Genomic DNA, 56,313 nt, shown 5'->3' on the forward strand with positions numbered 1-56,313 from the left:
CCAATCCTCCGCCCGTCCGCCGTTGCACAGTGGATGCGGGCAAGCTCATCCCAAGGAACGCCGATGAACACCGCAACCCAAGACAACCGCGATGTGGTGACCGTATGCCTGCAACACCAGGTGATCGACACCGCTTCGAGCACCCCGGTTGCACAACCCCCGCGCTGGAAGCAGGCGCTGCTGACCTACCTGGTGATCTGCCCGATGACCATGGTCATTCCGCAACTGCTGGCGCCGCTGTTCGCACGCTTCCCGCAGCTGGGCGGCCCGATCACCGGCAACCTCATCGTCAACCTGTTCGTCATCCTGCCCGTGGTGTTCTACATCATGCCTTGGGTAACCCGCCGCTGCGCCAACTGGCTGCGCGGCTGAGCCACGCCTTCACCTCGACACTTTCAAGGAGATACCGTTATGAGCACCTTCGTTACCCGCGATGGCACTTCGATCTATTTCAAGGACTGGGGCAGCGGCAAGCCCGTGCTGTTCAGCCACGGCTGGCCGCTGGATGCCGACATGTGGGATTCGCAGATGGAGTTCCTGGCCAGCCGCGGCTACCGCACCATCGCCTTCGACCGCCGGGGCTTCGGCCGTTCGAGCCAGCCGTGGAACGGTTACGACTACGACACCTTTGCCGATGACATTGCCCAGCTGATCGAACACCTCGACCTGCGCGACGTCACCCTGGTGGGCTTCTCGATGGGTGGCGGTGATGTCAGCCGCTACATCGCCCGCCACGGCAGCGAGCGTGTGGCCGGGCTGGTGTTGCTGGGGGCTGTGACGCCAGTATTCGGCAAGCGTGACGACAACCCTGAGGGTGTCGACCTGTCAGTGTTCGAGGGTATCCGTGCCGGCCTGCGTGCCGACCGGGCCCAGTTCATCGCCGACTTTGCCACGCCGTTCTATGGCCTGAACCATGGGCAGCAGGTGTCCCAGGGCATGCAGACGCAAACCCTGAACATCGCGCTGATGGCCTCGATCAAGGGCACTCTGGATTGCGTGACGGCGTTCTCCGAAACCGACTTCCGCCCGGACATGGCCAAGGTCGATGTGCCGACGCTGGTGATTCATGGCGACGACGACCAGATCGTGCCGTTCGAAACCACTGGCAAGCGGGCGGCAGAGCTGATTCGCGGGGCTGAGCTGAAGGTGTATGCCGGTGCGCCGCACGGGTTTGCGGTGACCCATGCGCAGCAGTTGAATGAGGATTTGCTGGCGTTCCTCCAGCAGTAACCGTGGGAGGCATTCGCGGGCTTGCCCGCGAAGTGGCCAGCCAAGGCAGCACAAATGTTGATCAGGGCTAACCTTCTTCAACCCACCGCACATCCATCCAAGCCCTGACCTTGCATCAACCGGCATGCTTCGCAGTCGCCCCTGCCGGCCCCAGTCGGAGAAGCTCATGTCCCAGGACCGCAACGACAAGACCCGTCGCCAGTTCCTCGCCACCAGCACCGTGCTCGGTGCAGCAGGCGCGCTCTGGTCCGCATTGCCCTTCACCGGCCAAGCCGGTTCCGCTCACGCATCCACCCAAGGAGGTTCCATGACCGCCGACCTGATTCTGTTCAACGGCAAACTGCACACCGTTGACCGCGAAAAGCCTACTGCGACCGCCGTCGCCATCAAGGATGGCCGCTTCATCGCCGTGGGCAACGACGCCGAGGCCATGGCCCACAAGGGCGCCACCACGCAAATCGTCGACCTCAAGCAGCGCACGGTCATCCCCGGCCTGAACGACTCGCACCTGCACCTGATCCGCGGTGGCCTGAACTACAACCTGGAACTGCGCTGGGAAGGCGTGCCATCGGTGGCTGATGCCCTGCGCATGCTCAAGGACCAGGCCGCGCGCACGCCGACCCCGCAGTGGGTGCGTGTGGTGGGTGGCTGGAACGAATTCCAGTTCGCCGAAAAGCGCATGCCCACCCTGGAAGAAATCAACCAGGCCGCGCCCGATACCCCGGTGTTTCTGCTGCACCTGTATGACCGCGCGCTGCTCAACCGCGCCGCGCTCAAGGCCGTCGGCTACACCAAGGAAACGCCCAACCCGCCGGGTGGCGAGATCCAGCGTGACAAGTTCGGCAACCCGACCGGCATGCTCATCGCCCGCCCCAACGCGATGATCCTCTACGCCACCCTGGCCAAAGGGCCGAAGCTGCCGCTGGAATACCAGGTCAACTCCACCCGCCAGTTCATGCGTGAGCTCAACCGCCTGGGCCTGACCAGCGCCATCGACGCTGGCGGCGGCTACCAGAATTTCCCCGACGACTACTCGGTGATCCAGGAGCTGGCCGACAATAACCAGCTGACCGTGCGCATCGCCTACAACCTGTTCACCCAGAAGCCCAAAGAAGAGCTGGACGACTTCAAGAAGTGGACCTCCAGCGTCAAGCTGCACAGCGGCACCGACTTCCTGCGCCACAACGGCGCGGGTGAAATGCTGGTGTTCTCCGCTGCCGACTTCGAGGACTTCCTCGAACCGCGCCCGGACCTGCCGCAAACCATGGAAGAAGAACTGGAACCGGTGGTGCGCCACTTGGTCGAGCAGCGCTGGCCGTTCCGCCTGCACGCCACCTACAACGAATCGATCACGCGCATGCTCGACGTGTTCGAGAAGGTCAACCGCGACATCCCGTTCAACGGCCTGCCGTGGTTCTTCGACCACGCCGAAACCATCACCCCACAGAACATCGAGCGCGTGCGTGCCCTGGGCGGTGGTATCGCCATTCAGGACCGCATGGCCTTCCAGGGTGAATACTTCGTCGACCGTTACGGCGCCAAGGCGGCAGAACAGACGCCGCCGATCAAGCGCATGCTCGACATGGGCGTGCCGGTAGGTGCCGGTACCGACGCCACCCGCGTGTCCAGCTACAACCCATGGACCTCGCTGTACTGGCTGGTCAGCGGCAAGACCGTTGGCGGCATGGAGCTGTACCCCGAAGGCCTCAGCCGCGACACCGCGCTGCAACTGTTCACCCAAGGCAGCGCCTGGTTCTCCAGCGAGCAGGGCAAGAAAGGCCAGATCAAGGTGGGCCAGCTGGCCGACCTGGCTGCACTGTCGCTGGACTTCTTCAGTGTTGATGAAGAGGCGATCAAGGGTATCGAGTCGGTGCTGACGATTGTCGATGGCAAAATTGTGTACGCTGCCGGCGAATTTGATCGCCTTGGTCCACCACAGGTGCCGGTACTGCCGGAATGGTCGCCGGTGGCCAAGGTGCCGGGGCACTGGCGCGTGGGTACGCCGTCGCTGGCGGCAGCCGTGCATCAGTGCTCGGGGCCGTGCGGGGTACATGCGCACAGTCATGACAAAGCGCGTAAATCGAGTGTGCCGGTCAATGACTTCCAGGGCTTCTGGGGGGCGCTGGGCTGTTCCTGCTTTGCTTTCTAAGCTGAGCTGACATGAAGAAGGGGCCCGTTTGTGGCCCCTTTTTTGTTCTTTCAGTGCCGGCCTCTTCGCGGGCAAGCCCGCTCCCACAGGTACTGCACAGCCCTCAGGACCTGCGCGGTCCCTGTGGGAGCGGGCTTGCCCGCGAAGAGGCCGGAAAAGCCAACATCAGTGGTGAGCCTTGTGCTCCCCGCCTGCCAGCAGATGCCGAATCTTCACTTCAACCCCCTCCGTCTGCAGCATCCGCACCCGCGCCTCGATCTTCAGCTCCCCTCGGGTCACCCGATGGTGATGCCGCAAATGCTCCAGCCACGACTCTTCGAAGAAAAACTCCAGCCACAACGCCCGGTCTGCACTGTCGCGCATCAATCCCCAGGACAGTGCCCCATTGCGCTTGCGCATGGCTTCCAGCTCCCGCGTCGCCAGCTGAAACGCCTCGGCCTTGGTCGGGTCGATGTGATACTCCACTGTCACCATTACCGGCCCGCTTTCCTTGTCCATGTCATCGCCCAGCACCGGAACAGGCCAGTGCAACGACGGTGTCAGTTCTTCGGCTTCGGTTTCCGGCAGGGTTACCTTGCAGGTCAGCAACGTGCCCAGGGCCAGACCACCCGACGCCAGCAGCAGGCTCAAGGTGATCGACGCATGGCTGGCCAGCGTGCCCCACAGCAGCCCGCCACACGCCATGGCACCAAAGAAGATCAGGATGTACACCGACAACGCCCGCGCCCGCACCCAGGCCGGCACCGAGGTTTGCGCCGCCACCTGCAGGTTGGACAGCACCGCGATCCACGCCGCCCCGCTGAGCAGCATCGCCGGCAGCAGCACATAGAAGTTGCGCACGAGCGCCAGCGCCAGCAGGAACAGCGCATACAGCAGGCTGGCGAACAGCACCAGGCGGTCGCGGCTGATGCGTTCGCGCAGGCGCGGCAGCAGGGTGGCGCCGGCCACCGCGCCAATGCCGATGGCCGCCAGCAGCAAGCCGAAGTCGGCAGCAGTGCCGTGCATTTCGCCGCGCACGATCAGCGGCAGCAGCGAGGTGCCGGCGCTGGCACAGAAGAAGAACGCCACGGCCCGCAGCAGCACGGCCTGCAAGGGTTTGGCACTGCGCGCGAAGCGCAGGCCGGTGCGCATGGCGCCCACGAAGCGCTCGGCTGGCAGCAGTGGCTCCTTCACCTCGCGTTTCCACAGGAACAACACCAGGATCACCCCGGCAAACGAAATCGCGTTCAAGGCAAAGGTCAGCCATGGGCCGACCATGCTCACCACCACGCCGGCCAAGGCCGGGCCAATGGCGCGAGACACGTTGATGCCCACACTGGAAATGGCCACCGCGTTGGCCAGGTCTTCCTTGCCCACCAACTCCGGTGTCAGTGCGCTCCAGGCCGGCATCATCAACGCCGTCCCGATACCCAGTGCCAGGGTCAGCACCAGCAGCAAGGTCACGTTCATCAGCCCAAGCAGGGTCAGGGCTGCCAGCACCACGGCCACGGCAGACATCCACAGCTGCACCAGCAACAGGTAGCGGCGCTTGTCGACGATATCCGCCGCTGCGCCCGCTGGCAGGGCCAGGAAGAACATCGGCAGCGAGCCGGCCACCTGGATCAGCGCCACGTGCAGCGGGCTGGCCGACAGTGTGGTCATCAACCAGCCGGCGCCCACCTCGTGCATCCAGGTGCCGATATTGGAGGCGATGGTGGCGATCCATAGCATGCGGAAGGTGGTGTTGCGCAACGGGCTCCAGGCGCCTGAAGGGGATGTGCTCATGTCAGAAGCTGCCTTTGAGTGGGTATTCGATGATCAGGTAGATACGGTCGATGTCATCGCCGGCCTGGGCCTGGTTGGCGCGATGGCTTACGTGGGAGAACGACAGGCTCAGGTCCTTGGCGGCGCCTGACTGCACCACGTATTTCAGGTCGATGTCGCGCTCCCAGTGCTTGCCGCCGTCGCCGTACTGGCCAACGTAGGCGCCGCTGGCTGGTGCATGGCTGCCGTCGATGCCCCGGCCGCTGACGTAGCGGCCCATCACGCTCAGGCCGGGGAGGCCGAGGGTGGCGAAGTTGAGGTCGTAGCGCAGTTGCCACGAACGCTCGCCCGGGCCGTTGAAGTCGGCGTACTTGATCGAGTTGGCCAGGTAGATGGAATCGCCGCCGACGAAGTCGAACGGGGTGTCGCCCTCGACCTTCTGATAGGCCAGGCTCAGCGCCTGGGCGCCGAAGCTGTACTTGGCCAGCAGGCTGTAGGCGAGGGTATCGATTGCCCCGCCACTGGCGTTGCCGGTGTCGCGGGTTTTGTAGAGATTGCCGTCCACGCGCCAGTTACCTTCGGCCAGGTTCAGGTTGAGGTAGGCCTGGCGCCAGGTGTCTTGCAGTTGCCCGGCATACAGCGCGCCACCAAACGGGCCAGTGGGCGCGAAGGTGGCGCCGGCCAGGCTGATGGCGCGGTTGTGGGTGGTGACGCCGTAGCCGCTGAAATCATCGCGGGTGGCGCTGTTGTCCTGGTTGTTGAAGGCGGTGAAACGCCCGGCCTGCAGGCGCCAGTCGGGCAGGTCGGTGTTTTCCACGAACCAGCCGGTGGCGTATTCCGGGTGCAGGCGTTTGTCGCCAGTGTCGAACACCGGGGTTTCCACGTTCATTTCGCCGTAGCGCAACTGGGTGTTGCCCAGGCGCAGCTTGAGCGCGGCGCCGGCGCTGGAGTAGTCGGATTCGGCGCGGCCATTGCTGTCGCGTGGCAGCAAACCGGTGCCGGCATGGCCACGGCCGCCGTCGAGCTTCAGGCCAAGAAAACCGTGGGCATCGATGCCCACGCCAACCGTGCCTTGCGTGAAGCCCGAGCGGACCTCGCCGATGAAACCCTGTGCCCATTCCTGGCGGTAGTTCTGGCCGCTGGCAGAGGGCGAGCGAAAGTCGCTGTGCAGGAAGTAGTTGCGGCTGAGCAACGACCAGCCGGACTCATCCGCCTGGCTGAGCGCCGGGCAGAGGGCGAGCGTGGCGAGCAGGGCGCGGCCTGGTCCGTGTGTGGCGCGGATCATGGAGAGCTCCGGGGGATGATCCGGGACTGTGGAGCAAGGATAGGCCAGGGGTCTTGTAAGGGTGTGCTGGGATCTGGTTTACCTGTTCAGCACTCAAGCCATGTCGCTAATGGCGAATTCCTCAGCCAGATGATCGATCAGCGCCCGCACGGAAGGCAGCAACCCCCTTCGCGACGGGAAAATCGCATGCACGATGCCACAGCGCGGGTGCCAGTCTGGAATCAGCTCCACCAGCCGCCCCGCCGCCAGGTCCTCGCGTACTGCCACTCGCGGCAAATGCGCAATCCCCACCCCAGCCACCACGAAATGGCGCAGGGCAAACAAATCGTCAGTCACCATGCGCGGCGTATGCGGGATGACAATGCTGCGGCTGCTGTCTTCACCCTGGAACAGCTCCCACTGGTACTCACGCTGTGCGCTGCCCCAATGCAGGCTCGGCAGCGTGCCGAGCAGCAGCGGATCGAAGCCCTTGGGCAGTTGCTCCAGGTACTGCGGCTGGCCCACCAGGCACTGGGTGCTGTTGCTCAGCACCTTCATCACCATGTCGGTGTTCTCCAATGGTGGAAAGCGCACCCGCAGCGCAATGTCGAAGCCTTCGTGCAGCAGGTCGACGCGGCGGTTGGTACTTTCAATGAACAACTCCACCTGCGGGTACTTGAGCATGTAGCGAGTCAGCATCGGCCCGACCCACGAGTTGAGCAGGGTGGTAGGGCAACTGATACGCACCAGCCCGCGCGGCTCGCTACGGTTGCGCTCGATGATCTCCGCCGCACCCTCCGCCTCCACGCGCATGGCCAGGCAGCGGTTGTAATAGGCCTGGCCGATTTCGGTGAGCGAGCAGTGCCGGCTGGTGCGGTGCAGCAGGCGCACGCCCAGGCGGTCCTCAAGGTCGGCGATGCGCCGGCTGAGCTTCGACTTGGGCATGTCCAGCGCTCGGCCTGCCGGGGCGAAACCCCCGTGCTCTACAACTTGGGTGAAGTAATAGAGGGAATTGAGGTCTTCCAATGATCGTTCTCCAAACGGAACGCTAAGGGCGATTTTCGCAGTCTAGTGCAGCAAAGGTGATGATTTTAATCTGTGCCCATCAACGCGAAACACCCCGAATAGCTGAAGAATTCATAAACCTTAGGAGCACAGACCATGAGCAAATTCACCTACAACCGCCTGAACAAAGACGACGCCGCCGTCCTGCTGGTCGACCACCAGGCTGGTCTGCTGTCGCTGGTGCGTGACATCGAACCGGACAAGTTCAAGAACAACGTGCTGGCCCTGGCTGACCTGGCCAAGTTCTTCAACCTGCCGACCATCCTCACCACCAGCTTCGAGCAAGGCCCCAACGGCCCGCTGGTGCCAGAGCTGAAAGCCCTGTTCCCGGATGCGCCGTACATCGCTCGCCCTGGCCAGATCAATGCCTGGGATAACGAGGACTTTGTGAAGGCGGTGAAGGCCACTGGCAAGAAGCAACTGATCATTGCCGGTGTGGTGACTGAGGTTTGTGTGGCCTTCCCGGCGCTGGCGGCCTTGGAAGAAGAGTTCGATGTGTTCGTGGTGACCGATGCTTCCGGCACTTTCAACGAAATGACCCGTGATGCTGCCCATGACCGCATGAGCCGGGCAGGTGCCCAGCTGATGACCTGGTTCGGCGTGGCGTGCGAGCTGCACCGCGACTGGCGCAACGATATCGAAGGGCTGGCGGCGCTGTGCTCCAACCACATTCCGGATTATCGGAACCTGATGACCAGCTACAACGCATTGACTGCGGGTAAGTGATCAATCAGTAGCAGTACGCATAAGGCCGGCTTCCTCTGTAGGGAGCCGGCCTTTTTTGTTTGCTGTACCGGCCCTTCGCGGGTAAACCCGCGAAGGGCCGGCACAGGCAACATCAATTCATGGGCTGTGACTCAATCCCATCCAGCAATGCCTCAACCAACCCTTCTGCCATTTCGAGTGCATTCAGGTTGCTCCAGAACAGGCTTTTGCCTGTGCCATCCAGATGCTCCAGGGCTTTATAGCCACAGTCAGGGAGGTGACCGTCGGGAGGTTGCAGAATGGCCTCCAGGTGCCTGGCGATAGATTTCTGACGCCTATGAGACCGAGCGCCGCGAGGGCGGCGCTCGATCTCAAGGGCGCTGCATCTCTACAGTCATGCGCTCGCAACCCTCAATCCGCATCCGAATCAAACAACCGCTCCAACTCCACCCGCGCCTCCTTCGCCGTCTGCATCACCTTGGCCCGGTCATCACGCACCTGCCCCTGGGCCACCAGCACCTCTTCGTCATGCTGGGTAAACCGCGCAATCCGGTCCGCCGCCTGTTCATCACTCAAGCCCAACCCCACCAATGCCCGGCGGGTCATCTCCAGGCTGGAGTAGAACGTCTCGCGAATCGGCTCGGCGCCCACATCCACCAACTTGTGTACATGCTGGCGGTTACGTGCGCGGGCCAGCACCTTCAAGTGCGGGTACAGGCGTTTCACCCGTTCAGCGGTATGAATGGCGGCTTCCGGGTCATCGATGGTGATGATGAAGTACTCCGCCTCACCCACCTTGGCCGCATGCAGCACCTCAGGGCGCAGCGGGTCGCCGTAGAACACCGGCACCTGTTCGAACATGCGGGTCATCTCGATGGTGTCCACCGAGGTTTCCAGTGCGATGAACGGGATTTTCTGTGCCCGCAGGATACGCGCGACGATCTGGCCCATGCGGCCCATGCCGACGATCACCACCCGCGGCGTATCAGTCTGAATCTGCTTGTACTGCTCAGGCACTTCCCGCACAGGCTGCGGGCGCTTGAGGGCGCGGGCGCAGCCCAGCATCATCAGTGGGGTGATGGCCATGGACAGGGTGATGGTCATCAACAGCAAATCGTAAGTCTGGGTGTCGAATAAGCCCTGGTCCTTGCCCAGCTTGAACACCACGAAGGCGAACTCGCCCCCAGCGGCCAGCACCATGCCCAGGCGCAGGGCGCTGGCACTGTTCAGACCACCGACCAGGCGGCCGACGCCAATCAGCAACACCAGCTTCAATGCCACCAGCAGCAGGGTCAGGCCCAGCAGCACCAGCGGCATTTCCAGCAACAGGCGCAGGTTGGCGCCCATGCCGACGCTGATGAAGAACAGCCCCAGCAGCAGGCCCTTGAACGGTTCGATCTGCGATTCCAACTCGTGGCGGTATTCCGAGTCGGCCAGCAGCAGGCCGGCGAGGAAGGCGCCCAAGGCCATGGACACACCGGCTTCTTCCATCAGCCAGGCGGTGCCGATCACCACCAGCAACGCGGTGGCGGTGGACACTTCGGGCAGGCCGGTGCGGGCTACGGTGCGGAAGACCGGGCGCAGGAGGTAGCGGCCGCCGATGATGACCACGGCGATACTGGCGAATACCTTCAGGCCATGTTGCAGGCTATCGCCGTGGCTGGTGTCTGGGCCACTGGCGGCCAGCAACGGAACCAGGGCAATCAGCGGGATGGCGGCGATGTCCTGGAACAGCAGGATGGCGAAGGCCAGGCGGCCGTGCGGGGCGTTCAATTGCTTGCTCTCGGCCAGGCTTTGCAGGCCGAGGGCGGTGGACGACAACGCCAGGCCCAGGCCGAGCACGATGGCCGCCGGCAGCGTCTGGCTGAAGCCGAACAGGGCGATGGCACCGATCAGCGCACCGGTCAGCAGTACCTGGGCGCTGCCGACGCCGAACACCGATTTGCGCATCAGCCACAGGCGCTTGGGCGACAGTTCAAGGCCGATGATGAACAGCAGCAGCACCACACCCAGTTCGGAAATGTGCGCCACGCTTTCGGTGTCGCGGATCAGGCCCAGTGCCTGCGGGCCAATGACAACGCCGGCGAGTAGGTAGCCAAGTACGGCGCCTAGCTGCAGGCGTTTGGCCAGGGGGACGGCGAGGACTGCGGCGAGCAGGAAGATGACGGCGGTTTGCAGCAGGCTGCCTTCGTGTGGCATTTGGCTCGTACTCCATGAGCTGCCGGGGCAGCATTTGAACAGTTTGGCCGACAATTCTGGGGAATGAGAGGGGGGTAGACAATCTGCTTTCAGGGAGAAAGATTGTCCTGAAAACTGAGACAACCTGTGCTGGCCTCTTGGCGGGAGTCGGCTGACTCAAGCCCCACCAAACTGCGCCCGATACTGTGCCGGCGTCATGCCAATCCGCTCGCAGAACACCTTGCGCATATGCCGGTCACTGCCAAACCCGCACTGCGCCGCCACCACCTTCAACGGCAGGTCGCTGCCCTCCAGCAGCTTGCGCGCTCGGTCGATCCGCGCATTTTGCAGGTACTGCAACGGCGTTATCCCCACCTCGCGCTGGAACGTGCGGGCGAAATTACGGCTGCTCATGGCCACCAGGTCGGCCATCTTCTGCACGGTAAACGTCTGTTCGATATGGTCGACGATGTGCGCCTGTACCCGGGCAATCGGCGAATCATCACGCGGCACCGCCGCCAGCAACGGCCCGTACGGGGTCTGCCCGCCTTGGCGATGACGGGCGACCAGCAGCACCTTGGCCACTTCCAGGGCCAGCGCCTTGCCGTGGTCTTCGGCCACCACCGCCAGCGCCAGGTCGATACCCGCAGTGATCCCGCCCGAAGTAATCAGGCAGCGGTCGATCACATAGATCTGCTCGGTCTCAACCTTGGCCTGAGGAAACGCCCGCGCCAGGCGCTCCACGTAATTCCAGTGGGTGGTGCAGCGGTAGCCATCCAGCAACCCCGCCCGGCCCAGCAGGAACACCCCGGTACAAATGGCACCAAAGCGCTTGGCGCTGCGCACCGCCTGCGGCAACCAGCGCTCCAGCGCTGGCACGGCAATGTCATACGCGCCCGGGCCGCCGGGCACCAGCAACAGGTCGACGGCGTCCGGCAAGTCTTCCAGGCGCAGGTCGGCCACCACTTTCAGCCCACAGGAGCCGCGCACCGCTGCTTGCCCTTCGGCCAGGGTGAGCAGCCGGTATTGCCGCTCTGCCGGCAAAAAACGGTTGGCGATGGCGAACGCATCCATGGGTCCGGTCACATCCAGCAAGAGCACATCGTTGAAAAGCACCATGGCCACGGTGCGGTGAGCGTTTACTTGCATGCTTCTTCGCTCGTTAGCTGAATACAACGTGCATCTTACGGTATACCCCCGCGCACAATTAAGAACAATTCAGGTTTGGCTCAGGACTTTGTCATGTGCCGGGGGCGAGACTTTCTGCATTCAACAGGAGAGTCGCCATGCACCCCGGCACCCCCCAAGAGCCGCTGCACCCCCCGGGCGCACTGACGCCCGCGCGGTTACGCCAGGCCAAGGAACTAATGCTGCGCAGTTCGCTGTCGATCATCGAGATCGCCAGCGTGTGCAACCTCACCCGCAGCCATTTCTCCCGTGCCTTCAAGGTCAATACCGGCCTTTCACCCCAGGCCTGGCGCCTGCTGGCACGCATGGAAAAGGCCAAGCGCCTGCTCGCCACCGAAGCACCGATTACCCATGTGAGCCTGGAATGCGGCTTTTGCGACCAGGCCCATTTCACCCGCGCCTTCAGCCGCCTGGTCGGCCAGCCGCCCAAGGCCTGGCGACAGGCGCAGGCCATTTCTTAAGCCGTATCTATCCACCGGTATAGCCCCTTGCGGACAGTGCCGGACCGTCATCCCAACCCAAGGAGTCACCCCATGAGCCAACCTGATTACAAGCGCTTGAACAAAGACGACGCCGTGGTCCTGCTGGTAGACCACCAGACCGGCCTGATCTCGCTGGTGCAGGACTTCTCGCCCAATGAGTTCAAGAACAACGTGCTGGCTCTGGGTGATCTGGCCAAGTTCTTCGGCTTGCCGACCATCCTCACCACCAGCTTCGAACAAGGCCCGAACGGCCCGCTGGTGCCCGAGCTGAAAGCAATGTTCCCGGACGCGCCGTACATTGCCCGCCCCGGCCAGATCAACGCTTGGGACAACGAAGACTTCGTCAAGGCGATCAAGGCCACTGGCCGCAAGCAGCTGATCATCGCCGGCGTGGTGACCGATGTATGCGTGGCGTTCCCGACCCTGTCGGCGCTGGCTGAAGGCTTTGAGGTGTTTGTGGTGACCGATGCTTCGGGCACTTTCAACGAAACCGTGCAGCAAGCGGCGTGGGTACGCATGACCCAGGCAGGCGCGCAGATGATGAACTGGTTCTCGGTGGCGTGTGAGCTGCACCGTGACTGGCGCAACGATATCGAAGGGCTGGGTAACCTGCTGTCGCAGCGTATTCCCAACTACCGCAATTTGATGAACAGCTATGCGGCGTTGACTTCGCGTTAATGTAACCCTGTACCGGCCTCTTCGCGGTTTTACCCGCGAAAGGGCCGGTACAGGCTATTAAGGATTCACCGGCAGAGTGAAGCGAATCCGGCAACCACCCAGCTCGGATGCCAGTGCCTGCAACTGCCCACCATGGGCCTGCACCACCGAACTGCAGATCGCCAGCCCCATCCCCATACCATCGCTCTTGGTGGTGTAGAATGCCCCGAACACCTGCTCCCGCTCCTCGGGCGCAATCCCCGGCCCGTTGTCGTCCACGCAAATCTCCACCGCATCCCCGACGACAGCCGAAGCAATCCGCAGCACCCCGTCACCGCGATACCCCGCCAGCGCCTCCAGCCCGTTGTTGATCAGGTTGTACACCAATTGCTGCAACTGCACCGGGTCGGCCATCACACTCACCCCTGCCTGCAACCGTGTCTGCACGTCCACCGTGCCCTTGGCGGCATCGGCCGAGGTCAGGCGCACGACCTCACGGATCAGCTCATCCAGCTTCACGGCCTTGAGCTGCACCGGCGATTGCTTGGCCAGCGAACGCAGCGCGCGCACGATGTTGGCCGCACGCTCGCTGTCGTTGCGGATGTCTTCCAGGCCGGCAATCGCCTCTTCCAGATCGGGCTTGGCGCGTTTGAGCCAGCGCAGGCTGGCGGCGGCGTTGGAGGCAATCCCCAGTAACGGCTGGCTGATCTCGTGGGCGATCGACGCCGACAGCTCGTTCATCACCTGCAGGTGGGCACTGCGGGCCAACTCCGCACGAGAGCGGCGCAGCTCGGCCTCCATCTGCGCGCGGCTCTGGTTGTCTTCGGCCAGGCGCGTATAGAACTTGGCGGTTTGCAGCGACACCGCCGCCTGCGAGGCGAGGATCTCCAGCATGGCCAGGCGCTGGTTGCCGAACAGGTTGGGCACCAGGCGGTTTTCCAGGTACACCAGGCCGATCAGCACGCCCTGGATCACCAGCGGCAGGCACAGCACCGAGCGGGCATTGCGCGCCTGCAGCTCATGGCGAAAGGCTTCGGGACAGTCGCTTTGGGCATCGTTGAGCACCAGTGGCTTGCGGGTGCGCATGGTGGCGTTGATGACCGACAGTGGTGCCTGGGTCATGAACTTCTGGCAGTTGTCCATGCTCACGTGCAGCCCGGCATCGTCGATGTAGGCGAGGGCAGCCATCTGGAATTCGGCACCGCTGACGATCAGCAGCGCGCCATGGTCGGCACCTGAATGCTGGGTCAGGTGGCCCATCAGGGTTTCGATCAGGCCTTCGAGCAGTACTTCTTCGGACAACGCGCGCGCCGCTTCTATGCCCGCTTCCAGGTCCAGCTTGGCCTGGTGGTCGGTGTGGCAGGCTTCCTGGATCGGCTGGGTGCGCAAGAAGGGGTGCAACGCCTCCAGCTGATGCACCTTGCCGGTCGCCCCCCAGATATGGAAACAGTCGCGGGCAATGCGCAGGTGCAGGTTGGCACCGGAAATCAGGCCGCTGGGGATACACACCTCGGCCAGCTGTTCATGGGCCAGGGCCTGTTCGTGGATGAAGCCGGCAGCGGCGGCAGCGATCTGCGCCTGGTCAAAGCAGCGGATGGCGGTCAGGCCGTCGCCTTCGAGCTTGGCGATCACGCCTTCGATCAGCAACAGCTTGTTGCGGAAGGTGGCCGGGTTGAAACCGGCCCAGCGGCCGAAGCGCTCGCGCAGCGCCTGCAGCTCGCGCAGCTTTTCGGCAACGCTGCCAGCGGCCTCGGGGCTGCCCAGGGCCAGGCCGCGGAACAGGTGAAAGTCGGCCAGGTTGATGTGCGCCGGCACTGCCCAGGTGTTGTCTGCGGCCAGTGCCAGGTTGCCCATCGCCTGTGGGATGTTGCCCAGGTAGAAGTCGCACATGCCGGCGAACAGGTACTGGAAGAACCGCGTCGTGGGCGACTTCGAGGCTGTGGCCGAGGCTGGGCAGGGCGTGCCGCTCAAGCGGGTGACGAACGCTTGCTGGGCTAGCAGGATCAGCTCGACGTCGCGGTAACCGTAGCGACGTACGGTGGCCAGGCCTTGCGCCAATTCCTCGACTACGTCTGGCAGGTAACGGCCCATGAACAGCGAGTCGGAAACCAGGTGGTTGCAGGCGTAGCAGCTCATCGCCAGGTCGCCGCTCAGGCGCCCTGAATCGACCGCATCCAGCGCGGTACGGCGGGCGAACTCCATGGGCGAGGTCCAGGCGCTGACCTGGTCCAGGGCCAGCAGCGCGCTGGTCAGGTCAGCGTCGAAGCCGTGCCGTTCGATCAGCTTGAGTGCGGCCAGGCAGCAGGCGTGGCCATCATGGTAAGCGCCGAAACGCTCGGCAATCATCACCCCGTACCAGGCCATGCCATAGGTGCTGCCCGGGGCAGCACCGTGCAGCAGCGACAGCTCCATGAGCTTGGCCAGGTGCAGGAAGCAGATGTCGTCCTTGACAAAAAACGACGACGACAGGGTGGCCAGCAAGCTGACGGCAACCGTCACCTCTTCAGAATCGGTGCGCTGCAGCGACTCCAGGCAGTGCCGCCCTTTCTGTTCGATCAAGGCCTGCACATGGGCATGACTTGCCTCGACCTGTTGCCAGTCGATGCCCCGTACCGGGCTTATACCCAGCAAGTCCAGGCCGGATATGGCGCTGTCGATGGCCGCCTGATAGTCGCCGCGCAAGGTATGCAGCAGTGCCTGCAGGCGGCACACCCGCGCCTGGTCCAGCGTCGAACGTGCGCGCTGGTGGCATTCGGTGATCCGGGCTTCGGCTGCGATCATTCGCGACAGTTGCATGTCGCACTCCGCCGCCATGCAGGCGATGGCAAAGCCATGTGTGGCGCGGCTTTCCAGCGTGGCGCCGTGCTGCAGAAGCTGCTCGGCGGTGTGCAGGTAGCCTGCGGTCTGCTCGAAGGCGCCACCGTCGCGTGCGCGTGCTGCTGCTTCGCGCAAAAGCTGCAGGAACGCTTCGCAGTCATCCGCTGCAAACCCGCAGGGGCTGGCGCGTTGCAGCTGGTTGGCGAGCTCGAACAGTGCTTCGTGCAGGTGGCTTGGCCAGGCCTGTCGCATGGCCAGGGCAATACGTGCATGCAGTTGGGTACGCGCGCGTATGGGCGTTAGCGCGTACGCGGCTTCCATCACCCGCTCATGGGCAAAGCCCAGGCCGTTCTGGCCCTGTTGCAGGAAACCCGCGCCAATCAAGGCTTTCAACGGTTCGCCAGGGGCCTGGGCAAGGACCTGCTGAAGCAAGCGTTCATCGCAGCGGCTGCCCGCCGCGCTGGCCACCCGTAGCAGGTCGCGCTGGGGCATCGGCAGGCGAGCCAGGCGGTGGATCATCAGGTCGGCGACGTTGTCGGAATAGCGGTGGCGGGCCACGGCCTGCAGGCACCATGACCAGCGCATGGCCTGGGTGTCGAAGGTGAACAGCTGGTCCTCGACCATGGCCCGGAGGATCTGATGGATGAAGAACGGGTTGCCCGCCGTCTTGTCGTGCACCAGCACGGCCACCGGCAATGCCTCCTCGGGGCCGATGTGGTAGCGCTCGCCGATCAGCTCGGACACGGCGCCCACGGCCAGAGGCCGCAGGTTCAGCGTGGTGCTGCGCACCGTTGTGGGTAGGGTAAGGGGGGCACTGCTGGCTGGCGCATCATTGCGCCGGGCGAAGATCAACAGCAGGTTGCCAGGTGCGTGAGTCAGCAGTTGCGTCAACAGTTGCTGGCTGGCTTGGTCGACCCACTGCAGGTCATCGAAGAACAGCACCAGCGGCTGGCCGGGGCGGCTGAACACCTGCAAGAACTCGATGATCGCCCGTAGCTCCTTCTGCAGTGCCAGGCGCGTGGGCTTGGCCGGCAACTCGGGCAAGGGGCCAAGGATCAGTTGCAGGTCTGGTGCCAGCTTGCCGAGCAGCCGGCCATGGCCTTTGATGCGGCGCAGGATCTCGCGGCGCAGGCTGTCGAGGGCCTGGCTGTTCTTGGCCAGCAACTGGGTGGTCAGCGCACCGAGAATGTCGATCCAGGGTGCGTAGGGGACGGTTTGGGCAACGCCGTTGCACTTGCCGATGGCCCAGTAACCTTGGGCGTTGGCTTTGAGTGCTGCCTCGACCAGGGTCGACTTGCCCATGCCGGTAGCGCCGTTGATGAACAGGGCTTGCGGCTTGCTGTCGCGGCGCGGGGCCTTGAGCAGCAGGGCGATGGCCTTCTGTTCGGCGCAGCGGCCATACAGGCGTTCGCGGCCAGGCGTGACGGGGTCGGCGCAGCCTGGCTCGAAGTCCTGAATGGTCTTGCTGGCGACCCATTGCCGCTGGCAGTGGGCCAGGTCTACCGCCAGGGCGCGAGCACTCTGATAGCGGGCGTCGGGCTCCTTGGCCAGCGCCTTGGCCAGCACCCGGCTGAGCGGCTGTGGCACGTTGCTGTCCACTTCGCAGGCCGCCCTTGGCTGCACGCCGGCATGCAGCTGGCGCCAGTGCTGAGTGTCGCGCCCCGCCAGCGGCAGTTCACCCAGCAGCAACTGGTACAGGATCGCACCCAGGGCATAGATGTCACTGCGCTGGTCGCTGCTGCTACCGTGCGGGCAAACCTGTTCCGGTGCCAGGTACGCCCAGTTGCCGAGCGGAGCGCCGTGTTCGCCAATCAGTTGCGCGAGGTCGGCGCGAAAACAACCTAGCCGCACCCGCTGGTTGGCGTACAGGCACACGTACTCGGGCTGTAGCGCGCCATGCAGCACATTGCGTGCGTGAGCCTGTGCCAAGGCATTGGCCGCATTTACCGCGATGTCGAGAAATGGCGTCAGGGCTGCAGGGCCTTCGGCGATCAGGTCGGCGATTGAGTGGCCAGCCGGGTACACCAGCAGCGGGCCTTCGGCCGAACGCACGAACGCAGACGGGATCACCGCCCACTGCGGGTCCAGTTGCAGGCGGTAGTCTCTTTCCAGGCGCTGACAGGCGGCGGGGGCCTCGAGCGGGGCGCGAACGGCGATCCAGGCCTGATGGGTGGTCGGGTCGCGCAGGCGAAAGTAGCTGAGCTCGCCTTCCTGGCCCAGCGCGCTGATGTCGCACCGGTTCAGCCAGCCCTCGTCGACCGACTGGTCGTATTCGATGGGCCTGTGGGCAAGGCGTTCATCGAGCATAAAACACCCCCTGCTAGCGACATCCTGAGGCGCGAGTATACGCAGCGGGCCCAGTAAGGATGCGGCTTGTAGCCTGCCTGGCAGGAACGGGCACGCTGTTGTCCGTTATCGCACCCTGCGGGCAGACGGGCTTTTGTATAGTCCCGAGGGCAACCTATCCCTCGGGATAATTGTGTGAACGCGTACGCTGGCCTAGCCTGCCCGGGGCTGCGTAAACGCCCGTGCCCGCGTGAGGAAGCCATGATCCGAATAGGCAATGCCCAAGTGTCGCTGGAGCGGCGAGAAGTGTTTCTAGACGGCAAGCCGATCCTGTTGGGTGGCCGCGCATTCGAGGTGTTGGCCACGTTGATCAAGGCCAAGGGCCGGGTGGTCGGCAAGGACGAACTGCTCAGCCAGGTGTGGGCCGGCACGGTGGTCGAGGACAACAACCTGCAGGTGCAGGTGTCTTTGCTGCGCAAGGCCTTTGGCGACCGTGGGCTGATTCAGACCGTACCCCGCCGGGGCTACCGCCTGGCTGCCGAGATAAGCCTTGATGTGCCTTGCCTGGCGCCGGGCCACCCGACGCTGGGTGCCGGTGCTGACATGTTTGAACCCTTGAAAGACAGTGCGAACGTACCGGTGCTGGTGGTGGACGATGACCCCTCGGTGCGTACGGCGCTGGGCCGCCTGCTGCGCTCGCAGGATATCCCGCATCAGTTGTTCGCCAGTGCCGAGGCGTTGTTCGAAGCCCACTTGGAAACCCCCTGCGCCTGCCTGCTGCTCGACATGCACCTGCCCGAAACCACTGGCCTTGAGGTGCAGCACGCCCTCCGCCAGCTGGGGCTGCCTTGGCCGATCGTGTTCATGACCGGTTTCGGCACCATCCCGATGACGGTGCAGGCCATGCGTGCGGGGGCAGTGGAGTTCCTGACCAAGCCATTTGATGAAGACCAGTTGCTGACGCTGCTGCAGGCCGTGCGTACCCGGGCTGTGGTCGATGGGCGCAAATGGCACCATGCGCGGCAGGTCGAGGCAAAGTACCAACGCCTGACCCAGCGTGAGCGCCAGGTGTTCTCGCTGGTGGTCGATGGCCTGTCGCACAAGCAGATCGCCAGGCAGATCGGCACCAGCGAAGTGACGACCAAGGTGCACAAGAAAAACATCATGAACAAGATGCAGTCCCGCTCGCTGGTGGAACTGGTGGCCATGCACAACGTCATCGAGGCGCGGGTAGAGGGCCTGGCCAGCGCATGAGCAGATGGGTGTGCATCGTCGACGACGATGCTTCGGTGCGCAAAAGCCTGGCCAACCTGCTGCGTTCGGCCGGGTTCGAGACGTTGTCGTTCGCTGCGGGGGATGTATTCCTGGGGTCGGAGCTGGCGCGGCAGGCGGGCTGTGTGCTGCTCGACCTGAAAATGCCTGGGATGAGCGGGTTGGCGGTGCAGCGTGAGCTGGCCTGGCAGCAGTGGCGGTTGCCGGTGATCTGCATGTCGGCACACTGGGATGATGACGCGGTGCATGCGGCGATGAGCCTTGGGGCATTGGCCTGCCTGGGCAAGCCTTTTTCTGAAGAGGTGCTGCTAAGAGTGGTTGAAGAGGCATTGGCGGGCGGGCAGTGATGTGCTGCCTTTGCCGGCCCTTTCGCGGGCTCGCCCGCGAAGAGGCCAGTAGCCTTAACATCCATCTCAGCACACTTGCGCAATCAATCACCGGGGATTCGGGCAATGCTCCCGTGGTAATCGTTTAGCGAGCCCCTTGCCATGCCCCGCCTGAAAACCTTCCTCGACCCCCAATCCCCAAGCTTGAGCGCCACCGGCCTGCTCTTCATGCGGGTAATGGCCGCCTTGCTATTACTGTTTATCCATGGGCTCCCCAAGCTGCTGGACTGGAGCGGTGAATTGCAGCGCATAGAAGACCCATTCGGGTTGGGCGCACCGCTGACCTTGGGGCTGGCGGTTTTTGCCGAGGTGGTTTGCCCACTGTTGCTGCTTTTGGGTGTTGCCGCGCGCCTGGCTTGCCTGCCGGTGCTGGCAGTGTTGCTGGTGGCGCTGGTGGTGGTGCACCCGGACTGGACGCTAGAGCAGGGGCAGTTTGCCTGGTTGCTGGTGGCACTTTACGGCGGGTTGGCGTTGACTGGGCCTGGGGCGTATTCGGTTTCCGGGTATTTCTGGCGGGGCAAAGCAGCCCCGGCAATCTAACTGCTCCCCGGCCGGTACTGCAGGGCCTCGGCTAGATGAGCCCGGCCAATCGCCTCGCAACCCTCCAGGTCTGCCAACGTTCGTGCCACCTTCAACAAGCGGTGTGCCGCCCGCAACGATAAGGTCAATCGCTCACAGGCACCCTCCAGCCAGGCCTGGTCTGCTGGAGTCAACTCACAGTGGCGGCGCAACCCCTCGAGGTTGAGAAACGCATTTGCGCACCCTTGTCTCCGGTGCTGCAGTTCTCGTGCTTCAGCCACCCTGACGGCCACATCGGCACTGGCCTCGCCGCAGGGCTGGTTGTTCAGCGTGGTGCTTTCGCGGGCCACGGTCAGGTGCAGGTCGATACGGTCCAGCAGCGGCCCGGACAGCTTGTTGCGGTACCGTGCGATCTGCTCGGTGCTGCACCGGCAGCGGCCCGTGGGGTCGCCCAGGTAGCCGCAAGGGCAGGGGTTCATGGCGGCCACCAGCTGAAAGCGTGCCGGGAAGCGCACCTTGTCGCGGGCCCGGGCAATCACGATTTCGCCCGACTCCAGTGGCTCGCGCAGCACTTCCAGCACGCGCCGTTCGAACTCTGGCAGCTCATCCAGAAACAGCACACCATGGTGGGCCAGGGTGATTTCGCCCGGTTGCGGCCGGCTGCTGCCTCCGACCAGTGCCGGGCCGGAGGCGGAGTGATGAGGGTGGCGGAACGGTCGTTGTGGCCAGCTGTTCAGCGGTGCATGCCCGCTGACCGACTGGATGGCCGCCACCTCCAGTGCCTCGTGCTCGTCCAGCGGTGGCAGCAGCCCGGGCAGGCGGCTGGCGAGCAAGGTCTTGCCGGTGCCTGGGGGGCCTGTGAACAACAGGTTATGTGCCCCGGCCGCTGCCAGTAGCAAAGCCCGTTTGGCTGCCAGTTGGCCCTGCACTTCGCTCAGGTCCGGGTAGGGGCGTTGATGCAGGATCAGGCCATTGGCAGCGTACGGTGGCAGTGGCACCTGGCCATTCAGGTGGGCGACCAGCTCCAGCAGGTGCCCCACTGCATACACCACCAATCCACCCGCCAGGCTGGCTTCCTCGGCATTTTCCCGTGGTACCACCAGCGCCCGGCCTGCCTCTCGCGCTGCCAGTGCAGCGGGTAGCACGCCCTGCACCGGGCGCAGTTTGCCCGACAGCGCCAGTTCGCCCAGGCATTCGACCTCGGCGAGGGTGGCAACCGGCACCTGGCCGTCGGCAGCCAGGATGCCCAAGGCAATGGCCAGGTCGTAACGCCCGCCATCCTTGGGCAGGTCGGCAGGGGCGAGGTTCTGGGTAATGCGCCGCTGCGGGTAGTTCAGCCCGGAGTTGACGATGGCGCTGCGCACCCGGTCCTTGCTTTCCTTGACGGTGGTTTCCGGCAAGCCGACCAGGGTGAGATGGGGCAAGCCATTGGCCAGGTGGGTTTCGACGCTGACTGCCGGTGCCTGCACACCCACCTGGGCGCGGCTATGGACGAGGGCTAGGGACATGGACGCTCCGTTGTCGCTGGAAAGGGCCGCTTCCTGCGGCTGGGGCAAGGATAGCCAGCGCCGTGCCTGGGTGGCGCAAGAAGTGTGCGTCATGGTTTTTCAGGGGAGGGACTTTCCCTGTATTTTCAGGCAGATTGGCAAGAATGGATCCAATTGCCTTTGCGCAGGCGCCTGCTATGACTTAGTGTTGTTGGGCAACTGCCGTTGCCATGGGATGGTACTGCGGCTTCTTTCAAATGGACTTGAGGTATTGCGCCGTGCAAACGCTCGCCCGCACGCGCCAGGTTATCCGCAAACTGGTGCAGGCCAATTCATTCATAGAACTCACCCGCTTTTTCGACAGCCTAGAGGCGCAATGGCACCAAGCCCCGCCCGGCGAGTTTCCCGCCTACATGGCGGCCCTCGAGGGGCACATGCTGGTCGACCAGGGTAGCCAAGGCGACAGGGCGCTGAGCCAGGTGCTCAAAGCCTGGATCGATGCCTGCCCCAAGGCCTACCACCCGCAGGTGGTAATGGGCCTGCATTGCTTCCACCGCGCCTGTCAGGTGCAGGGCGGCGGCCAAAGCAACGCGGCGCGCGTGCTGGCCGTGGAGCAGATTTGTGAACGCGCGACGGCGCACTTGCTACGTGCCATGGACCGTTCTGCCCAGCCTGTGGCAGCGGCCATTGGTATGCTGCGCATCAGTGCGCAATTGCGCGAGCCCGGCTGGTTGGTCGAGCTGTTCCAGGGGCAGCCCGCCCGCTACAGGCCCAGTGCCCATACCGATGTGGAAGTGCAGGAGGCTGCGGCCCCATTGCTGGTGAAGCATGGGCTGCTGCCCCTGGCCGAATTGCCACGGGCATTGCCGGCATGCCTGAGCAGGCGGGTCGATCACGAGAACGACGCCCCCCGCTATTACTGGCTGCGCCATGCGCTGGTCGCCCGCCCGGGTTGCTTCGAAGCGATCCAGGCCCTCGCCGAATACTTGCTGCCCCGTTGGGGCGCCAGCTTCGATGCGCTGGAGCTATTGGCCAATGGACCGTTATGCGAGGCGTGGGACGAAGCGTTGCGTAATGCGTTGCGCTGGATGGCCGTCGAAGACCGGCTGAAACTGCCCCAAGGCGACCAGGTGCAGGCCGTCGCGGATTGGCAGCAGCTGTTCGACGCCTGGTTGCAACGCCTGCTAAGGCCCAGGGAGCGCGCTGTCGTGCTGGCTTGGCGAGCCGCGCTGCGCAGCAGTGCCTTGCAGGACCCTGTCGGTGGTATGCGCGACTTTACCGCGAGCTTTGCGTGCAACGCCGATCACGGCGCAATCCGCGCCATGGGCGTTCCGTTTCGCTGTCTGGTCGAGCTGATACTGCGCGATGGCGTGGCAGATGAACAACAGCTGTTGCGCACCGCCATCGAGCGCCTGTGTGAAGGTCGCTCGCATGCTGGCGCCTGTGCACTGCGTGCTGTCGGGCATCGTTTCGGCCTCTGGGGGATGCTGCGCTCGGCCGAGCAGGCAAGGGTATGGTCGCAGGTGGCAGTGAAACTCCAGCGCGCGGGCCAGGTATCGGGCCTCGAGGTGCTTGGGGCGGCGCGGCTGCTGTGGGCTGCCAACCGGCATGAGCTGGCCTGTTACCTGTATGAGCGCTGTGCCGAGCTGAACCTGCCGGGGGCTGCCCTGGGACTGTACGAGCTGCACAGCGGCGGCCTTGGCAACACCCCGTCGCACTATCTGGATGACGAGGCGGCAGAGCACTGGCTGCTGCGTGCGGTGGAAACAGGCAGCCGGCAAGCCAAGTACAACCTGGCCTGCTTGCGCATGGAGGGTGATGAGGACCTCAACGAGCGCAGTGCCATGCTGGCCGTCAGGCGCCTGCTGGTCGACGCGCTGGGCAATGCACAAACCAATGCACGCGCGCGCTTGCACCTGGGGATTCTGTTGCGCCAGTTTGGCGAAACGCAGGAACGGGCCGAAGCGGTCGCCTACCTGTCGAGCCTGGTCGAGCACCCGGACCCGTGGATTGCCGGGCGCGCCAGCGCCGAACTGGGGTTGGCCTGGATGCAAGGGCGCGGCACCCGCAAGCAGAGCCGTTTTGCCGCCATCGAATGGGCCAACCGTGCGGCCGCTTTGCAGCCAGGGGACTCGGCCATCGAGGATATCCAGGCCGAGATACTCAATTCACACAACCGGGTGAAAACCCTGTTCACGCAGTGCGGTGCGGCCCTGTTTCGCGGCACCCTGCATGCCAGTGAGCTGCCGCCGAAACAAGCGCCGTCTCGGCTACCTCGACTACGGGCCTCGGCCTGATTCAGGCGCGCACATAAACCCAGGCCGTCAGGCCCGAGGCAAGGGTGACGGCGACACGCTTGTAGTCGGCGACTTCATAGCGGTCTGCCGCCGCCAGCTCTTCTTCGCTGATCTGGAAGACCATGCCGGCCACGCTGTCGTCGGCCTGGTTGCTGGGGGAAACGATGGGGTGACGGGATTTGCCGCTGGCCGCCAGTACGGCCGGGTCGGTGATCTCGACCCAGTCCTGGCGGTAGCCCGGCATGCGGTCGGCCTGGCCGTTCAGCTCACGGCCGAAGTTGGCCAGTTGCACGGCCTTGTCCTGCAAGGTGCCGTAGGAAAACAGCAATACCGGGTAGGCGCTGGAGGGCTGCATTCACTCATCCTGTGGGGTCGGGTTCAGCCGTGCTTCCAGCTCGGCTACTTGTTTTTCCAGGGCCTCCAGGCGTGCGCGGGTGCGCGCCAGCACGACCATCTGGCTGTCGAATTCATCGCGGCTGACCAGGTCCAGCTTGCTGAAGGCACCTTGCATCAGCACCTTGAACTGGCTTTCCAGCTCTGCGCGGGGCTGGGCGGTATCGCCGCTGAACAGGCGCGAGGCCTGGTCGCTCAGGGCATCGAGAAGGGCTTTTGGCGCGAGCATGGGGCTGTCCACTGAAACTGAGAATGGCCGGCAGTGTAGCACGGGCCATTACGCGGCTTGGGCCACACGCCTGCACGTTTTTCGCGCAACGCGCCCTGCCGGTGCGCACCGAAATTGTGCATGTTTTCCATGCTGGCGACTGGCCAATCCCGACTGATTTGCATAACCCACTGTTTTCCGGTGCTTTGCCGGAACTGGCAAGGTTTCTGCAAAGACCTGTACGAGCCATGCACTGATGCAGTTCCTTGTGACCAGGCAGTGCGCACGCGGAGCCGGATGCCGACGACGCGTTACAAAGCCAACCGCTGCGCTTAGACTTGAGACGGGTTTGTTTTCCTGGGGCAAGTCCACCAAATCGGGAGAGAGTTTCATGAAGCTAGTCACAGCCATCATCAAGCCGTTCAAGCTGGACGACGTGCGCGAGTCGCTGTCGGAAATCGGCGTGCAGGGCATCACCGTCACCGAAGTCAAAGGTTTCGGTCGCCAGAAGGGCCACACCGAGCTGTATCGCGGTGCTGAATATGTGGTCGATTTCCTGCCCAAGGTGAAGATCGATGTCGCCATCGATGACAAGGACCTTGATCGGGTAATCGAAGCCATCACCAAGGCAGCCAACACCGGCAAGATTGGTGACGGCAAGATTTTCGTGGTGAATCTGGAGCAGGCGATCCGTATCCGTACCGGCGAAACCGATACCGACGCGATCTAAGCAGCAACAAAGCCTCACCAAACCCAAAGCCCCAGGAGAAAACAACATGACTCTGCGTAAGATCGCAGGGCTAGGAGCCCTATTGTCCCTCGTAATGCCCGGGCTTGCCCTGGCAGAGGAAGCTGCCCCAGCGCTGAACTCCGGCGACACCGCCTGGATGCTGACCGCAACGGCGCTGGTGCTGTTCATGACCATTCCGGGCCTGGCCCTGTTCTATGGCGGTATGGTGCGTTCCAAGAACGTGCTGTCGGTGATGATGCAGTGCTTCGCAATCACCGGCCTGATGAGCATTCTCTGGGTCGTCTACGGCTACAGCATGGCCTTCGATACCACCGGTATGGAAAAGGGCGTGCTCAACTTCAACTCCTTCGTCGGCGGCTTCTCCAAGGCCTTCCTCAGTGGCGTCACGCCCGAGAACCTGACGTCGGCCACCGCGCTGTTCCCTGAGGCGGTGTTCATCACCTTCCAGATGACCTTCGCCATCATCACCCCGGCGCTGATCGTGGGTGCCTTCGCCGAGCGCATGAAGTTTTCCGCGATGCTGGTGTTCATGGGCATCTGGTTCACCTTGGTGTACGCGCCGATCGCGCACATGGTGTGGAGCGGTGACGGTGCACTGATGTGGGACTGGGGCGTACTGGACTTCGCGGGCGGCACCGTGGTGCACATCAACGCCGGTATCGCAGGCCTGGTCTGCTGCCTGGTGCTGGGCAAGCGCAAGGGCTACCCGACCACCCCGATGGCCCCGCACAACCTGGGTTACACCCTGATGGGCGCGGCCATGCTGTGGATCGGCTGGTTCGGCTTCAACGCAGGCTCCGCCGCTGCTGCCAACGGCACCGCCGGCATGGCCATGCTGGTCACCCAGATCGCCACTGCCGCTGCGGCACTGGGCTGGATGTTCGCCGAGTGGATCGGCCACGGTAAGCCAAGTGCCCTGGGCATTGCCTCGGGTGTGGTTGCCGGCCTGGTCGCCATCACCCCGGCTGCAGGCACCGTGGGCCCGATGGGCGCCTTGGTGATTGGCCTGGCTTCGGGTGTGATCTGCTACTTCTGCGCGACTACCCTCAAGCGCAAGCTGGGTTATGACGACTCGCTGGACGCCTTCGGCGTGCACGGTATCGGCGGCATCATCGGTGCCATTCTCACCGGCGTGTTCGCAGCCCCGGCGCTGGGCGGCTTCGGCGCCGTCACCGACATCGGCATGCAGGTCTGGATCCAGGCCAAGGGCGTGATCTTCACCGTGGTCTACACCGCCATCGTCACCTACGTGATCCTCAAGGTGCTGGATGTGGTGATGGGCCTGCGGGTCAACGAAGAAGAAGAGTCGGTCGGCCTCGACCTGGCTCAACACAACGAGCGCGGCTACAACCTGTAACTGCGACGCGGTAAAAACTTGCCCGGCTTGCCGGGCATTTTTTTGCCAGATTTTTAGCATTTCCCGCATGGCAAACGGTTTATCCATCACGTTCGCGACGTAGGTAGAAAACTTACAAGTCGTAGGGCATTTATGGTGCTTTGCTTTTTCCACGGGCGCGCTAGAATGCGCGCCGAAGGGTGTTTTACGAGTAGTCCACACACTTCTCCAGCCTTTGCTAGGCTTGCCAATAGCGTGTGGCCAGCAGGGGCTTATGGATTTTGTCAGGTCCTGCCAGGAGCAGGGCCTGCTGGGTGCCGCCTCCCATCAGGAGCGCCGACCCAAGGGCAGTGGCCTAACCCACGGCCAGTTGAATTTTCACTGGTGGCTGCCGGTCTACGGCTGCACTGGTCTATAACTAACCTGCTTTTCGCAAGTCATGAGGTAGAACATGAGCGACGACGATCTGGAAAACGACGACCTCGAAGTAGGCGACGAAGACGAGGGTGATGAAGGCCTCGAAGTGGCAGCTGACGACGGCGCCGAAGACGCTGGCGATGACGACAGCAGCCCGGCACCCACTGCCAAGGGCAAATCCAAGGCGGCGGTCTCGGTAGACGAGATGCCGAGCATGGAAGCCAAGCAGAAAGAGCGTGATGCATTGGCCAAGGCGATGGAAGAATTCCTTTCTCGCGGTGGCAAGGTGCAGGAAGTCGAGGCCAACGTGGTCGCCGACCCGCCCAAGAAGCCGGACAACAAGTACGGCAGCCGCCCTATTTGAGTGGCTGATCGCAAAAAAGCCCGCCGTCGCTGCGGGCTTTTTTGTGTCTGCAAGATTCGGGTTGCCTGTACTGGCCCTATCGCCGGCAAGCCAGCTCCCACAAGATTACCGTAGGCCTAAGCCTTGCGATGTCCCTGTGGGAGCGGGCATGCCCGCGAATGGGCCGCGTAGCGGCCCCTGTCAGCGCCAGCGCGAAAGGACGTCGGGCAACTGCGACAGCCGCTGTATCTCGGCATCCGGCGCCTGTTCGCCCGCCCAGGGCTTACCCTGCGGGTTGAACCACACCGCCCGCAACCCGGCGCGTTGGGCGCCGGCAATGTCATCGCCAGGGTGGTCGCCAATATGCACTGCCGTTCTGGCGTCCGCTTCACCACGGCGCAGGGCTTCCAGGAACGGCGCCGGGTCTGGCTTGCCGATGCCAAGGTCCTCGGCGCACAGGGCAAAGCGGAAGTAGTCCGCCAGCCCCAGCCGGCTTACGTCGGCGTTGCCGTTGGTAACCACACCCAGGGTGTACTGATGGCGCAGCATCTCCAGCACCGGCTGCACCTCGGGGAAGATCTCTACCTGGTGGCGGGCATGCAGGAACACTTCAAAACCTTCATTGGCCAGCTCCTGCGCGTGTTTTTCGCTATAGCCGACTTCTTCCAGGGCATGGAACAGCACCCGTCGGCGCAGGGCGCTGATGCGGTGCTTGAGGCCGGGCTCGGCCTGCACCAGGCGCTCGCGGATGGCAAACAGGTGCTCTACCGGCACACCACCCAGGATCGGGGCGTTGGCTTCCAGCCAGTCGCGCAGCACGACTTCTGCACTGGCGATGACCGGCGCGGTGTCCCACAGGGTGTCGTCAAGGTCGAAGGTGATCAGCTTGATGCTCATGAGTCTGTGCCTTTGCTGCGTTTGGCCCGAGGGTGGGCGCTGTCGTACACCGCGGCCAAGTGCTGGAAGTCCAGGTGGGTGTAGATCTGGGTGGTGCTGATGTCGGCATGGCCGAGCAGCTCTTGCACCGCGCGCAGGTCCTGAGACGACTCCAGTATATGGCTGGCGAAGGAATGGCGAAGCATGTGAGGGTGCAGGTGCTGGCCCAGCTCGCGTTCGCCGGCTGCCTTCACCCTTCGCCGAACGTCCCGGGGGCTGATGCGGTTGCCCTGGCGGGTGATGAACACCGCGCGATCGCGCGGGTTACCGATGCCGCGCAGGCGATACCAGGCCTGCAACGCCTCACGGGCCTTGCGGCCCACCGGCAGCACGCGTGCCTTGCCGCCTTTGCCCAGCACCTGTACCAGGCCGGCGGCCAGGTCGAGGTGATCGAGGTCGAGGTTGGTCAGCTCGGACAGGCGCAGGCCCGACGAGTAGAGCAGTTCCAGGATGGCGTGGTCACGGCGGGCGAAGAAGTCGTCGTCGACGCCGCCATCGAGCAGCTGCTGGGCACGGTCGGTGTCCAGCACCTTGGGCAGCCGTCGCTCACCTTTGGGCGCGCTCAGGCCGGAAGCCGGATCGTGCTGGCACAGGCCTTCGCGGATGAGGTAGCGGTAAAGGCCGCGTACTGCCGAAAGTAGCCGTGCCAGGCTGCGCGAAGACTGGCCGTGGTGGTGCAGGCGGGCGATCAGCTGGCGCAACGGCTGGATTTGCAGCGTTTGCCACTCGGTAATGCCGTGCTCCTCGCAGTAGGCCATGACCTTGTTCAGGTCGCGACGGTACCCCAGCAGGGTGTGCTCCGACACCTGGCGCTCGTTGCGCAGGTGTGCGCAATAAGCCTCCAGTTGGCGCTTCATCAGCGTACCGGGCGCAGGGTTTGGGTTACCCGTGGCACAACGCGGCCCAGCACCTCGGCAATGTAGCCGAGGAACAGGGTGCCGACGCTGCTTTTGTAGTGTTGCGGGTCGCGGCTGCCGATTGCCAGCACCCCATGCAGCCCTTGGTACTCAAGGGTGGCCACGGCGCTGGAGCCCACTTCCCGGCGCTGTTCCTCACCGAACAGGAAGGCCAGCTCGTGCTCGCGCAGGTTGCCACTGACCGTCTTGCCACCACCCAGCAGGGCACCGATGGCTTGTTGCGCCTCGGTGTTGCTGACCCAGCGCCCGACCGGCGCGACGTTGTCGCCGAACAGGATCAGGCTGACGAAGGGCACCTGGAACTCCTGGCGCAGGCTGTCCTCGACGGCCATCACCACTTCTTCCAGGCTGCCAGCATCGAGCAGGTCCAGGATCAGCCGGCGGGTCTTGTCGAACAGCCGGTCGTTGTCGCGGGCCACGTCCATCAGTTGTGACAGGCGATGGCGCATCTCGATGTTGCGGTCACGCAGCAGCTTCAGCTGGCGCTCCACCAGCGAAACGCTGTCGCCACGCTGGTGCGGGATGCGCTGCTCGATCAGCAGCTCGTCATGTTCGGCGAAGAAGGTGGGGTGGGCGCGCAGGTAGGCGACCACCGCCTCGGCATCGAGCTCGACGGACTGCGTGGGTACAACCTTGGGCTGATCGGTCATGGCGTTTACTCGCTTAGAGACGAACCTGTCCTTCGTAGACGCGTACGGCCGGGCCGGTCATCAGCACGGGCTTGCCGGGGCCGGCCCATTCGATGTGCAGGCGGCCGCCGGGCAGGTCGAGGGACACCGGGGAGTCCATCCAGCCTTGACTGATCGCCGCCACGGCTGCGGCGCAGGCGCCGGTGCCGCAGGCCTGGGTTTCGCCCGCGCCGCGCTCCCACACGCGCAGGTTGGCGCGGTGGCGGTCGATGACCTGGATGAAGCCGGCATTCACCCGCTGCGGGAAGCGTGGGTGGTTTTCGATCTTCGGGCCCAGCTCATGCACGGGGGCAGTATGCACGTCGTCGACTCGCAGCACCGCATGCGGGTTACCCATGGACACGGCAGCAATCGAATGCAGCTGGCCGTCGACTTCCAGTGGGTAGTTCAGCGCCTGCTCGTCAGCGATGAAGGGGATTTCGGCAGGGATGAAGCGCGGTGGGCCCATGTCGACACTCACCTGGCCGTCGTTCTGCACGTCCAGCACGATGATGCCGCTCTTGGTTTCCACCCGAATGCGCTTTTTCGCGGTCAGGCGCTTGTCCAGCACGAAGCGGGCGAAGCAACGGGCACCATTGCCGCACTGCTCGACCTCGGAGCCGTCGGCGTTGAAGATGCGGTAGCGGAAGTCCACTTCCGGGTTGTTCGGCGCCTCGACAATCAGCAACTGATCGAAGCCGATGCCGGTGTGGCGATCACCCCATTGCTTGGCGTGCTTGGGCTGGATGTGCGCGTGCTGGCTGACCAGGTCGAGGACCATGAAGTCGTTGCCCAGCCCATGCATCTTGGTAAAACGCAGCAGCATGGGCTTACTCCGGCAGCAGGCTTTCGCCAGCGTACAGTTCGGCGATGGTCTCGCGGCGGCGTACTTCGAACGCCTGGTCGCCGTCGACCAGGATTTCAGCGCAACGGCCACGGGTGTTGTAGTTGGAGCTCATGACAAAACCATAGGCGCCCGCGGACTGTACGGCCAGCAGGTCACCTTCGGCCAGGTTCAGTACTCGGTCCTTGCCCAGGAAGTCACCGGTCTCGCAGATCGGGCCGACCAAGTCGTAGGCACGGCCTTCACCGGCGCGTGGCTTGACCGCGCTGACACCCATCCAGGCCTGGTAAAGGGCCGGCCGGATCAGGTCGTTCATGGCCGCATCGATGATGGCGAAATCTTTGTGCTCGGTGTGCTTGAGGTATTCCACTCGGGTCAGCAGCACGCCAGCGTTGGCCACGATGTAGCGGCCCGGCTCGAACACCAGGGCCAGGTCGCGCGTGCCTACGCGTTCGCGGATGGCCTTGATGTAGTCGGCCACCAGCGGCGGTTGTTCATCGCGGTAGCGCACGCCCACACCGCCGCCCAGGTCCAGGTGGCGCAGGTGGATGCCGCATTCGGCCAGGCGGTCGACCAGCACCAGCAGGCGGTCGAGGGCGTCGAGGAACGGCTCCACGGTGGTCAGCTGCGAGCCGATGTGGCAGTCGACACCGACCACTTCCAGGTTCGGCAACTGCGCGGCGCGCACGTAGATGGCCTCGGCGTCGGCAATGGCGATGCCGAACTTGTTCTCTTTAAGGCCGGTGGAAATGTACGGGTGGGTGCCGGCGTCGACGTCCGGGTTGACCCGCAGCGACACCGGGGCCACCTTGCCCATCTGGGCGGCCACCACTTGAAGGCGCTCAAGCTCGTCGGTGGATTCGACGTTGAAGCAGTGCACGCCCACTTCCAGGGCGCGGCGCATGTCTTCGCGGGTTTTGCCAACGCCGGAGAACACCACGCGGTCAGCGCGCCCGCCAGCGGCCAGCACGCGCTCCAGCTCACCGCCCGAGACGATGTCGAAGCCTGCGCCCAGGCGCGCCAGTACGTTCAGCACGCCCAGGTTGGAGTTGGCCTTGACCGCGAAACACACCAGGTGCTCGGCGCCTTGCAGGGCGTCGGTGTAGCTGCGGTACTGGGCCTCGATGTGGGCGCGCGAGTACACGTAGGTCGGGGTGCCGAACTGTTCGGCGATGGCCGACAGGGCCACGCCCTCCGCGAACAGCTCACCGTCGCGGTAGTTGAAAGCGTTCATCTGGTTTCCTTACTGCGCAGGCGACTGCTCGGGCTCGGACTGCAGCCCGGGCTGCTGTTCTTGTACCGGGGCCGGCTTGGCTTTTGGCTGGTGCTGATGTGCTTTGTGCGCTTTGCCGTTATCGCCGTCTTCAGGCAGATACAGCGGGCCCTTCTGGCCGCAGGCAGAAACGAGGCAGGCAACAGCGACCAGCGCCGCGAAGGAGGAAATCAGGCGCTTCATGGGTGAAATCCTTAGAAAAATGCAGTATTGCGCCCGAGTATACCGAGCGACCGGCGGCTTGCCTATGCAAGGGCCGGTCCGCCGGGCGGGCTATTCTTGGCGCCTTCAATGGCTAAACTTTGCATTCGGCGCCAAGCGCCCGTATCTTGGCCGGCTTGCCTGTAACGCAGCCAATTTCGAGGTTCCTGCAATGAGTTTGAGTGAAGCGCGTTTCCATGATCTGGTCGACGCGACCCAACAGGCCCTGGAAGACCTGTTCGACGAGAGCGGCCTGGACCTGGACATGGAGAACTCCGCCGGTGTCCTCACCGTCAAGTTCGAAGGCGGCGCCCAGCTGATCTTCAGCCGCCAGGAGCCACTGCGTCAGCTGTGGCTGGCCGACCGTTCCGGTGGTTTCCACTTCGACTACGACGAAGAGAGCAAGAAGTGGGTATGCGAGAAGAGCGAAGAGCTGTTGGGCGAAATGCTCGAGCGCATTGTCTGGGAGCGGGCCGGCGAGAAGCTGGACTTCGACGAGATCTGACATGAGCAGTGCCCAGGCCCGGCCGCCCAAGCCGCTCTATAGCAACATCAGCCCGGCGGTGCCATCGCCGTGCATCAGCGTATGCCGGCTGGATGAACAGCGGGTGTGCACCGGTTGCCACCGGCATGTCGAGCACATCCGCGAGTGGCGCTCGGCCGATGATGAACGGCGCCGGCAGATCTGCCGCGAAGCCCAGGTCTTGCGCGAGCAGGCTAAGGCACACTGAACGCAGGGGCTTGAGTATTTACCCGGCTGTGGTAGTGTCGGGTTCTGCGTCGGTGACGCCAAAGCCTTCTCAAACCCCGCCCTTGGGCGGGGTTTTGCTTTATCTGCACATTGAAAACTGCCTGTTCAAAGGAGTCTGACTGGATCATGAGCACCAAACCTTCCCTCATCCTCACCCGATTGGACGTACAGCGTCTGGAGCGTCTGATCGACAGCCTCGACGAGAGTACGCCGGGTGTGCTCGCCCTGCAGGACGAGCTGGACCGCGCCGAGCAGGTGGTCGGTCACGAGGAAGTGCCGGCAGGCGTGGTGACCATGAATTCCCGCGTGCACTGCCGTGAGGAAGCCAGTGGCAAGGACTACCACCTGACCCTGGTGTACCCGAAGGATGCAGGGCCGGAAGGCAAGGTTTCGATCCTGGCGCCGATCGGTTGCGCGCTGCTGGGGCTGTCGGTGGGCGAGCAGATCGACTGGCCGGCACCGGGCGGCAAAACCCTCAAGCTGAAGCTGCTGGAAGTGGAATACCAGCCGGAAGCGGCGGGCGATTTCGACCTGTAAGGGTCAAGGGGCCGCAAAGCGGCCCCGGCATTTCAGGCGCCTTCCGCCAAAACCTGCTCCAAACCCTCATTCAACGCCTGCTCCAGCACCCGCTTGTAGCTCAGGTACACCTGCGTCGCCCCCAGCCGGTCATCCAGCAGCTCGGACAAATCCAGGTCGGTGATGTAGCACCGGTACCGCCCCGCGCCACGCCGCTGGCCGATGATCTGCCGGGCCACCACCGCATACAGCTGGTCACCATGCTCCAGCTCGGAAAACTCTTGCTGGTCGCAGTACAGCGTCACATGGGCCGTACCCGCCACGCCGTCCTGGATGATGGCCTGCACCTCGTAGTACGGCTGAGCGCTACCCTCGACCGGGGCCGGGCATGGCTCGATGCTGCGCGCCTTGCCAGGGCCGGCAGGCAGCAGTTGTGCGTAGTGGATGTCCAGCGAGGCCGCGCGCTGGGTGTCCAGCGGCAAGCGGGCATCGCGGCGCATCACCACAGAACGCAGGAAGCGCTGCAGCGGCAGCAGCAGGTGCGCTTCGTCGTGCAAGGGCAGGCGTTGCTGCCAGAGGGCATTGTATTCATCCAGCACATACAGGTCGGCAAAGCCATCTTGCAGGCGGTAGAACACCTGGATGCACGCCGGCCGGCCTTGCTCCAGCACCAGGCGCAGATCATGGTCCAGCAGGGCGTTGGCATCCAGGTACAGCGGGCTGTAGGCACTGCGCTCCTCGCCCAGGTGGCCGAGCAGCGCATCGTGCTCGCCCAGGGTGGTCAGGCTGACCTGTCCGGGTAATAGCTCCAGTACATGGGTGTGCCGGGCTACCTGGAGCAGATAGCGGTGGTTCAGGCCTTGGTCCAGCAATAGCTGCACGGTATCGAATATTTCCTCCACGCGCTGGCTGATGGCCTGGGCGCGGCTCTGGCAGAAGCAACGCACCCGCACCCGTGGCCGGTGGCCGCGCAGCACCGGGCTGTTGAGGAAGTCGCGCAGGCAGCGTACCAGCGCGTGTTCGCCTTCGTAGCGCTGCACCAGCACTTCGTTCCAGCTGTTCAGGGTGACCTGGTCCAGGGTCAGAACCAGGTTCTCGCGTACGCCGGCATAGCTCAAGGCGTCGGTACGCTCGGTGGTCATCAGGATGTTCAGGTCGCGGTGGTGGCGCAGCGGGTCGACGGCGACGTTGACCAGCAATAGCACCTCGTCGGCAACACTGGGTTGCAGCAGGCGCACTTCGCCGACGATCGGCAAGGGCAGAGGGATACTCTGCTGCAGGCAGCCCACCAGGTTGAACAGCTCGTACTCGGTGAGGTCGCTGACGCCCGGGTGCAGCGCCAGGCGCGTGCTGCTGTCGATCACGCCGTTGCGGTGTGCCCAGGCCAGCAGTTCAAGCAGCTCGCGGCAGCGTTTGATCGGGTTGAAGTGTTCAACGTCATGGGTATTCAGGTTGCCGGTGTACAGCTCCCAGTGGTAGCTGCCGGGCTCCCTGCGGTTGGGTGCCTGGACCAGGGTCAGGGTGCCTTCGGCAAGGTCCGGGGCGATGCCGGGGTTGATCACTTCGACCTTGCCCGCACGGCGCTCGAAGGCCGCATACAAACGCCGGCCCAGCACATTGAGGTCGCGCTGGTCGGCGCGGCTGCTTGCGTTCTGGGTGCGCGCAAACTCGCTGAGGAAGCGATAGCTATGGTTCAGCTCGGCCACCAGTGCGCGGCGTTCGGCGGCGACCTGCTGCACTTTCCATTGGCTGCGGCTGTCCAGCAGGGCCAACTGACGTTCGTCCCAGCCCCACTCGTCGGCCAGGCGCTGCAACAAGCGGCGCTGCCAGCCCTGATTGCGGCTCTGGTCACTGAGTTTCTTGTTCACCTTCAGGTACAGGCTGCGCCGTACCAGTTCCAGGCGCGCAGGCTCGCCACGTTGCAGCAGGTAGCGCTCGATACGGCGGTAGACCATCACATACGGGTCCAGCTCGTCGAGGTCGAGCTGGTTGGCGAATACGGCTTGTTTGTAGTCCAGGCTCAGGCAGCGCACAGCGGGGTGTTCGCTGGCGTAGGTTTCGGTCAGCAGCAGCTTGAGCAGCGACTTGTAGGGTGAATCGATACCCTTGAACAACTGCCACAGGCCGGCGCCGACGAACTCGCCTGGCGGTATGTGTGCCAGGTTGCCGAGGTCGAGGGCGTCCTGGCTGCGGATGAAACGCTTGGTCAGAAGGGTCTGGGTGTAGGCGTGGTAGTTGTGTTCCTGGTAGACGGGTACCAGCCACCACAGCGGTGTGCGCCCGGCCAGCCAGAGGGTGGTGCGGTAGAACTCGTCCAGCAGCAGGTAGTGCTGGGTGGTGCCGCAGTCGTCGGAGCCTAGCTGGCCCTCGCGCTGGCCCCGGGCAAAGCCTTGCGTGTCGATCAGGAAGAAGTGCGCCTCGGCGCCCAGGCTTGCGGCCCAGTCCTCCAGCAATTGGCATTTGCGGCGCAACTCTTCCAGCAACGGCTCGGGTAAACCGGGCGCGTGGCACACCCACAGGTCCATGTCGCTTTGCTCGGCCTGGGCCAGCGAGCCCAGGCTGCCCATCAGGAACAGGCCGTGGATCGGGCGTGGCGGGTTGCCATGGCGGGCCTTGTAGGTGAACGAGCGGGCCAGGCGCTGGGCCTCGACCACCAGGTCGGCGCCTGGCTCGTAGCCCGATATGCCAGCTGGAGTGCTGCCCGAGACGTAACCCGGCAACAGCGGGTGGTTCACATGGAACAGCAGGGGCAGCAGCGTCAGTACCTGTTGCTGGCGCGTCGACAGGCCTTCCATGGCCCGCTGCAGCCGCCCTTGGTTCAGCCGCAGGAAGCGCGCACGCAACGTCGCCAGGACCTTGCGGTCGATGCCTTCGTCCAGGTCTGGGCGGATTTCGTGAGGGTGGTTCATTGCGCACTCGGGCAGGCCAGTGGAGCTGTGGCGAGTTTAGCCTGAGTGGCGGGGTCGGATAAGCGGCAATTGAAATACTGGCGCCATATTTACAGCGCTTTTCGGGCGACTGCAGTTTTCACCGGGCTTGAGGCATGATGGGGGCCTTGAATTCATGAAGAGTAGTCCGATGCGTGTATGGATCGATGCCGACGCCTGTCCCAAGGCGGCCAAGGATCTGATCGTCAAGTTCGCCCTCAAGCGCCAGTTCGAAGTGGTGATGGTGGCGGGCCAGGCCGTGGCCAAGCCGGCGTTTTCGATCGTGCGGTTGATCGTGGTGCCAAGCGGCATGGACGCAGCCGACGATTACCTGGTCGAGCACGCTGTGCCGGGTGAGCTGGTGATCTGCAGTGATGTGCCGTTGGCTGACCGCCTGGTGAAAAAGGGCGTAGCGGTGCTGGACCCGCGCGGGCGCGAATTCGACGAGCGCAACATGGGCGACCGCCTGGCGGCGCGCAACCTGTTTACCGAGCTGCGTGAGCAAGGCCAGGTGGGGGGAGGGCAGGCGGCCTATGGCGAGCGCGACAAGCAGGCGTTTGCCAATGCGCTGGACCGGATCATTGCCCGGTTATCCAAATCCTGAACGCTGACGCAGTTCCTGTAGGAGCGGCCTTGTGCCGCTCCTACACACAGAGCGTGCGCAGCAACCTATTCGTGCGTCAGCTCCAGCACCCGGTCCACCAGCTTGTAGATCCCGCCGGCCGCTTCGCTGATCGACTTGGCTTCCATGTACGCCGGTGTCGTCACCAGTTTGCGCTGGGTATCTTCGACAATATCGTGCACATCGCACTCTTCGTGAGTGCCGCCCATTTTCGCCACGGCCGCCGCAGTGCCTGCGTCGGTACCGATGGTGCAGACCACGCCCGGCCCGTAGATCTTCGCCGCCAGTGCCGGCGAGATGCAAATCAGGCCGACCGGTTTGCAGGCGTCGGCGAAAGCTTCGGCCAGGGCCAGTACGTCCGGGTTGACGGTGCAGTTGGCACCTTCCACGGCAAAGTTGGACAGGTTTTTCGCCGCACCAAAACCGCCAGGCACGATCAGCGCATCGAAGTCTTCGGCTTTGGCTTCGCGGATGTCCTTGACCTCACCGCGGGCAATGCGCGCCGACTCCACCAACACATTGCGTGATTCGGGCATTTCTTCGCCGGTCAGGTGGTTGATCACATGCATCTGCGCAATATTCGGCGCGAAGCATTGCACCTGAGCGCCGCGCTGGTCGAGGCGCAGCAGGGTGATCACGCTTTCGTGGATTTCGGCGCCGTCATACACGCCACAGCCGGAAAGAATCACCGCTACTTTTTTTGTCATGTTCACTACTCCTGAGTCGAGGCGCTAAATGTCCTCTAGTTTGGCAGATGTCGCCATAGGGTTTCCTGCGGGAGCGGCCTAATCTGGTGGGATTACGCTTGAGACCGCGCCCATGGACCTGATACTGCTGGCCGTGCCGTTCTTCTTCGTGCTGATCGCCGTGGAGCTGGTGGCCGACCGTGTGCGCGGCCAGCGCAACTTCACCCTGGCCGATTCGATCAACAGCCTGAGCACCGGCGCGCTGTCGACCAGCACCGGGTTGCTGACCAAGGGCGTGGGGTTGGTGACCTATGCCCTGGCCTTCGAATACCTGGCCGTGCTGCGCTTGCCGTCCGATGCCTGGTGGGTGTGGTTGCTGGCCTTCGTCCTGTACGACTTCTGCTACTACTGGCTGCATCGCCTGGGTCACGAGCGCAATGTGCTGTGGGCGGCGCACTCGGTGCATCACCAGAGCGAGGAGTACAACCTGACCACCGCACTGCGCCAGACCAGTAGCGGGTTCATCTTCTCGTGGATCTTCTACCTGCCGCTGGCGCTGCTGGGGGTGCCTCCGCTGGTGTTCGTCACTGTGGCCTCGCTCAACCTGCTGTACCAGTTCTGGGTACATACCCGGCACATTCCCAAGCTCGGTTGGCTTGAGTGGGTGCTGATCACGCCATCCAACCATCGTGTCCACCATGCGCAAAACCCTGTTTACTTGGATCGCAACTACGGCGGCGTGTTCATTCTCTGGGACCGTCTGTTCGGCACCTTCAAGGAGGAAGACCCGGCCGAGCCGGTGGTGTTCGGGGTGACCACGCCGCTGGCCAGCTGGAACCCGCTGTGGGCCAACCTGCAGTTCTATGCCCAGCTCTGGCATGACGCCAGGCGCACCACAAGCCTGTGGGACAAGCTGCGCATCTGGTTCATGCCCACCGGCTGGCGCCCGGCCGATGTGGCTGCGCGCTACCCGCAGGCCAAGCAGGACCTGGCGTTGTTTCGCAAGTTCGAGATTGCCTTGGGCCGTGCGCAACAAGCCTACGTGGCGGCGCAGTTTGTGGTTTATGTGGCCTTGGGCAGCTACTTGATGGACGTGGCCGACCGTGTGCCGGCCGCCGCGCTGGTGCTCGGCTGGTCGCTGATGGCGTTTGGTCTGTTCGTATTGGGGGCGTTGCTGGAAAACCGGCGCTGGGCTGCGCGCCTGGAGCTGGCGCGGCTGCTGTTGAATGCGCCTGCATTGTACCTGGCCGGCGCTTTGGGTTTAACGGCGGTCGCGCCGCTGGCCTGGTTTCTGCTCGTGGCTTACAGCCTGCTCAGCCTCTGGGGCCTGGGCCTGGCCCGCCGCCTTGCGCTCCGCACGCAGGGTGCGGAAGCGCCGGCGCAGCCATAGCAGGCCACCCAGCGCCAGCAGGCCACCGAGCACCCATAGCTCGTAACGCTTCACGTTGCCCAGCAGGCCTTCGAGAATGGCGCCGAAGTGGTAGGCAGCGGCGCCCAAGGCTATTGCCCAGATGGCTGCACCAATGCCGTTCAGCAGCAAGTAGCGGCGCGGCGGGTAGCCCGACAGGCCAATGGCCACCGGCATGACGGTGCGCAGGCCATAAACGAAGCGGAAACTCAGCACCCAGATATCGGGGTGGCGCCGGATGTGGTCCAGCGCCCGGTCACCCATGGCCTGCCAACGCGGCTTGCGCGCCAGGATCCTGCGCCCGTGGCGGCGGCCCATGAAATACCACAGCTGGTCGCCGGCGTAGCTGCCGAAGAAGGCCACCAGGCACACCAGGTTGATGTCCATGTAACCGCGGAACGCAAGGAATCCCGCAAGCACCAGGATGGTCTCGCCTTCGAAGAAGGTGCCTAGAAAAAGGGCGAAGTAGCCGAAATCCTGCAGGAATTGTTGAAGCATTTTCTGAGGTGCTGGCGAAATGAACGCGCAGCCTACCCCTTCGCGCGCGTTCGTGAAAGTGTCCAAATGTGTCTCGACATGAACAATCCCTACTCAGACAATGCCAGAAGCCACGCGCCATGGCTTGCCCTGGTGTGTAACACAGGCGTCATAATGGGCGCTTATCTTGCCGCTCAATTGATGATAGGGCGTTAACGTCCTCAGGAACGCCAGATGAATAACGAAGTGCTCACCCCTGTCGCGATCAAGGATGCCCAGGAGCTCCCAGAAGAGATGGTGCAGACCCCGCCAGACCTGCCGCCTGCGCCCGAGCCGGTAGCGGAGCAGGTGGCCGAGCCTGTGGCCCCGGTGCCCGCCCCCGCGCCCGCCCCGGCGATCGCCGTCCCTGGCCTGGACGACAGCAGCCTGTACATTCATCGCGAACTCTCGCAGCTGCAGTTCAACATCCGCGTGCTGGAACAGGCGCTGGACGAGAGCTACCCGCTGCTCGAACGCCTCAAGTTCCTGTTGATCTTCTCCAGTAACCTCGACGAGTTCTTCGAGATCCGCGTCGCCGGCCTGAAGAAGCAGATCAACTTCGCCCGTGAGCAGGCTGGCGCCGACGGCCTGCAGCCGCACCAGGCGCTGGCGCGCATCAGCGAGCTGGTGCACATCGAGGTAGAGCGCCAGTACGCGATCCTCAACGACGTGCTGTTGCCAGAGCTGGAAAAACACCAGATTCGCTTCATTCGCCGTCGTTACTGGACGCCCAAGCTCAAGACCTGGGTGCGCCGCTATTTCCGCGACGAAATCGCCCCGATCATCACCCCGATCGGCCTCGATCCGACTCACCCGTTCCCGCTGCTGGTGAACAAGAGCCTCAACTTCATCGTCGAGCTTGAAGGTGTCGACGCCTTCGGTCGCGATTCAGGCCTGGCGATCATCCCGGCCCCACGCCTGCTGCCGCGGGTGATCCGCGTGCCGGAGGAGGTGGGTGGCCCAGGCGCCAACTACGTGTTCCTGTCGTCGATGATCCACGCGCACGCCGACGACCTGTTCCAGGGCATGAAGGTGAAGGGCTGCTATCAGTTCCGCCTCACCCGTAACGCCGACCTGGCGCTGGACTCCGAAGAAGTCGACGACCTGGCCCGCGCCCTGCGCGGCGAACTGTTCTCGCGCCGTTACGGCGACGCCGTGCGCCTGGAGGTGGCCGACACCTGCCCGAAACACCTGTCGGACTACCTGCTCAAGCAGTTCAGCCTCAGCGAAAGCGAGCTGTACCAGGTCAATGGCCCGGTCAACCTCACCCGCCTGTTCAGCATCACCGGTCTGGACAGCCACCCGGAGCTGCAATACACGCCGTTCACCCCGGCGATTCCCAAATTGCTGCAGAACGCCGACAACATCTTCAGCGTGATCGGCAAGCAGGACATCCTGCTGATGCACCCGTTCGAGTCCTTCACCCCGGTGATCGACCTGCTGCGCCAGGCCGCCAAGGACCCGCATGTGCTTGCCGTGCGCCAGACCCTTTACCGCTCCGGGGCCAACTCGGAAATCGTCGATGCGCTGGTGGACGCGGCGCGTAACGGCAAGGAGGTCACCGCGGTGATCGAATTGCGCGCGCGCTTTGACGAAGAGTCCAACCTGCAGATGGCCAGCCGCCTGCAAGCGGCCGGTGCGGTGGTGATCTACGGCGTGGTAGGCTTCAAGACCCACGCCAAGATGATGCTGATCCTGCGCCGCGAACAGGGCGAGATCGTGCGTTATGCGCACCTGGGTACCGGCAACTACCACGCCGGCAACGCCCGCCTCTACACCGACTACAGCCTGCTGACCTCTGACGATGCCCTCACCGAAGACGTCGGCAAGCTGTTCAGCCAGTTGATCGGTATGGGCAAGACCCTGCGCATGAAAAAGCTGCTGCACGCGCCGTTCACCCTGAAGAAGGGCATGCTCGACATGATCGCGCGGGAAACCCAGTTTGCCCTTGAAGGCAAGCCGGCGCACATCATTGCCAAGTTCAACTCGCTGACCGATGCCAAGGTCATCAAGGCACTGTACAAGGCCAGCCAGTCAGGGGTGAAGATCGACCTGGTGGTGCGTGGCATGTGCTGCTTGCGCCCAGGCATTCCGGGGGTTTCGCACAACATCCAGGTGCGCTCGATCATCGGCCGCTTCCTGGAGCACACGCGGGTGTTCTACTTCCTCAATGGCGGCGAAGAGCAGATCTACCTGTCCAGCGCCGACTGGATGGAGCGCAACCTCGACAAGCGTGTGGAGACCTGCTTCCCGGTGGAAGGCAAGAAGCTCTTGCTGCGGGTGAAGAAGGAGCTGGAAGGCTACCTGACCGACAACACCCACGCCTGGACCTTGCAGCCAGACGGGCGTTACGTGCGCAGCACGCCAACCGGCAACCAGAACCCGCGCAGTGCCCAGGCAACCCTGCTGGAGCGCCTGAGCAACCCGGTCCTCAACGTACGCTGAGGACGAAGCCGACCCGGGTCAGCCACTCTGCCTCGTTGGCGAAGTCGGCCTGGGTCAGTTGGTTCTGTTCCAGCCAGCCTTCCGGGAAGGCGACATCGAGGCTGTCATCGGCAGCCTTGAGCTGAACTTTCGGCATCTGCTGGTTGCCACGGATGTGGTGGAACAGGATGGCGAAGCGCAGCAGCACGCACAGGCGTAGCAGCTTGACGCCTTCTTCACCCAGTTCGGCGAACTTGTCCTTGGGGATGTTGCGGCGGTGGCCGCGCACCAGCAGGGCCATCATCTGCTGGTCCTCGCGGGAAAAGCCCGACAGGTCCGAGTGCTCGATCAGGTAGGCGCCGTGCTTGTGGTAGTGGTAGTGGGCGATATCCAGGCCTATTTCGTGCACTTTAGCCGCCCAGCCAAGCAGATCGCGCCAGTTTCCGTCTTTCAGGTCCCAGGCATCGGCCACTTGGTCGAAGGCGTGCAACGCCTTGCGCTCGACGCGCGCGGCCTGGCCTTGGTCCACATGGTAGCGCTCCATCAGCGAGTTCAACGTGCGCTCGCGCACGTCTTCATGGTGGTGGCGGCCGAGCAGGTCGAACAGCACCCCTTCGCGCAGTGCGCCGTCGCAGTGGTCCATGCGCTGCAGCTCCAGGGCGTCGAAGATCGCTTCCAGAATCGCCAGGCCCGCCGGGAAGATGGTGCGGCGGTCCGGTTTGACGCCGTCGAAGTCGATCTTGTCGACCTCGCCCAGTTTGAACAGCTTGCGTTTGACCCAGGCCAGGCCTTCAGCGTTGACCTCGCCATTGCCCAGGCCGCCGGCCTTGATGGCGGCGCCGATGGCACGGATGGTGCCGGACGAGCCGATGGCCTCGTCCCAGGTCAGGCGGTGCAGGGCGTGTTCGATGCTCATCAGCTCCAGGCGTGCAGCGGTGTAGGCCTGTGCATAACGCGCCGGGGTGATCTTGCCGTCGCGGAAGTAGCGCTGGGTGAAGCTGACGCAGCCCATCTGCAGGCTTTCGCGCAGCAGCGGTTCGAAGCGCTGGCCGATGATGAATTCGGTACTGCCGCCGCCAATGTCGGCCACCAGGCGTTTGCCAGGGGTGTCGGCCAAGGTGTGCGATACGCCCAGATAGATCAGGCGCGCCTCTTCACGGCCGGAGATGACCTCCACCGGGTGGCCGAGAATGGCCTCGGCGCGCTGGATGAATGCATTACGGTTGCGCGCTTCGCGCAGGGCGTTGGTACCGACGATACGCACGGCGCCGGCCGGCATGCCGTTGATCAGCTGTGCGAAGCGCTTGAGGCATTCGAGGCCCCGCTCCATGGCTTCTTCGCTAAGCAGGCGGTCCTCGCCGATGCCGGCGGCCAGCTGAACCTTCTCGCCCAGCCGCTCGAGAATGCGGATTTCGGTATGGTGGGCCTTGGCCACGACCATATGGAAACTGTTGGAGCCAAGGTCGATGGCAGCGATCAGGGACAGGTTCTTCGCGATGGTATGCGGCATGATCTGGTTGTTCTCGGTCGTTAACCCGGCAATCGTGCCACGATAGCAGGCTGTCGCCAACGCGTGACACGCAGCCGGTGTGCTGGCCTTGATGCAAGGCAATGTGCCATTCGATTCTATGACGGCTGTATGACAGTTTCGATTCGCGGCGTCTTGCACAACTATAGTTACACTCAATCGTCCGCAGCTTCCTGTAGACGGCAGGGGCGGCTATGATGGGCAACGTTTTTTATTGCTTACGACCTTGGAGATTTCCATGAGCGACAAAATCAAACACGTCACCGACGCCAGCTTCGACGCCGACGTACTGCAGGCTCAAGGCCCGGTGCTGGTTGACTACTGGGCTGAATGGTGCGGCCCATGCAAGATGATCGCTCCGGTTCTGGACGACATCGCTGCCACCTACGAGGGCAAACTGACCGTCGCCAAGCTGAACATCGACGAGAACCAGGAAACCCCGGCCAAGCACGGCGTGCGTGGTATCCCGACGCTGATGCTGTTCAAGAACGGCAACGTCGAAGCCACCAAGGTTGGCGCTCTGTCCAAATCGCAGCTGGCCGCGTTCCTTGACGCCCACCTGTGATGTGAAAAGGCCCCGCAAATGCGGGGCTTTTCTTTTTCAGAGCACTAGACGCAGAAAAAAGCAAGTGTTACATTCGGCCTCGCACTGCTTTTCCAGTGCCCTCTACACGCCGTCGCCGAAGCATCCCTAATTCGAATCAGTACGCGATCCTGTCGCCATCTAGCGGCGCGGCCTCATTAAGCCAGAAGCTTAATTCTCCCTTCTTACATGATTACGTCACTCCCCTTATGAACCTGACTGAACTCAAGCAAAAGCCGATTACCGATCTTTTGGAAATGGCCGAACAGATGGGCATCGAAAACATGGCCCGTTCGCGCAAACAGGACGTGATTTTCGCCCTGCTGAAGAAGCACGCGAAAAGCGGCGAAGAGATCTCGGGTGACGGCGTGCTGGAGATTCTCCAGGATGGTTTCGGTTTCCTGCGTTCGGCTGATGCGTCCTACCTGGCCGGCCCAGACGATATCTACGTCTCGCCTAGCCAGATCCGCCGTTTCAACCTGCGTACCGGCGACACCATCGTCGGCAAGATCCGCCCACCTAAGGAAGGGGAGCGTTACTTCGCCCTGCTGAAGGTCGACACCATCAACTTCGACCGCCCGGAAAACGCGAAGAACAAGATCCTGTTCGAAAACCTGACGCCGCTGTTCCCGAACAAGCGCCTGAAGATGGAGGCCGGTAACGGCTCCACCGAAGACCTGACCGGTCGCGTCATCGACCTGTGCGCCCCGATCGGCAAAGGCCAGCGTGGCCTGATCGTTGCTCCGCCAAAAGCGGGCAAGACGATCATGCTGCAGAACATCGCGGCCAACATCACCCGTAACAACCCCGAGTGCCACCTGATCGTCCTGCTGATCGACGAGCGCCCGGAAGAAGTGACCGAAATGCAGCGCACCGTGCGCGGCGAAGTGGTTGCCTCCACCTTCGACGAGCCGCCAACCCGCCACGTGCAGGTTGCCGAAATGGTGATCGAAAAGGCCAAGCGCCTGGTCGAGCACAAGAAGGACGTGGTCATCCTGCTGGACTCCATCACCCGTCTGGCGCGTGCCTACAACACCGTGATCCCGAGCTCCGGCAAGGTGCTGACCGGTGGTGTCGACGCCCACGCCCTGGAGAAGCCGAAGCGCTTCTTTGGTGCTGCGCGTAACATCGAGGAAGGCGGCTCGCTGACCATTATCGCCACCGCGCTGGTCGAAACCGGCTCGAAGATGGACGAAGTGATCTACGAAGAGTTCAAGGGCACCGGTAACATGGAGCTGCCACTGGACCGCCGCATCGCCGAGAAGCGCGTGTTCCCGGCCATCAACATCAACCGTTCCGGTACCCGCCGCGAAGAGTTGCTGACCGCCGACGACGAACTGCAGCGCATGTGGATCCTGCGCAAGCTGCTGCACCCGATGGACGAAATCGCCGCCATCGAGTTCCTGGTCGACAAGCTCAAGCAGACCAAGACCAACGACGAGTTCTTCTTGTCGATGAAGCGCAAGTAAGATCGTCGTACCACGCAAAAGCCGGGGAAACCCGGCTTTTTGCTATCTGTACTTTGGCTATTGCGGCCCTATCGGCGCTACACTCTGCACCCCGACCGATACGGCCAACACGAGGCTCATGCATGCAGTATCGCGACTTGCGCGACTTCATCCGTGGCCTGGAGCAGCGCGGCGAACTCAAGCGCATCCAGGTTCCGATTTCCCCCGTTCTGGAAATGACCGAGGTCTGCGACCGCACCTTGCGTGCCAAGGGCCCGGCGTTGCTGTTCGAAAAGCCCACCGGCTTCGACATCCCGGTACTCGGTAACCTGTTCGGTACGCCAGAGCGCGTGGCCATGGGCATGGGCGCCGAGTCGGTCGACGAACTGCGCGAGATCGGCAAGTTGCTGGCGTTCCTCAAGGAACCCGAGCCGCCGAAGGGCCTGAAGGATGCCTGGTCCAAGCTGCCGATCTTCAAGAAGGTCGTGTCGATGGCGCCGAAGGTGGTCAAGGACGCGGTGTGCCAGGAAGTGGTGGTCGAAGGTGACGATGTCGACCTCGGCGCGCTGCCGATCCAGCACTGCTGGCCCGGCGACGTGGCGCCGCTGATCACCTGGGGCCTTACCGTTACCCGTGGCCCGAACAAGGACCGCCAGAACCTGGGCATCTACCGCCAGCAGGTCATTGGCCGCAACAAGGTCATCATGCGCTGGCTCAGCCACCGTGGTGGCGCCCTCGACTACCGCGAGTGGTGCGAGAAAAACCCCGGCCAGCCGTTCCCGGTTGCCGTGGCGCTGGGCGCTGACCCGGCGACCATCCTTGGTGCCGTGACCCCGGTACCGGACACCCTCTCCGAGTACGCCTTCGCTGGCCTGCTGCGCGGTAACCGCACCGAGCTGGTCAAATGCCGTGGCAGCAACCTTCAGGTGCCGGCCACCGCCGAAATCATCCTGGAGGGTGTGATTCACCCGGGCGAAATGGCCCCGGAAGGCCCGTACGGCGACCACACCGGCTACTACAACGAAGTGGACAGCTTCCCGGTGTTCACAGTCGAGCGCATCACTCACCGGCAAAAGCCGATCTACCACAGCACCTACACCGGTCGGCCGCCAGATGAGCCGGCAATCCTCGGTGTGGCGTTGAACGAAGTGTTCGTGCCGATCCTGCAGAAGCAGTTCCCGGAAATCACCGACTTCTACCTGCCGCCGGAAGGCTGCTCGTACCGTATGGCGGTGGTGACCATGAAGAAGCAGTACCCAGGCCACGCCAAGCGCGTGATGCTGGGTGTGTGGTCGTTCCTGCGACAGTTCATGTACACCAAGTTCGTTATTGTGACCGATGACGATATCAACGCCCGTGACTGGAACGATGTGATCTGGGCCATTACCACGCGCATGGACCCCAAGCGTGATACGGTGATGATCGACAACACGCCGATCGACTACCTGGACTTCGCGTCGCCGGTATCGGGGCTGGGGTCGAAGATGGGCCTGGACGCCACGCACAAGTGGCCGGGCGAGACTACACGCGAATGGGGACGGGTCATCGTCAAGGACGAAGCCGTCACCCGCCGTATCGATGAGCTGTGGGATCAGTTGGGAATAGATTGATGCAGGTAACGTTGCAGCCGTCCGGGGCGGTGCTGGCGCTCGAACCCGGGGAACGGATCCTGGATGGAGCGCGGCGGCTGGGCTATGACTGCCCGAACAGCTGCCGCAATGGCAATTGCCATGTCTGCGCCGCGTTGTTGGTCGAAGGCCGGGTACGGCAGGACGGCGAAGTCCGCGACCATGGGGAGTTGTTCACCTGCATTGCCGAACCGCTGGAGGACTGTGTGTTGCTCTGGGACGGTGTGCTCGCCCTGGGCGAGCTGCCAGTGCGCAAGCTGGCGTGCAGCGTCAGTGAGTGCGTCGACGTCGGTGGCGACGTGTGGCGGGTGCGTTTGCGCGCGCCAGCCGGCAAGCCACCGCGTTACCACGCCGGGCAGTACCTGATGATCGAGCGCGAGGACGGCAAGCAGGCGGCCTTCTCGCTGGCCTCCGCGCCTCACGCCGGTCGTGAGCTGGAGCTGCATGTGCTGGCGCGTGAGCCCAGTGCGCTGCAACTGATCGAGCAACTCAAGCGTGACGGTTTGGCGCGCATCGAAATGCCGTTCGGCGACACTCATCTGGCCGAGCTGCCGGATGGGCCGCTGGTGCTGATCGCCGCGGGTACCGGCATGGGCCAGATGCACAGCCTGGTGGAGCATTGCCGGGCCAAGGGCTTCAAGCACCCAGTGCACCTGTACTGGGGCGTGCGCAGGCCCGAAGACTTCTACCAGATCGAGCACTGGGATGAATGGCAGCGTCTGCCCAACCTGTTCCTGCATCAGGTTGTCAGCGACCTGTGCGGCTGGGAAGGCCGTTGCGGCATGTTGCACGAGGCGGTTTGCGAGGACATCGTCGACCTCAACACCGTGCATGTGTATGCCAGTGGTTCCCCAAACATGATCTACGCCACCCTCGACGCCCTGGTCGAAGCCGGCATGGATGCACACCGCATGCGTGCGGATGTGTTTGCCTACGCACCGCGCGGTTAATAACCGAAGTTTGAAAGTGTGGGTATAAGGCGGTAATTGTTACCGCCTTGGCTAATAACTTTCACCGCTGTTGAAACAGTACTCCCCAGTCGTCGGAACCGCGCATGAAACACTGACGCGAGGGCTTGAGTATTCCTGCCGTTCTGGCCTATGGTTACTGCAAGCGCCCTTGGTATAGAGGCCTTGGGCCGCTGCGTAATCGAATCTCGCTACATCCGTAGTTCACAGGGATAATGGCGGCAGCTTATGTCGGCACTTGAAAGTATGTCCTGGGAAGTTTCATATCCTCCGGCACTCGACTTTGGTCAGCAACATACTCACGACCAGTTGTTCAACTCGATGAAGATGACCATGTCGCGCCATCAGGGTGGGCCCGTGTGGTTGTTTGCCTATGGTTCGTTGATCTGGCGGCCGGAGTGCAATTCGGTAGAACGCCAGCGCGCGCGGGTGCACGGTTACCATCGGGGCTTGTACCTGTGGTCGCACGAACACCGCGGTACCCCGGAAACTCCCGGGCTGGTGTTTGGCCTGGACCGTGGCGGTTCCTGTAGCGGCTTTGCCTACCGGCTGGATGAAAGCAACCTGGACGAGTCGCTGATGGCCCTGTGGCAGCGCGAGATGCCGTACCCGGCGTACCGACCGCACTGGCTCACCTGCCGGCTGGGCGATGGTAGCAAGGTGCAGGCTTTAGGCTTTGTGCTGGAGCGGCATTTGCCGTGCTATGCGGGAAACTTGCCAGATACCTTGCTCAGCCAGATTCTGGCCAGTGCCAAGGGGCGTTACGGCACAACGCGGGACTACGTGGAGCAGACGTTGAATGCCTTGCGCAGCCACCAGATGCCCGATCGTAACCTGGAGGCGCGGTTCCGACGCTGTCATAACCTGCGGGAAGTCTGAGCTTTTGGGGCCGCTGTGCGGCCCCAGAATAATCAGTGCATCTGCACCACCAACTTACCCACAGCCTGCCGCTGCCCCAACTTCTCGATGGCAGCCCCAGCCTCAGCCAGTGGATAAGTCTGCGACACCAGCGGTTTCAACTTGCCCTCGGCATGCCAGGCAAACAGCTGCTTGAAGTTAGCCGTATTGTCTTCCGGCTGGCGCTGTGCAAACGCCCCCCAGAACACCCCCAGCACTGCCGCGCCCTTGAGCAACACCAGGTTGGCCGCCAACTGCGGGATGGACCCGCTGGCAAAGCCCACCACCAGCAGCCGGCCATTCCAGGCTAGCCCCCGCACGGCCTGCTCGAACAGCTCACCACCGACCGGGTCGTAGATGACATCCACACCCTGGCCACCGGTCAGCCGCTTGATCTCGTCGCGCAGGCTGGCCTGGCTATAGTCGATCAGCTCATCCGCCCCGGCCGCCTTGGCCACGGCCAGTTTCTCGGCACTGCTGGCCGCCGCGATCACCCGTGCACCCATGGCCTTGCCGATTTCCACTGCCGCCAGCCCAACACCGCCGGAAGCGCCCAACACCAGCAGGGTTTCACCGGCTTGCAGTTGGCCACGCTGGCGCAGGGCGTGCATGGAGGTGCCGTAGGTCATGCCGAATGCCGCAGCGGTGGTGAAGTCCATGCTCGCCGGGATCGGCAGTACGTTGTAGAACGGCACCGCCACCTGTTCGGCGAACGCGCCCCAGCCGGTCAGCGCCATGACCCGGTCACCCACCTTGAACGCACCGGCCTTTTCTCCGACCGCAGCCACCACGCCCGCTGCTTCGCCACCCGGCGAGAATGGCAGCGGCGGCTGGAACTGGTACTTGCCTTCGATGATCAGGGTGTCGGGGAAGTTGACCCCGGCGGCCTGCACATCCAGCAGGATCTCGTTCTTCTTCGGCAGCGGGCTGGCCACGTCTTCCAGCACCAGGTTGCGCGCCGGGCCCAAGGTTTTGCACAACACAGCTTTCATCGGGGCTATTCCTTTGCGGGTAGTGGCCGATAAGTGTAGGAGGGCCACCTGCCGGGTCAACGAGCATGGCCCGCCCTGATGTGCAGGCATAAGTGCCGGCACAAGCCCGGGCTTGGGTTTGAGCGGTGTGCTGGGTAAGCTGGCGCCAACTGTATTGAGGAGCGAATTCGTGAAAGCGTGGATCTTGATGGTATTGGCGCTGCTGCTGCCGGCTGCGGCCATGGCCGAAGAGGCCAAGGAAGGGGCGCCCAAGGTCGCCTACATCAGCCTGAGCCCGCCCTTTGTCGGCAACTATGCCCTCGACGGCGGCCCACGGCTGCGTGTGTACAAGGCCGATGTGGCTCTACGCGTGACGGGCGATGAAGCCGCCAAGGCGGTGCAGCACCATGAACCGCTGATCCGCAACCAGCTGGTGGCACTGTTCACCCAGCAGACGGTGGACAGCATGAGCAACGTCGAAGCCAAGGAACATCTGCGCCAGGAGGCGCTGAAGCAGGTGCAGCAGGTGCTGGAAGCAGAAGAGGGCAAGCCGATTGTTGAAGACTTGCTGTTCAACAACCTGATCGTGCAGTGATCAATTGTGGGAGCGGGCGTGTCCGCTCCCACAGATGCCTCCACGGTGCCTGCGTTATCAGGACGCCAGGCTCCGACGAAACCGCGCCAGCGCCACGCTGAAGAACACCAGGCCGATCAGGCCCAGCGCCAGGATATCCGGCCATACCACCGCCCAGCCTGCATCCCGGAACAGGATCGCAGCCCCCAGGCTGACGAAGTGTGTCGACGGCGAGCCCTGCATCACCCACTGTAACCACTGCGGCATGCTGTCCAGCGGTGTGCTGCCGCCTGACAGCAACAGCATCGGGATGATCACCGGGATCGCCAGCAGGCCGAACTGCGGTGTCGAGCGCGCCAGGGTGGCGAGGAAGATGCCCAGCGCGGTACTGGCGAACAGGTACAGCGCCGTCACGGCCAGGAACAGCCCCATCGAGCCGGACAACGGCACGCCCAGCGCACCTTTCACCACCACCACCAGCGAAATCCACGTGCAGATCACCACTACCAGCGCGTTGCTGCCAATCTTCGCCAGCATGATTTCCAGTGCCGTCAGCGGCAGCACCAGCAGGTGGTCGAGGGTGCCGTGCTCACGCTCACGCAGCAGCGCGGTGCCGGTGAGGATGATCGCCAGAATGGTGATGTTGTTGACGATCTGGATCACCGCCAGAAACCAACCGCCCTCCAGGTTGGGGTTGAACAGCGCTTTGGGGTTGATCAGCACTGGGCTTTGCACATTGCCGCGTTGACTGTAGTCGAGCAGTTCACGCTCGAAGATGCGGCCGATATAGCCAGCGCCCATGAACGCCTGGCTCATGGCCGTGGCATCGACATTGATCTGCAACTCCGGCGAACGCCCGGCCAACAGGTCGCTCTGGAAATTCACCGGCACATTGATCACGAAGGTGTACTGGCCGCTGTCCATGGCCTGGTCCAGGTGCTCCGGTGCCAGCGGCACGGCGGGCTGGAACTCCGGCGGTTGCAAGGCTTCGCTGAGCTTGCGTGAGAGCAGGCTGTGGTCTTCGTCCACCACCGCGACGCTGGCGTTGTGCACGCCAATCACCGAGCCGGCTGCCGGCATGTAGATCGCCACGCTGAAGGCATACAGCAGGAACAGCAGCAGGACGCTGTCGTGGCGCAGGCTGGTCAGTTCTTTCAGGCCCAGGCGCAGGGTGTGGTTCAGGCGCGACATGTCAGGCCTCCTGCTTCTTCAGCATGGCCAGGCTCAGGCCGGTGAACGCGGCAAAGAAGCCCAGCAGGATCAGGCACTGCGGCCACAGTTCGCGCAGGCCCAGTGCCTTGGTGAAGGTGCCGACCGCGATATCGAGGAAATAGCCCGCCGGGAACAGCTGGCCCATCACCGCCGCTGCGCCGTCCAGCGACGAGCGTGGCACGATCAGCCCGGAAAACTGGATCGTTGGCAGGCTGGTGATGATCATGGTGCCCAGGATGGCCGCGATCTGGGTGCGGGTGAACGCCGAGATCAGCAGGCCCAGGCTGGTGGTGGCCAGCAGGTAGGCCACACCCCCGCAGGCCAGGGCCAGCACGCTGCCCTTGAGCGGCACGGCGAACAGCCAGCGGTTCATCGCCACCAGCAGCGCCAGGTTGACCAGGCTCACGGCAAGGTAGGGCATCTGCTTGCCCAGCAGGAACTCCAGGCGCGTGAGGGGGGTGGCATAGAAGTTCGTGATGGAGCCCAGCTCTTTCTCGCGGACGATGCCCAGCGCAGTAAGCATGGCCGGGATGAAGGCCAGGATCAGTGCCATCACGCCCGGGCCGATGGCATTCACGCTGACCACGTCCTGGTTGTAGCGAAAACGCGTTTCCAGACGCACCAGGTCCTGCCGCGCCTGCGGCTGTGGGCTGGCCCTTGCCAATTGCTCCAGGTTGGCCTGGTGCACGGCTTCCACGTAGTTGCGGCTGGTTTCTGCACGGAACGGCATGCCGCCGTCGAGCCAGGCTGCCACCACCGGCTGGCGTCCGGCATACAGGTCACGCCCAAAACCGGGAGGAATCTCCAGCGCCAGTTTGATTTCCGAGCGTTGCAGGCGCTGGTGCATTTCGCGGCTGTCGCGGATCGGCGCCTGCTCGGCGAAATACCGTGAGCCACGGAAGGCCTCAAGGTAGGCCCGGCTTTGCGGGCTCTGGTCCTGGTCGTGTACAGCAAAGGCAAGGTTTTCCACATCCAGCGAAATGCCGTAGCCGAAGATCACCATCATGAACAGCGCACCCAGCAGGGCGAAGGCCAGGCGTACCTTGTCGCGCAGCAGCTCCTTGCCCTCGCGGCTGGCCACCGCCAGCAGGCGGCGCAGGCTGAAGCCCCGGCGCAGCGGCGGCGCGGCCGTGGCGGTCTGCTCCAGCACAGCGTTGTCCGTGGCTTGTGGTGCCAGCGCCTGGGCTTGCTCCAGGCAGCGCACGAATGCGTCCTCCAGGGTGTCGCCGTGGTACTGGCGCTGCAAGGCATCCGGTGTGTCGCAGGCCAGTACCCGCCCGGCATGCATCAGCGAGATGCGGTCGCAGCGCTGGGCTTCGTTCATGAAGTGAGTGGAAAGGAAAATGGTCACGCCCTGCTCGCGGGACAGTTCTACCAGCAGGCGCCAGAAGTCGTCGCGGGCGGCCGGGTCGACGCCAGAGGTCGGTTCGTCGAGGATCAACACTTCCGGGCGGTGCAGCACCGCCACCGCCAACGACAGGCGCTGACGCAGGCCAAGCGGCAGGGCGCCGGACGGCTGGTCGGCGATAGCGGCGAGGTCGAAGCGCTCTATCAATTCGTCGATGCGCTGGGCGCTTTCGGCCTTGGGCAGGTCGAACAGGCGGGCATGCAAGGCCAGGTTTTGCCGGGTACTGAGCTCACCATACAGCGAGAAGCTCTGCGACATGAAACCGACCCGCTTGCGCGTGGCCAGGTCGCTGGCGTCCACCGGGCGCCCCAGCAGGCTGGCGCTGCCCTCGCTGGCCGGCATCAGGCCGGTGAGCACTTTCATGGTGGTTGTCTTGCCGCAGCCGTTGGAGCCGAGGAAGCCGAAGATCTCCCCACGGCCGATGGCGAAGCTGACCTTGTTCACGGCTGTGAAGTCGCCAAAGCGCAGGGTCAGGTCGTGGGCTTCAATGGCGATCTGGCCGTCCTTGGCCTCACGCGGCGGGATGGTCAGGGGTTGATGCTGAGCCTTGCCTGCGCCCTGGTAGTGGGTGAAGGCGTCGTCCAGCTTGCCACTGGGGGTGGCTGCGGCCAGCTCATGACTGGGGCCTGCGGCCAGCAGGCGGCCGCCATCGAGCATCAGGCAATGCTCGAATTGTTCGGCTTCTTCCATGTAGGCGGTGGCCACCAACAGTGTCAATTGGGGGCGTTGTGCGCGTACCTGTTCGACCAGCTCCCAGAAGCGCCGCCGCGACAACGGGTCTACGCCAGTGGTCGGCTCGTCGAGGATCAGCAGGTCCGGCTCGTGGATCAACGCGCAGCACAGGCCCAGCTTCTGCTTCATGCCGCCTGACAGCTTGCCGGCCGGCCGCTCGGCAAAGCGCTGCAGGTCGGTGGCTTGCAGCAGGTTGGCCATACGCTGCTCGCACTCGCGCCGGCCCAGCCCGAACAGGGTGGCGAAAAAGCGGATGTTCTCGCTGATCGACAGTTCCGGGTACAGGTTGTTGCCCAGCCCCTGCGGCATGAACGCCACCTTCGGGTACAGCGCCGCCCGATGACGGCGCTGGCGGATCGAGCCGCCCAGCACCTGCAGCTCGCCCTGTTGCAGGCGCTTCACGCCGGCGATCAGCCCAAGGAGGGTCGATTTGCCCGCGCCGTCAGGGCCGATCAGTGCGCAGCGGGTACCGGCAGGCAGGCTGAAACCCAGTGTATGCAGGGCCGTCAGGTCGTCGTAGCGGTGGCTGATACCCTCGGCCAGCAGTGCCGGGGCGTTCATTGCAGGTTGGCCGGCCAGTCCACCTCAGCCGTGCGCACGTAGCCGGCGCCAGGCATGCCCGGTTTGGCCTGCGGCACGGTGCCCGGATCGGTCAGGCGCAGTTTTACCCGAAACACCAGCTTCTGCCGCTCGTCGCGGGTTTCCACCTGTTTGGGGGTGAACTGGGCCTTGGCCGCAACGAAAGCCACTTTCGCCGCAAGGGCGCGCTCGGGCAGGGCGTCGAGCACGATCCGCGCCTGGTCGCCTACCGTCAGCCGGCCGCTGGTGGAAGCCGGGAGGTAGAGGTTCATGTACTGGTCGCTGGGGTCGATCAGCATCAGCACGCGGCCGCCAGCACCCAGCACTTCACCGGGCTCGGCCAGGCGCAACTGGATAATGCCGGCGATGGGCGCACGCAGGCTGCTGTCGTCGATTTCGCTGGTGAGCTGGGCCACCTGGGCTTCGGCTGCGCCGATGGCGGCCTTGATCGCTGCCAGCTGGGCGCGGGCCGCGACCACGGCCGAGTTGGCCGTGTCGAAGCGCGCCTGCTGTTGGTCGAGCAACTGCTGGCTGGCGTACTTGCGCTGGAAAATTTCGCGCACGCGCTTGAGTTCCTGGCTGGCCAGCAGCAATTCGCTCTGGCGCAACTGTACGGACGCTTGGGCCGCTGCGTAGTTTTCCCGGGCGCGCAGCACTTCGGCTTCGGCCTGGCTGCGCTGGGCTTCCATGGTGCGGGTGTCGATACGTGCCAGCAACTGGCCGCGGGCGACCTTGTCGCCTTCGTCGACCAGCACTTCGGCCAGGCGACCGGGGATTTTGCTGGCGATCTGCACTTCGGTGGCCTCCAGGCGGCCATTTCCCATGCTCAGCCCTTCGGGCAACTGGTCGTGGAGCGATTTCCAGTACCCCAGACCACCAGCTGTTGCCAGCAGGGCGATCAGTGCGGTGGCGAAGATTCTGGGGGCATATCGGTTCATCGTTCTGCATCCTTGCGGTCATGCACAGCACATCATGGCGCGCGGCCCTGTATGGCGTGTTGATATCGGTCAAACCCTTGACCTTAGCTGCACATTCAACGCAACGCGACAATCACCGCCCATTGTTCGGGTGTTACCGGCATCACCGACAGGCGGCTGCCTTTTTGCACCAGCGGCAACTCGGCCAGGCCGGCTTGTTGTTTCAGCCAGCCCAACTCCAGCACCCGAGGCAGGGTTTGCACATGGGCCACATCCACCGCGCTCCACGGGTTTTTCTCGGGCGTGGCCTTGGCATCGTAATAGTGGCTTTGCGGGTCCAGCGCGGTCGGGTCGGGGTATGCTGCGCGGGTGATCCTGGCAATGCCGGCGATGCCCGGTTGCGGGCAGCTGGAGTGGTAGAAGAAAAATTCGTCACCCACGCTCATGGCCCGCAGGAAATTACGCGCCTGATAGTTGCGCACGCCGTCCCAGCGCGCTTCGCCCAAGCGGCCGAGGGCTTCGATGGAGAGCTCGTCGGGCTCGGATTTCATCAGCCAATAGGCCATGGATGTCGCTCCTGAAAAGGTTTGAAATAACCTGTTGCACGAAACCGACAGCCGGTTGGCGTCAAGGTTTGCGTGCGGACGCAGGTTGTCGGAAAATGCGCCCCGTTTAAAGCGCTATGCGCTGGCGATTCCCAGAAAATCGCCGCGCACTGAACAGTTTGCCTGGGGGGCATTCTTCGATGAATCAACGTAAAAAGCCGGATCTGCTGTGGATCCTGGTGTTCATTTTTGGCCTGGGTGTGGTCACTACCGGTTATGCGCAAGGGTTCTGGGAGCGCAAGCTGGACAACGCCTACCAGATGCCGGTCGACGCCAGCCAGCCACCACAACGTTGATGCCCTCGCTGGCGCCGCTCAACGCGGCGCCAGGTACCAGCCACGGTCCGAGACCGTCCCCTGCAGCGGTACATCCCAACTGGCCTGCGCCAGCCGCTCGACCTT

Annotated in this window: 50 protein-coding genes and 1 pseudogene (1 of these 51 running past the window's edge); 26 read left to right on the forward strand and 25 right to left on the reverse strand. The window is 63.6% G+C overall.

Annotation, left to right across the window (positions count from 1 at the left end):
• Positions 1 to 63: 63 nt before the first annotated feature.
• From B9A31_RS01350 to B9A31_RS01360, 3 genes are all read left to right on the forward strand, one after another.
• Positions 64 to 372 carry a hypothetical protein gene (locus B9A31_RS01350; RefSeq protein ID WP_019096460.1) on the forward strand — a complete coding sequence of 103 codons (309 nt, stop codon included), beginning with the start codon at positions 64 to 66 and terminating at the stop codon, positions 370 to 372.
• Between the two features lie 39 nt (positions 373 to 411).
• A complete protein-coding gene (locus B9A31_RS01355; protein ID WP_084296606.1) occupies positions 412 to 1,230 on the forward strand; it encodes an alpha/beta fold hydrolase in 819 nt (272 codons plus the stop codon).
• A 307-nt stretch (positions 1,231 to 1,537) separates the two neighbouring features.
• On the forward strand, positions 1,538 to 3,379 hold the full coding sequence (locus B9A31_RS01360) for an amidohydrolase (protein WP_161751334.1): 1,842 nt from the start codon (positions 1,538 to 1,540) through the stop codon (positions 3,377 to 3,379).
• A 165-nt stretch (positions 3,380 to 3,544) separates the two neighbouring features.
• Here the strand turns inward: B9A31_RS01360 and B9A31_RS01365 are convergent, their stop codons facing one another.
• From B9A31_RS01365 to B9A31_RS01375, 3 genes are all read right to left on the reverse strand, one after another.
• Positions 3,545 to 5,143, reverse strand: a complete 1,599-nt coding sequence (locus tag B9A31_RS01365; RefSeq protein ID WP_027609981.1) for an MFS transporter — start codon at positions 5,141 to 5,143, stop codon at positions 3,545 to 3,547.
• A gap of 1 nt (position 5,144) precedes the next feature.
• Positions 5,145 to 6,407, reverse strand: coding sequence for an OprD family porin (locus B9A31_RS01370; protein ID WP_016712664.1), 1,263 nt, complete (start codon positions 6,405 to 6,407; stop codon positions 5,145 to 5,147).
• A gap of 93 nt (positions 6,408 to 6,500) precedes the next feature.
• Positions 6,501 to 7,412 carry a LysR substrate-binding domain-containing protein gene (locus B9A31_RS01375; RefSeq protein ID WP_016712663.1) on the reverse strand — a complete coding sequence of 304 codons (912 nt, stop codon included), beginning with the start codon at positions 7,410 to 7,412 and terminating at the stop codon, positions 6,501 to 6,503.
• A gap of 135 nt (positions 7,413 to 7,547) precedes the next feature.
• On the opposite strand from B9A31_RS01375, the gene ycaC (B9A31_RS01380) reads away from it, so the two are divergent.
• Positions 7,548 to 8,177, forward strand: a complete 630-nt coding sequence (ycaC, locus tag B9A31_RS01380; RefSeq protein ID WP_019096456.1) for an isochorismate family cysteine hydrolase YcaC — start codon at positions 7,548 to 7,550, stop codon at positions 8,175 to 8,177.
• Positions 8,178 to 8,567: 390 nt separating this feature from the next.
• Here the strand turns inward: ycaC (B9A31_RS01380) and B9A31_RS01385 are convergent, their stop codons facing one another.
• Together B9A31_RS01385 and B9A31_RS01390 are read right to left on the reverse strand one after the other, a co-directional pair.
• On the reverse strand, positions 8,568 to 10,355 hold the full coding sequence (locus tag B9A31_RS01385) for a monovalent cation:proton antiporter-2 (CPA2) family protein (RefSeq protein WP_019096455.1): 1,788 nt from the start codon (positions 10,353 to 10,355) through the stop codon (positions 8,568 to 8,570).
• 156 nt (positions 10,356 to 10,511) lie between these two features.
• On the reverse strand, positions 10,512 to 11,483 hold the full coding sequence (locus tag B9A31_RS01390; protein WP_016712660.1) for a GlxA family transcriptional regulator: 972 nt from the start codon (positions 11,481 to 11,483) through the stop codon (positions 10,512 to 10,514).
• 137 nt (positions 11,484 to 11,620) lie between these two features.
• On the opposite strand from B9A31_RS01390, the gene B9A31_RS01395 reads away from it, so the two are divergent.
• Positions 11,621 to 11,983 (forward strand): helix-turn-helix domain-containing protein, encoded by a 363-nt coding sequence (locus tag B9A31_RS01395; protein ID WP_016712659.1) that lies wholly within the window; start codon positions 11,621 to 11,623, stop codon positions 11,981 to 11,983.
• Positions 11,984 to 12,055: 72 nt separating this feature from the next.
• Positions 12,056 to 12,682 (forward strand): isochorismate family cysteine hydrolase YcaC, encoded by a 627-nt coding sequence (gene ycaC / locus B9A31_RS01400; RefSeq protein ID WP_016712658.1) that lies wholly within the window; start codon positions 12,056 to 12,058, stop codon positions 12,680 to 12,682.
• Between the two features lie 57 nt (positions 12,683 to 12,739).
• Here the strand turns inward: ycaC (B9A31_RS01400) and B9A31_RS01405 are convergent, their stop codons facing one another.
• Positions 12,740 to 17,785 carry an ATP-binding sensor histidine kinase gene (locus B9A31_RS01405; protein WP_084296608.1) on the reverse strand — a complete coding sequence of 1,682 codons (5,046 nt, stop codon included), beginning with the start codon at positions 17,783 to 17,785 and terminating at the stop codon, positions 12,740 to 12,742.
• A gap of 240 nt (positions 17,786 to 18,025) precedes the next feature.
• On the opposite strand from B9A31_RS01405, the gene B9A31_RS01410 reads away from it, so the two are divergent.
• From B9A31_RS01410 to B9A31_RS01420, 3 genes are all read left to right on the forward strand, one after another.
• Positions 18,026 to 19,018: a response regulator gene (locus B9A31_RS01410; protein WP_019096453.1), complete on the forward strand. Its 993-nt coding sequence runs from the start codon at positions 18,026 to 18,028 to the stop codon at positions 19,016 to 19,018.
• Complete coding sequence (locus B9A31_RS01415) at positions 19,015 to 19,383, forward strand: response regulator transcription factor (RefSeq protein WP_174244657.1); 369 nt, start codon at positions 19,015 to 19,017, stop codon at positions 19,381 to 19,383. The genes B9A31_RS01410 and B9A31_RS01415 overlap by 4 nt, the downstream gene beginning before the upstream one ends.
• A gap of 141 nt (positions 19,384 to 19,524) precedes the next feature.
• On the forward strand, positions 19,525 to 19,962 hold the full coding sequence (locus tag B9A31_RS01420; RefSeq protein WP_016712654.1) for a DoxX family protein: 438 nt from the start codon (positions 19,525 to 19,527) through the stop codon (positions 19,960 to 19,962).
• On the opposite strand, the gene B9A31_RS01425 is transcribed toward B9A31_RS01420, so the two are convergent.
• The gene (locus tag B9A31_RS01425) at positions 19,959 to 21,449 is read right to left on the reverse strand and encodes a YifB family Mg chelatase-like AAA ATPase (protein ID WP_019096452.1); all 1,491 of its coding nucleotides are present in this window, start codon (positions 21,447 to 21,449) and stop codon (positions 19,959 to 19,961) included. The two genes, B9A31_RS01420 and B9A31_RS01425, sit on opposite strands and share 4 nt — an antisense overlap.
• A 257-nt stretch (positions 21,450 to 21,706) precedes the next feature.
• Between B9A31_RS01425 and B9A31_RS01430 the strand changes: the two genes are divergently transcribed.
• Entirely contained in the window at positions 21,707 to 23,725 is a 2,019-nt protein-coding gene (locus B9A31_RS01430; RefSeq protein WP_019096451.1) for a DUF4034 domain-containing protein, read from the forward strand.
• 1 nt (position 23,726) lies between these two features.
• Here the strand turns inward: B9A31_RS01430 and B9A31_RS01435 are convergent, their stop codons facing one another.
• Positions 23,727 to 24,080 (reverse strand): gamma-glutamylcyclotransferase family protein, encoded by a 354-nt coding sequence (locus tag B9A31_RS01435; protein ID WP_019096450.1) that lies wholly within the window; start codon positions 24,078 to 24,080, stop codon positions 23,727 to 23,729.
• A complete protein-coding gene (locus B9A31_RS01440) occupies positions 24,081 to 24,347 on the reverse strand; it encodes an accessory factor UbiK family protein (protein ID WP_026020301.1) in 267 nt (88 codons plus the stop codon).
• A gap of 370 nt (positions 24,348 to 24,717) precedes the next feature.
• Here B9A31_RS01440 and glnK point away from each other — a divergent pair, with 370 nt between their 5' ends.
• The 3 genes from glnK (at position 24,718) to sutA (ending at position 27,194) form a co-directional block, all read left to right on the forward strand.
• Positions 24,718 to 25,056: a P-II family nitrogen regulator gene (gene glnK, locus B9A31_RS01445; protein WP_002555808.1), complete on the forward strand. Its 339-nt coding sequence runs from the start codon at positions 24,718 to 24,720 to the stop codon at positions 25,054 to 25,056.
• Positions 25,057 to 25,102: 46 nt separating this feature from the next.
• Positions 25,103 to 26,434: an ammonium transporter gene (locus B9A31_RS01450; RefSeq protein ID WP_019096449.1), complete on the forward strand. Its 1,332-nt coding sequence runs from the start codon at positions 25,103 to 25,105 to the stop codon at positions 26,432 to 26,434.
• 430 nt (positions 26,435 to 26,864) lie between these two features.
• Positions 26,865 to 27,194, forward strand: a complete 330-nt coding sequence (sutA, locus tag B9A31_RS01455) for a transcriptional regulator SutA (protein ID WP_016712639.1) — start codon at positions 26,865 to 26,867, stop codon at positions 27,192 to 27,194.
• Positions 27,195 to 27,374: 180 nt separating this feature from the next.
• On the opposite strand, the gene B9A31_RS01460 is transcribed toward sutA, so the two are convergent.
• Genes B9A31_RS01460 through B9A31_RS01485 form a run of 6 tightly spaced genes read right to left on the reverse strand, consistent with a single transcriptional unit; the run spans position 27,375 to position 31,994 of the window.
• On the reverse strand, positions 27,375 to 28,070 hold the full coding sequence (locus B9A31_RS01460; RefSeq protein ID WP_025752109.1) for an HAD family hydrolase: 696 nt from the start codon (positions 28,068 to 28,070) through the stop codon (positions 27,375 to 27,377).
• The gene (gene xerC, locus B9A31_RS01465) at positions 28,067 to 28,966 is read right to left on the reverse strand and encodes a tyrosine recombinase XerC (protein WP_019096447.1); all 900 of its coding nucleotides are present in this window, start codon (positions 28,964 to 28,966) and stop codon (positions 28,067 to 28,069) included. Before xerC ends, B9A31_RS01460 begins: the two co-directional genes overlap by 4 nt.
• Positions 28,966 to 29,676 carry a DUF484 family protein gene (locus B9A31_RS01470; protein WP_016712636.1) on the reverse strand — a complete coding sequence of 237 codons (711 nt, stop codon included), beginning with the start codon at positions 29,674 to 29,676 and terminating at the stop codon, positions 28,966 to 28,968. The genes xerC and B9A31_RS01470 overlap by 1 nt, the downstream gene beginning before the upstream one ends.
• Positions 29,677 to 29,689: 13 nt before the next feature.
• Entirely contained in the window at positions 29,690 to 30,520 is an 831-nt protein-coding gene (gene dapF / locus B9A31_RS01475; protein WP_025752112.1) for a diaminopimelate epimerase, read from the reverse strand.
• A 4-nt stretch (positions 30,521 to 30,524) separates the two neighbouring features.
• Positions 30,525 to 31,772, reverse strand: coding sequence for a diaminopimelate decarboxylase (gene lysA / locus B9A31_RS01480; protein WP_019096500.1), 1,248 nt, complete (start codon positions 31,770 to 31,772; stop codon positions 30,525 to 30,527).
• A 9-nt stretch (positions 31,773 to 31,781) separates the two neighbouring features.
• Positions 31,782 to 31,994, reverse strand: a complete 213-nt coding sequence (locus tag B9A31_RS01485; RefSeq protein WP_084296609.1) for an LPS translocon maturation chaperone LptM — start codon at positions 31,992 to 31,994, stop codon at positions 31,782 to 31,784.
• A gap of 190 nt (positions 31,995 to 32,184) precedes the next feature.
• Here B9A31_RS01485 and cyaY point away from each other — a divergent pair, with 190 nt between their 5' ends.
• The 3 genes from cyaY to rnk all read left to right on the forward strand — a co-directional run bounded on the left by cyaY (position 32,185) and on the right by rnk (position 33,300).
• On the forward strand, positions 32,185 to 32,517 hold the full coding sequence (gene cyaY, locus B9A31_RS01490) for an iron donor protein CyaY (RefSeq protein WP_016712632.1): 333 nt from the start codon (positions 32,185 to 32,187) through the stop codon (positions 32,515 to 32,517).
• Position 32,518: 1 nt separating this feature from the next.
• A complete protein-coding gene (locus tag B9A31_RS01495) occupies positions 32,519 to 32,743 on the forward strand; it encodes a DUF1289 domain-containing protein (protein ID WP_019096501.1) in 225 nt (74 codons plus the stop codon).
• A 146-nt stretch (positions 32,744 to 32,889) separates the two neighbouring features.
• Positions 32,890 to 33,300: a nucleoside diphosphate kinase regulator gene (rnk, locus tag B9A31_RS01500; RefSeq protein ID WP_016712630.1), complete on the forward strand. Its 411-nt coding sequence runs from the start codon at positions 32,890 to 32,892 to the stop codon at positions 33,298 to 33,300.
• 32 nt (positions 33,301 to 33,332) lie between these two features.
• Here rnk and B9A31_RS01505 read toward each other — a convergent pair whose 3' ends face one another.
• The gene (locus B9A31_RS01505; RefSeq protein WP_027614817.1) at positions 33,333 to 36,188 is read right to left on the reverse strand and encodes a class I adenylate cyclase; all 2,856 of its coding nucleotides are present in this window, start codon (positions 36,186 to 36,188) and stop codon (positions 33,333 to 33,335) included.
• A gap of 169 nt (positions 36,189 to 36,357) precedes the next feature.
• Between B9A31_RS01505 and B9A31_RS01510 the strand changes: the two genes are divergently transcribed.
• Positions 36,358 to 36,810, forward strand: coding sequence for a YaiI/YqxD family protein (locus B9A31_RS01510; protein WP_019096503.1), 453 nt, complete (start codon positions 36,358 to 36,360; stop codon positions 36,808 to 36,810).
• Positions 36,811 to 36,875: 65 nt separating this feature from the next.
• Here B9A31_RS01510 and elbB read toward each other — a convergent pair whose 3' ends face one another.
• Positions 36,876 to 37,535, reverse strand: coding sequence for an isoprenoid biosynthesis glyoxalase ElbB (gene elbB / locus B9A31_RS01515; protein WP_084296610.1), 660 nt, complete (start codon positions 37,533 to 37,535; stop codon positions 36,876 to 36,878).
• 112 nt (positions 37,536 to 37,647) lie between these two features.
• Here elbB and B9A31_RS27375 point away from each other — a divergent pair.
• Positions 37,648 to 38,274: pseudogene (locus B9A31_RS27375) on the forward strand (sterol desaturase family protein); the annotation flags it as partial.
• A 501-nt stretch (positions 38,275 to 38,775) separates the two neighbouring features.
• On the opposite strand, the gene B9A31_RS01525 reads toward B9A31_RS27375, so the two are convergent.
• Positions 38,776 to 39,420: a DedA family protein gene (locus B9A31_RS01525; protein WP_161751315.1), complete on the reverse strand. Its 645-nt coding sequence runs from the start codon at positions 39,418 to 39,420 to the stop codon at positions 38,776 to 38,778.
• A gap of 213 nt (positions 39,421 to 39,633) precedes the next feature.
• On the opposite strand from B9A31_RS01525, the gene ppk1 reads away from it, so the two are divergent.
• The gene (gene ppk1 / locus B9A31_RS01530; RefSeq protein ID WP_016712624.1) at positions 39,634 to 41,883 is read left to right on the forward strand and encodes a polyphosphate kinase 1; all 2,250 of its coding nucleotides are present in this window, start codon (positions 39,634 to 39,636) and stop codon (positions 41,881 to 41,883) included.
• Here ppk1 and ppx read toward each other — a convergent pair.
• Positions 41,870 to 43,372, reverse strand: a complete 1,503-nt coding sequence (ppx, locus tag B9A31_RS01535; protein ID WP_016712623.1) for an exopolyphosphatase — start codon at positions 43,370 to 43,372, stop codon at positions 41,870 to 41,872. The two genes, ppk1 and ppx, sit on opposite strands and share 14 nt — an antisense overlap.
• 256 nt (positions 43,373 to 43,628) lie before the next feature.
• Here ppx and trxA point away from each other — a divergent pair, with 256 nt between their 5' ends.
• From trxA to B9A31_RS01560, 5 genes are all read left to right on the forward strand, one after another.
• Positions 43,629 to 43,955 (forward strand): thioredoxin TrxA, encoded by a 327-nt coding sequence (gene trxA, locus B9A31_RS01540; RefSeq protein WP_016712622.1) that lies wholly within the window; start codon positions 43,629 to 43,631, stop codon positions 43,953 to 43,955.
• Positions 43,956 to 44,182: 227 nt separating this feature from the next.
• Complete coding sequence (gene rho, locus B9A31_RS01545) at positions 44,183 to 45,442, forward strand: transcription termination factor Rho (protein ID WP_003253661.1); 1,260 nt, start codon at positions 44,183 to 44,185, stop codon at positions 45,440 to 45,442.
• Positions 45,443 to 45,564: 122 nt separating this feature from the next.
• A complete protein-coding gene (gene ubiD, locus B9A31_RS01550; protein WP_016489755.1) occupies positions 45,565 to 47,031 on the forward strand; it encodes a 4-hydroxy-3-polyprenylbenzoate decarboxylase in 1,467 nt (488 codons plus the stop codon).
• Positions 47,031 to 47,999 (forward strand): CDP-6-deoxy-delta-3,4-glucoseen reductase, encoded by a 969-nt coding sequence (locus B9A31_RS01555; protein ID WP_084296611.1) that lies wholly within the window; start codon positions 47,031 to 47,033, stop codon positions 47,997 to 47,999. The genes ubiD and B9A31_RS01555 overlap by 1 nt, the downstream gene beginning before the upstream one ends.
• A 246-nt stretch (positions 48,000 to 48,245) precedes the next feature.
• Positions 48,246 to 48,896 carry a gamma-glutamylcyclotransferase gene (locus B9A31_RS01560; RefSeq protein WP_027609986.1) on the forward strand — a complete coding sequence of 217 codons (651 nt, stop codon included), beginning with the start codon at positions 48,246 to 48,248 and terminating at the stop codon, positions 48,894 to 48,896.
• 32 nt (positions 48,897 to 48,928) lie between these two features.
• Here B9A31_RS01560 and B9A31_RS01565 read toward each other — a convergent pair whose 3' ends face one another.
• A complete protein-coding gene (locus B9A31_RS01565) occupies positions 48,929 to 49,906 on the reverse strand; it encodes an NADPH:quinone oxidoreductase family protein (RefSeq protein ID WP_025752133.1) in 978 nt (325 codons plus the stop codon).
• Positions 49,907 to 50,075: 169 nt separating this feature from the next.
• On the opposite strand from B9A31_RS01565, the gene B9A31_RS01570 reads away from it, so the two are divergent.
• The gene (locus B9A31_RS01570) at positions 50,076 to 50,480 is read left to right on the forward strand and encodes a flagellar basal body-associated protein FliL (protein ID WP_016712618.1); all 405 of its coding nucleotides are present in this window, start codon (positions 50,076 to 50,078) and stop codon (positions 50,478 to 50,480) included.
• 57 nt (positions 50,481 to 50,537) lie between these two features.
• On the opposite strand, the gene B9A31_RS01575 is transcribed toward B9A31_RS01570, so the two are convergent.
• From B9A31_RS01575 to B9A31_RS01590, 4 genes are all read right to left on the reverse strand, one after another.
• Positions 50,538 to 51,650, reverse strand: a complete 1,113-nt coding sequence (locus B9A31_RS01575; RefSeq protein ID WP_019096508.1) for an ABC transporter permease — start codon at positions 51,648 to 51,650, stop codon at positions 50,538 to 50,540.
• 1 nt (position 51,651) lies between these two features.
• On the reverse strand, positions 51,652 to 54,372 hold the full coding sequence (gene rbbA / locus B9A31_RS01580; protein WP_025752138.1) for a ribosome-associated ATPase/putative transporter RbbA: 2,721 nt from the start codon (positions 54,370 to 54,372) through the stop codon (positions 51,652 to 51,654).
• On the reverse strand, positions 54,369 to 55,328 hold the full coding sequence (locus tag B9A31_RS01585; RefSeq protein ID WP_019098109.1) for an HlyD family secretion protein: 960 nt from the start codon (positions 55,326 to 55,328) through the stop codon (positions 54,369 to 54,371). The genes rbbA and B9A31_RS01585 overlap by 4 nt, the downstream gene beginning before the upstream one ends.
• A 95-nt stretch (positions 55,329 to 55,423) precedes the next feature.
• On the reverse strand, positions 55,424 to 55,873 hold the full coding sequence (locus tag B9A31_RS01590) for an EVE domain-containing protein (protein WP_025752145.1): 450 nt from the start codon (positions 55,871 to 55,873) through the stop codon (positions 55,424 to 55,426).
• A gap of 179 nt (positions 55,874 to 56,052) precedes the next feature.
• Between B9A31_RS01590 and B9A31_RS27225 the strand changes: the two genes are divergently transcribed.
• Complete coding sequence (locus B9A31_RS27225) at positions 56,053 to 56,208, forward strand: hypothetical protein (protein WP_019098108.1); 156 nt, start codon at positions 56,053 to 56,055, stop codon at positions 56,206 to 56,208.
• Between the two features lie 18 nt (positions 56,209 to 56,226).
• On the opposite strand, the gene B9A31_RS01595 is transcribed toward B9A31_RS27225, so the two are convergent.
• Positions 56,227 to 56,313, reverse strand: partial view of a 5-formyltetrahydrofolate cyclo-ligase gene (locus tag B9A31_RS01595; protein WP_025752146.1) — the final stretch only. 522 nt of this gene lie beyond the right edge of the window; 87 of the gene's 609 nt are visible here — the last part of the coding sequence; its start codon lies off the right edge, out of view — the gene reads right to left on this strand; the stop codon is at positions 56,227 to 56,229.

The sequence above is a fragment of the Pseudomonas sp. URIL14HWK12:I5 genome, assembly GCF_900176445.1.
GTDB lineage: Bacteria > Pseudomonadota > Gammaproteobacteria > Pseudomonadales > Pseudomonadaceae > Aquipseudomonas > Aquipseudomonas monteilii.

Coding starts and splice junctions, on each gene's coding strand:
- B9A31_RS01350 (WP_019096460.1), top strand. CDS start 64: ATGAACACCGCAACCCAAGACAACCGCGATGTGGTGACCGTATGCCTG.
- B9A31_RS01355 (WP_084296606.1), top strand. CDS start 412: ATGAGCACCTTCGTTACCCGCGATGGCACTTCGATCTATTTCAAGGAC.
- B9A31_RS01360 (WP_161751334.1), top strand. CDS start 1,538: ATGACCGCCGACCTGATTCTGTTCAACGGCAAACTGCACACCGTTGAC.
- B9A31_RS01365 (WP_027609981.1), bottom strand. CDS start 5,143: ATGAGCACATCCCCTTCAGGCGCCTGGAGCCCGTTGCGCAACACCACC.
- B9A31_RS01370 (WP_016712664.1), bottom strand. CDS start 6,407: ATGATCCGCGCCACACACGGACCAGGCCGCGCCCTGCTCGCCACGCTC.
- ycaC (WP_019096456.1), top strand. CDS start 7,548: ATGAGCAAATTCACCTACAACCGCCTGAACAAAGACGACGCCGCCGTC.
- B9A31_RS01385 (WP_019096455.1), bottom strand. CDS start 10,355: ATGCCACACGAAGGCAGCCTGCTGCAAACCGCCGTCATCTTCCTGCTC.
- B9A31_RS01390 (WP_016712660.1), bottom strand. CDS start 11,483: ATGCAAGTAAACGCTCACCGCACCGTGGCCATGGTGCTTTTCAACGAT.
- B9A31_RS01395 (WP_016712659.1), top strand. CDS start 11,621: ATGCACCCCGGCACCCCCCAAGAGCCGCTGCACCCCCCGGGCGCACTG.
- ycaC (WP_016712658.1), top strand. CDS start 12,056: ATGAGCCAACCTGATTACAAGCGCTTGAACAAAGACGACGCCGTGGTC.
- B9A31_RS01405 (WP_084296608.1), bottom strand. CDS start 17,785: ATGCTCGATGAACGCCTTGCCCACAGGCCCATCGAATACGACCAGTCG.
- B9A31_RS01410 (WP_019096453.1), top strand. CDS start 18,026: ATGATCCGAATAGGCAATGCCCAAGTGTCGCTGGAGCGGCGAGAAGTG.
- B9A31_RS01415 (WP_174244657.1), top strand. CDS start 19,015: ATGAGCAGATGGGTGTGCATCGTCGACGACGATGCTTCGGTGCGCAAA.
- B9A31_RS01420 (WP_016712654.1), top strand. CDS start 19,525: ATGCCCCGCCTGAAAACCTTCCTCGACCCCCAATCCCCAAGCTTGAGC.
- B9A31_RS01425 (WP_019096452.1), bottom strand. CDS start 21,449: ATGTCCCTAGCCCTCGTCCATAGCCGCGCCCAGGTGGGTGTGCAGGCA.
- B9A31_RS01435 (WP_019096450.1), bottom strand. CDS start 24,080: ATGCAGCCCTCCAGCGCCTACCCGGTATTGCTGTTTTCCTACGGCACC.
- B9A31_RS01440 (WP_026020301.1), bottom strand. CDS start 24,347: ATGCTCGCGCCAAAAGCCCTTCTCGATGCCCTGAGCGACCAGGCCTCG.
- glnK (WP_002555808.1), top strand. CDS start 24,718: ATGAAGCTAGTCACAGCCATCATCAAGCCGTTCAAGCTGGACGACGTG.
- B9A31_RS01450 (WP_019096449.1), top strand. CDS start 25,103: ATGACTCTGCGTAAGATCGCAGGGCTAGGAGCCCTATTGTCCCTCGTA.
- sutA (WP_016712639.1), top strand. CDS start 26,865: ATGAGCGACGACGATCTGGAAAACGACGACCTCGAAGTAGGCGACGAA.
- B9A31_RS01460 (WP_025752109.1), bottom strand. CDS start 28,070: ATGAGCATCAAGCTGATCACCTTCGACCTTGACGACACCCTGTGGGAC.
- xerC (WP_019096447.1), bottom strand. CDS start 28,966: ATGAAGCGCCAACTGGAGGCTTATTGCGCACACCTGCGCAACGAGCGC.
- B9A31_RS01470 (WP_016712636.1), bottom strand. CDS start 29,676: ATGACCGATCAGCCCAAGGTTGTACCCACGCAGTCCGTCGAGCTCGAT.
- dapF (WP_025752112.1), bottom strand. CDS start 30,520: ATGCTGCTGCGTTTTACCAAGATGCATGGGCTGGGCAACGACTTCATG.
- lysA (WP_019096500.1), bottom strand. CDS start 31,772: ATGAACGCTTTCAACTACCGCGACGGTGAGCTGTTCGCGGAGGGCGTG.
- B9A31_RS01485 (WP_084296609.1), bottom strand. CDS start 31,994: ATGAAGCGCCTGATTTCCTCCTTCGCGGCGCTGGTCGCTGTTGCCTGC.
- cyaY (WP_016712632.1), top strand. CDS start 32,185: ATGAGTTTGAGTGAAGCGCGTTTCCATGATCTGGTCGACGCGACCCAA.
- B9A31_RS01495 (WP_019096501.1), top strand. CDS start 32,519: ATGAGCAGTGCCCAGGCCCGGCCGCCCAAGCCGCTCTATAGCAACATC.
- rnk (WP_016712630.1), top strand. CDS start 32,890: ATGAGCACCAAACCTTCCCTCATCCTCACCCGATTGGACGTACAGCGT.
- B9A31_RS01505 (WP_027614817.1), bottom strand. CDS start 36,188: ATGAACCACCCTCACGAAATCCGCCCAGACCTGGACGAAGGCATCGAC.
- B9A31_RS01510 (WP_019096503.1), top strand. CDS start 36,358: ATGCGTGTATGGATCGATGCCGACGCCTGTCCCAAGGCGGCCAAGGAT.
- elbB (WP_084296610.1), bottom strand. CDS start 37,535: ATGACAAAAAAAGTAGCGGTGATTCTTTCCGGCTGTGGCGTGTATGAC.
- B9A31_RS01525 (WP_161751315.1), bottom strand. CDS start 39,420: ATGCTTCAACAATTCCTGCAGGATTTCGGCTACTTCGCCCTTTTTCTA.
- ppk1 (WP_016712624.1), top strand. CDS start 39,634: ATGAATAACGAAGTGCTCACCCCTGTCGCGATCAAGGATGCCCAGGAG.
- ppx (WP_016712623.1), bottom strand. CDS start 43,372: ATGCCGCATACCATCGCGAAGAACCTGTCCCTGATCGCTGCCATCGAC.
- trxA (WP_016712622.1), top strand. CDS start 43,629: ATGAGCGACAAAATCAAACACGTCACCGACGCCAGCTTCGACGCCGAC.
- rho (WP_003253661.1), top strand. CDS start 44,183: ATGAACCTGACTGAACTCAAGCAAAAGCCGATTACCGATCTTTTGGAA.
- ubiD (WP_016489755.1), top strand. CDS start 45,565: ATGCAGTATCGCGACTTGCGCGACTTCATCCGTGGCCTGGAGCAGCGC.
- B9A31_RS01555 (WP_084296611.1), top strand. CDS start 47,031: ATGCAGGTAACGTTGCAGCCGTCCGGGGCGGTGCTGGCGCTCGAACCC.
- B9A31_RS01560 (WP_027609986.1), top strand. CDS start 48,246: ATGTCGGCACTTGAAAGTATGTCCTGGGAAGTTTCATATCCTCCGGCA.
- B9A31_RS01565 (WP_025752133.1), bottom strand. CDS start 49,906: ATGAAAGCTGTGTTGTGCAAAACCTTGGGCCCGGCGCGCAACCTGGTG.
- B9A31_RS01575 (WP_019096508.1), bottom strand. CDS start 51,650: ATGTCGCGCCTGAACCACACCCTGCGCCTGGGCCTGAAAGAACTGACC.
- rbbA (WP_025752138.1), bottom strand. CDS start 54,372: ATGAACGCCCCGGCACTGCTGGCCGAGGGTATCAGCCACCGCTACGAC.
- B9A31_RS01585 (WP_019098109.1), bottom strand. CDS start 55,328: ATGAACCGATATGCCCCCAGAATCTTCGCCACCGCACTGATCGCCCTG.
- B9A31_RS01590 (WP_025752145.1), bottom strand. CDS start 55,873: ATGGCCTATTGGCTGATGAAATCCGAGCCCGACGAGCTCTCCATCGAA.
- B9A31_RS27225 (WP_019098108.1), top strand. CDS start 56,053: ATGAATCAACGTAAAAAGCCGGATCTGCTGTGGATCCTGGTGTTCATT.